Consider the following 55,830-nt stretch of genomic DNA (forward strand, 5'->3'; position numbering starts at 1 on the left):
ACGCTAACGCTTAGAGGTGGGAGATTTTGGGGAACACCCGCCCCACGGCAGGCTGTCAACCAAGCCATCCTCGTGCGTCCCACGGTTCGACTGCCTTACAACGACAGCAAACGAAACCAGCCCCCACTATCTACATTCGACTTGGCCTCCCGAATCGCTTCGACTGCTGTATGATATAATTTCTTAAAAAGAATATGTTGCAAGGAGCAGACCTCGAGGATCGCTATGTATATTTTTTAAGGAAGGAAGCAGCCGTGACCTATCCATTTTCTGCACTGCTTGACGGCTACCGCCGCCTTTGGCCGAACCGATCGCTGGCGGCCGGACCGCTTGATGAACAAGAAAGCCAAACTCTTTTGTATGAAACGATAAGGCAAGAGCTGCGCGATGAATGGACGCATCCGCGCGTGCGGCAATCGTCCGAAGTGAAGTTTTATTACGCCGTTAAGCGGGTGGCCGCTTCTGACTTGCCGGATGGCATGAAAGTAGCACTCATTCAAGCGTATTTGACGGTGATGGAACAATTGCAAGCCAATCATACATAAAACAGACGAATTCGATTCACACTACTGAGCGAAAAAACATTTCTTGTTAAGGAGGATGGCAGTTATGGCGTTAATTCCGTTTGACCCGTTCCGGCACTTAGAATCGATTCGCCGGGATATGAACCGCTTTTTTGCTAGTGATTTTCCATCGCTGTTCACTCATATGGATGAGCAGCACTGGATGCCGCGCATCGACATGCATGAAACGGCCAACGAATACGTCGTTTCGTGCGATTTACCGGGGCTGGAGCGGAAAGAGGATGTGCACATTGACGTGCAGAACAACATGTTGACCATCAGCGGCACGATTCAACGCCAACACGATGTAAGAGAAGAACAAATGCACCGGCGCGAACGCTTCTTTGGTCGCTTCCAGCGTTCGATCACCCTGCCGGCTGATGCGGCGACGGAAAACATTCGCGCGACGTACAAAAACGGTGTGCTTGACATTCATATCCCGAAAACAACGACAGGAACGAAAAAACGCGTTGATATCGAGTTCCATTAATGCAGAAGGGAGCGGCTTATCGACCGCTCCCCTTTTCGTTGCCCTCGCTGCTTGAGCGGATGACGAGCTCTGTCGGCACGACGACCTTTTTGCAAATCGCTCGTTTCGTCGTCAACCGTTCGATGAGCAGCTCAACCGCTGTTTCACCCATAAATTCTGTGTATACTTTCACCGTCGAAAGCGGCGGGTGAAGAAATGCTGCCGTCGGAATATCATTGAATCCGACAATCGCCGCCTCTTCCGGAACAGCGATCCCGGCTTCATGCAGCGCACGCAGGGCGCCAATCGCCATCGAATCACTGGCAATGAAAAACGCCGTCGGCAAGTCGCCGCCTGAAACAGCCTCTTTCATCAGCCGATAGCCATCTTCAGCAGTGAAGGCACCGATCCATACATAGCGGGAATCATACAGCCCTTTGACATACAAATATTCGTAAAACGCCGCTTCGCGCTCATCGCGGATCGGCGTTTCCCCGTCGACATATTCACGGCCGCCGATATAACCAATTTTCGTATGCCCCAACCGAAGCAAATAATCAAGCACTGTCACCGTCGCTTGACGCAAGTCGATGACGACTGAATCAAACCGATGCTCATCAGGCGAACAGTCGACAAACACAATTTGTTTGGCCCCGGCGGCAAAAACCTCGACTTCCTTCGGCCCGAATTTTCCGACAGCGATGATGCCATCGAGCGCCTCCATCCGTTCAATCGGATAGGCACCGTTTTGTTTAAACAATTTGACGAGTTCGATGCCGCGGTCAAAACACTCTTTTTCCACTCCGAGGCGAATCGCCATATAATACGGGTCATCGATTTCCTGGCGCTCCGAATACCAGTGAATGAGCCCGAAGCGAAACGATTCGCGCGCTTGCTGGCTTCGCTCCCGCAATGTTTTGTAGTTCAGCTCTTGGGCGACTTCAAAAATGCGCCTTCTCGTTTCATCGGAAACGGACAGCGTTGCATCGTAATTAAGCACGCGCGACACCGTCGCGACCGAAACGCCGACTTTTTCCGCGATTTCTTTTAACGTAGCCATCGTCTGTTTGCGATCCCTTCCTTATGTTTCATATGAAACGCGTTTTTTCGCCGCATTTAAACAAGAGACGACATGCGCTCCACCGCGTGCTGCAGAAAGCGGCGAAACGCATCCTTCCCTCGCTTGTCCCGCTTAAACACCCCGGCATGTTCCAACACGGTCACAAACCGTTGTCCGACTTCGTGCCGCAAAATGTCATGGACGTTGTCCTTCGTGATGTCCGGATAGGCCGAGTGAATGGCTTCGCACCAATCCCAATGTTTATGCATCGACTCGTCCCAGTCTTCTTTTTTTGTCCGATGCACGAGATAATCGGCCAGCGTCTCCAGTTCCACGGCAAGCCGTGCCGGCAGCACCGCCAGCCCCATCACTTCGATCAAGCCGATATTTTCTTTTTTAATATGATGCAATTCTTCATGCGGATGGAAAATGCCGTACGGATGTTCCGCTGACGTCCGGTTGTTGCGCAACACGATGTCCAACTCAAACAAATCGCCGCGCCGCCGGGCGATCGGGGTGATCGTGTTGTGCGGAACATCGCCGCTGTAGGCCATAATCTCGACGCTTGGGTCGCTGTACGTCCGCCATGTTTCATACAAAAAGGCAGCCGCATCCAACACGTCCTCTTTTGGTCCAGTCAAACGGATGACGGACATCGGCCAGCGCACAATGCCGGCTGTGACCGACGGAAACGATGGCAGCGGGATACACTCTTCGATCTCCGCCTTTTCCATCGCAAACGGATAACGCCCTCCTTGGAAATGGTCATGCACTAAAATCGAGCCGCCGACAATCGGCAAGTCGGCGTTCGAGCCAATGAAATAGTGCGGGAACTTTTCGACGAAATCGAGCAAGCGCTCAAGCGTCTTCCGCTCCATTTTCATCGGCACATGTTCGGCGGAAAAGACGATGCAATGTTCATGATAGTACACGTAGGGAGAATATTGGAAATACCACTGTTCATCCAATAACGTGATCGGGATGACACGGTGATTGGAACGGGCGGGATGACGCCACGTTCCTTCATACCCTTCGTTTTCTTTGCATAATACACATTTTGGATACGAGGATGACGGCATCTCTTTTAATTTGGCGATTTCCTTCGGGTCTTTTTCCGGCTTCGCCAAGTTAATGGTGATATCCAATTTTCCATAGATGGTTGACACTTTCCAGTGCTGATTGTTGGCGATGCGCGCCGTTTGAATGTAATTGGACGCTTGGCTCAACGAATAAAACCAGTCCGTCGCCTCCTGCGGGCTGCGGCGGTATCGCTCGTAAAAGGCGCGGATCACTTCCGACGGCCGCGGCATGACGCAGTCCATCAGTCTCGCATCCCATATATCGCGCTCGGTTGTGGTATTCGTTTCCAACAATCCTTGTTCATACGCCCAATCAATCATAGCGTCCAATACCGGGGCCGGCGAGGCCAAGGGAACGTCCTTGACCTCGGCCGGCTGCCATTCCGTGAGTCGGAGCGTCGCCAGCAGGCGGTTGCGCGCGTACACCACATCTTCCGGCGCTAAAAGGCCGCGTTGCTCGGCATAACGGATCAGTTGTTCAATCGCCGCAAAAATCGTTTCCATGTTTACACACCCCGATATCCGTTTGGCCGCGCTTTGTGCCACTCCCACGCCGAGGCGACGATATCCGTAATGGACAAGTATTTCGGCTCCCAGCCGAGCTCGCGCTTTGCTTTTTCCGATGAAGCGACAAGCCGCGCCGGGTCGCCCGGCCGCCGCGCCACGACGCGGGCAGGGATCGGGTGTCCGGTCACTTGCCGCGCCGCTTCGATCACTTCTTTGACGCTGAAGCCATTGCCGTTGCCGAGATTGTACACGTCACTGGACGCTCCATTCCGCAGTTTTTCAAGCGCCAACACGTGGGCATCGACGAGATCAAGCACATGGATGTAGTCGCGGATGCACGTGCCGTCGGGCGTGTCGTAGTCATCGCCGAAAACGGAAATTTCCTCGCGCTGGCCAAGCGGCACTTTTAAAATCAATGGAATCAGATGCGTCTCCGGGTTGTGGTCCTCACCGATTGTCGTGCCGTACGCCCCGGCGACATTAAAGTAGCGGAGCGAAATCGAGCGGATGCCGTAGGCGCGGTCCGCCCATTTCATCATTTTTTCCATCGCCAGCTTTGTTTCTCCGTACGCGTTTGTCGGTTCGGTCGGATCGGTTTCGATGATCGGGATTTGTTTCGGCTCCCCATACACGGCGGCGGTTGAAGAAAAGACGATTTGCTTGACACCAAATTCCTTCATCACTTCAAGCAGCACTTGTGTCCCGTACACGTTGTTGTCGTAATACTTCAGCGGCTCTTCCATGCTTTCACCGACCAATGAGTTCGCCGCAAAATGAATGACCGCCTCAATGTCATGCTGGCGAAACACCTTGCGCAAAAAATCGCGGTCGCGAATATCGCCTTGGCAAAACACAGCATCACGGTGAACCGCCTCCCGGTGCCCCGTCTGCAAGTTATCCACCACGACCACGCGCTCCCCTTTTTCAAGCAGACGGTACACCGCATGGCTGCCGATATACCCTGCCCCTCCGCAAACCAAAATCATCGGCTCATCTCCTCCAGTTCCGTGAGTTCTCTCGCCCCGTCACCAACGTCAACGACATAAAAGCTTGCTTCATAACCGATTTTTTCGGCATACGCGTTTCCGACCCGTTCAATGAAATCTTGAACGCATGCCTTTTTCACAATGTTCACCGTGCAGCCGCCGAATCCGGCTCCGGTCATGCGCGCCCCGACCGTTCCTTCGTGCGACCATGCGGCCTCCACGAGCGTATCAAGTTCGGCTCCGGTTACTTCATAGTCATGGCGCAGCGACAAATGCGACTGTTTCATCAACTCGCCAAAGCGGACGAGGTCTCCCTGCTCAAGCGCCTGGGCGGCTTCAAGCGTCCGCTCGTTTTCCGTCACCGCATGGCGAGCCCGCTTTCGTTCAAGCGGAGAAAGAAGATGTTCATAACGGGCCAGCTCTGCGCTTGTCAGCTCGCCGAGCGAGGCGATGTTCCGCACGCTTTGCAGCTTCGCGAGCGCCGCCTCGCACGTCGCCCGCCGCTCGTTGTACGCCGAGTCCGCCAGGCCGCGCTTTTTGTTTGTGTTCGCGATGACAATCGAACAATCGTTGAGCACGAGCGGCAAATAGCGGTGCTCGAGCGTCTGGCAGTTTAACAGAATGGCGCAATCTTGTTTCCCCATGCCGACGGCAAACTGATCCATAATGCCGCAATTGACGCCGATGTATTTATTTTCTACGGTTTGGCTCATTTTCACAAGCTCTAGCTGATCAAGCCCGCGCCTGAACAGTTCGTTGAGCATCACCGCGGTCACAAGCTCAATCGACGCGGATGACGACAGTCCTGCGCCGTTCGGGATCGTGCCGTAATACAAAATGTCCAATCCGGTCTCAAGCGGACGTAACGCTTGAAACGCGGCCAAGATCCCTTTCGGGTAGTTCGCCCAACCGTGCTCGCTCTGGTATGACAAGTCATCGTAAGAGACCGTGATCACTCCCGTTTCCGGGAAGTTTTGCGAATAAAAGCGGACAAACGGCTCATCCGTTTGCCGGACAAGCGCATACGTGCCGATCGCAAGCGCGCACGGCAGCACATGCCCGCCGTTGTAATCCGTATGCTCACCGATCAAATTGACGCGGCCGGGGGCGAAGAAAGCGCGGATGCCTTCGCCCAAGCCGCCGAAAAGTTCGATAAATTGCTGTTTTAAGATGGGGATCATGAGAGGGCCTCCTTCAAGCCTTTATAGTAAATATTATAGTTAATAATTTACTAAAAATCAACAGCGAAACAAAATCTTTTTTAATACGTATAATCGTTTGAGCATTTATTCACCTTAATAAATATAGGAAGGAGGCGGAGCGGAGATGGAAACGCGACAGATGTTGAAACAAGAACTCCAAACCATCACCCACTGGGAACACTCCCAAAAAGACCTATGGTTTTGGGAAAAGCTCGGCCGCTTGCCGTTTCAAGTGCTCGATAAGCTGACGCCAAAAGCCGTCCATCGAAAACTCGGGCAGCTGCTTGATGAATTGGGCAGCTATATTCAAAGCGGCGGGCAATACTTAGTGAATGAAGGAAAGGTATTGGACAAGCTTGGCGTATCGTCGTTGGCCGAAGTGCCGCACTTGCCGCTTGCGACGATGGATCGCGTTTGCGACGAGTTGATCGATGAGCGCGTCACGTTCGCCCAGCTGCAAGGGGCGGCGACTGGAATGGGCGGGGCGCTGACGCTGGCGGTGGACATCCCAGCGCTTCTCGGCTTAGCGCTGAAAACGCTGCAAGAGATCGCCATCGTGTACGGATATGACCCGAAGGAAAAAGAGGAGCGCGTGTTTGTCGTCAAATGCCTGCAGTTTGCCACGGCGGACATCGTCGGGAAAAAAGCGATTTTGGACGAACTTTCGTCGTTCTCCAATGAACGCGGGCGCGTCTTTTCCGAACTGCAAGGCTGGCGGGAAGTGATGATGACGTTCCGTGACCAATACGGGTGGAAAAAGCTGTTTCAAGCCGTTCCGATCATCGGTGTCATTTTCGGTTCGCTGTTTAACAAATCGTTTATGGAAGACATCGCCGAAACCGGGAAGATGCTCTATCGGAAGCGTCGCATCATCGAGAAGCTCAAACAGTTTGAACCCGGCATCTAAGACACCGGGTTCAATTCGTTTATGACAGGTGCATAGGCTCGAGCGACAGCATCCCTTCTTATCGTTGAACAGCTTTCAATCGCCACATCATGCTGATAAAATCGCCCAAGCGGTGCGGCACCGCCACTCCGGCATACATCAGCTCGTCGCCGCCGTAGACGCCAAGGCCTTCGATTTCATAGTCTTGATTCGGGTCAAGCCCTTTTAAGCGCAAGTGCGACAGCGGGGCGTTCGCTTCGGCCAGAACGCGGAAGTAGGCGACGAGCGCTTCCGACTGATCTTCCGAGACGAACATCCATGCCGCCTCGTTGCCTTCAAACGGGCTGAGCAGCCGATAAAACGTGCCGAACTGGACGAGGCGGCGCACATCTTTGTAAAACGCGACTTGTTCCTTAATGATTTGTTTTTCTGTTTCCGTCAATTTCGTGATATCGAGCTCATAGCCGAAGTTGCCTGACATCGCCACATGGCCGCGCGTCTTGAGGGACGTCACCCGCCCGACTTGATGGTTCGGCACGGCCGAGACGTGGGCGCCCATGGCGCTCACTGGGTAAACGAGGCTTGTACCGTACTGGATTTTCAGGCGCGAGACAGCGTCAGTGTTGTCGCTCGTCCATGTTTGCGGCATATAATAGAGAATCCCCGGGTCAAACCGCCCTCCGCCTCCGGAGCAGCTTTCAAACAAAATGTGCGGAAAACGCGCGGTGATCTCGTCCATCACGCGATAGAGCCCAAGCATATAGCGGTGCGACGTTTCGCGCTGGCGCTCGGGCGGCAGGGCGGCCGAACCGATTTCCGTCATATGGCGGTTCATGTCCCATTTCACATAAGTGATGGGGGCGCTCGCAAGCACGTTCGAGATCGTTTCAATCATATAGTCGCACACGTCTTGGCGGGAATAATCGAGCACAAGCTGGTTCCGTCCTTCAGAGCGCGGGCGGTTCGGCACATGGAGACACCAGTCGGGATGTTTCCGATACAGCTCGCTGTTTGGCGACACCATTTCCGGTTCGATCCATAAGCCGAACTGCAGCCCGAGTTCGTTCACTTGTTTCGCCAGTCCGTTCAGGCCATTGGGGAGTTTGCGCCGATTGACCACCCAATCACCGAGGGAACGGCGGTCGTCATCGCGTTCGCCAAACCAGCCGTCGTCAAGCACAAACAGTTCGATGCCAAGCTCCGCCGCTGTTCGGGCGATATTCATGATCTTTTCTTCATTGAAGTCAAAATACGTTGCTTCCCAGTTATTGATCAAGATCGGGCGTTCGCGGTCGCGGAACGCGCCGCGCGCTAGGCGGGTGCGGTACAGTTCGTGGTACGTTTGCGACATTCCGTTTAACCCTTGATCGGAGTAGACCATAACGACTTCCGGCGTTTGGAACGACTCGCCCGGTTCCAATAGCCACGTAAAATCAAACGGATTGATGCCCATCGAGACGCGGGCAGTGCGGAACTGGTCCACCTCGACTTGGGCGAGGAAATTGCCGCTGTACACCAAGCTGAACCCGTACACTTCGCCTTGATGTTCATCGACGTTTTTGGCAGCGAGCGCAATAAACGGATTTTGTTGGTGGCTGCTCGCGCCGCGGCGGCTTTCCGCCGCTTGCACGCCGGTCAGAAGCGGGAGCCGCTCGATCCAGCGCTCGCGCCCCCACGCTCCGGGGAGATGGATCCAATCATAGTCAGCAGTTGGGAAATCGACGCTCATACTGAGCGCGCGCAGTAGCTTTAACCGCTCGCCGCCTTTGTTTTCAAAATGGGCCGCGCGCGTGATGACGTTCCATTTTTCATACGCCGTATACTGCAACGTGACTTCTAGACCGATCAGCGCATCTAAAAGGACAATTTCAAGCGTCTCCGCTTCCTGTTCATGCTCCACGTATGTCGCCGGCAGCCCGTTCAGTCTAGGCTTCCCTTTGTAAATGCGGTGCGTTTTGTAGCGCAAATCGGTCACCGTCGAGCCATTCTCAAGCTGCACTTGATACGCCGGAGCCCGGAAATCGGTATTCCCATAGGCTGGATATTCTTGTGGCAGCGTATCGAGCGAAAACGTGCGGTCGGATGGGTCGGGGTTAGGGGAAAACGCGCGATCGAGCCGTGGAAACGCCTCCGCGCCCCGAACAGCGCGCACCGCTTTTCCCCAATAAACATGCGCCAAATAGCCGGAGCGAACGATCTGCATGACATATGTTGTGTCATTGGCTTTGAGATAAAACGTTTTATTGGTTGGATCAAATACAATTGCCATATCATTATCCTCCTAAACAAGATTCTTCACTCTGTGAACACAAACGTAAACGGACAAATACGCGCAAACCGGCTTGTTCTTATGCACGTTTACTTGATTGCCCCTCTTGTGACACCGCCAATAATCCATTTTTGGGCAAACAAGTAGACGATGATCATCGGAGACAACGCCATTAAATAGGAAGCGAACGCTAAGTTGTAGTCCGTGCCGAACTTGGACTGAAATACATATTGAACCAACGGAAGCGTCATATCGGACTGGTCGCTCAGCACAATCAACGGCAATAAAAAGTCATTCCATGCCCATAGACAAGTCAGAATGGCAACGGTAGCGTTAATCGGCGCCATAAGCGGGAAAACCACGCGCCAAAACACGCCCCATGTACTGAACCCATCCATAATCGCCGCTTCTTCCAACTCCTTTGGAATCGAACGGATATACCCGACGTAAATAAAGATATTAAACGCAATACCATAGACGACATACAGAAAAACGAGTCCGCTAGGATTATTCATCCCGAATGCGGATGTTTGCTTGACAATCGGCAACATAATAATCGGAAACGGAATAAACAAGGCGCTGACAAAGTAATAATACAAAAACTTAAAAAATTTCCGGTGCATATTGCGAGCAATGGCATAAGCGACCATCGAATTCGTTATAATGGTCAAAACAACGGTGGTTACTGTGATAAATGCGCTGTTTTTAAACGCTTGAAAAAAGTTCGTGGCCTCGATCGCTTTTGCAAAATTTTCCACATGCAGGCCGACCGGCAGCGACAGCACTGAGTCTGCCAACTCCTCCGGCGTTTTTAACGCGATGGACACCGTCATGTACAAAGGAAACAAAATGAACAGCGCCCCGACCGCAATCAACAATGTGGCAACCCAGTTTGTTTTCTTGGCCATCACATATCCACTTCCCGTTTTTGTAAAAATTTAATCTGCAGAATCGATACCGCCATAATGACAATAAAGTAAATGACCGAGTTCGCAGATTGGTAAGCAAACTCCCCGCCCTGAAATCCGCCGTTGTAAATGAGCAATGAAATCGATTCAGTAGCCCGTCCGGGCCCCCCACCTGTCAACGCCACAACTTGGTCAAATACCATTAAAAAGTTTTTCATCGCCAACACCATATTGATCGTAAAAAACGGCGCAATCATCGGAAACGTAATATGCCGGAAATTTTGCCATTTACTCGCTCCGTCTAGGCTAGAAGCCTCATACAGCTCTGAGGGAACCGTTTGCAGTCCCGCCAAATATAAAATCGTATTAAGGGCGCACGCCTGCCATACGGCGACAATGACAATGCCGACCCATGCCCATTTTTCGCTTCCTAAAATATTCGTCGAAAGCGCCTCAATCCCCAGTTTCTCTCCCCATAAAGGGAGCACGTTAGCAAACAAGTAGTTGAAAATATAGCCTACAATCAGCACGCTTAAAACATTCGGCAAAAAATACACGGCGCGGAAAAAATTTTTGAACTTAATTTTTTCATTCAACCCTATAGCGATCGCTAAACTGAGCACATTGACGAGCACGGTCGACACAATGGCAAACTGAAATGTAAACAAGTACGAATGCCATACGTTTTCGTCCCGAAACAAGTAGTAGTAATTTTTCAATCCAACAAAGTCGTACGTTAAGCTTAATCCGTCCCAATTGGTAAAGGAATAGAAAATGCCTTGGAGGGCCGGAAAGGTGTGAAATACCGCAAATAACACGACAGCCGGGACGGTCATCAAGTAAATCGCGATGTTTTTCGGTTTTTTGATTTTCTTGAAAATAGGCAATGAAACGCTTCGTTCCCTTGTCACGACAACCTCTTTCCGCATCGTATCACCTCCTAATGATAAGAGGGGGAGAAAAACCGAGGGACTCCCCCTATTTTCTTCCCGTTTCTCCTTCTTGCCTAATTACTTACGCTCTTTCACTTTTTCCCACTCGGCGTCCATTGTTTTTAAAAACTTCTCCACATCTTGATCATGCGTCAACTGTTGCAACAAATTGGCCAAATTGATGCTCGGCGGAATATAATGGTCTGGAAAATCAACGAGCGCCCCCTTGGCAAAGCTTTCTTTTAATCCTTCCAACGTCGGATCCTCCTGCGTTAATCCCTTGATGGCCGAGAGCGCATTTTGTTCAGCCATGTACGCCTTTGCATTTTCCTCTTTTAATAAGAAGTCGATAAATTTCTTTGCTTCTTTCGGATGTTTTGATGTTTTCGAGATCGCAAAAAGAAGATCAACACCGGATACTAATTTGGTTTGTTCCGGATTATTTGTTACAGGATACGGGAATACGCCAAGTTCAATGTTCGGATTGGCCTTTTTAATTTCCGGAATCGCCCAGATGCCTTGCAAGTACATCGCCGACTCGCCTTTGGCAAACGCCACATTGCCATCCGCATACCCTTTGCCAAATTGATCTTTATGCCCGTACTTCAACAGCTCCACAAATTTTTCCGTTGCTTCTTTATACCCTTTTTCAAAACTTGTCTTGCCTTTATTTAAATCTTGGAAAAACGTTTCCCCTTGCGTGTTGGCTGCCAAAGCGTTGTAAGCAGGCAATGTCGTCCACGCATCTTTAAACGTAAAGTAAAACGGCGTTTTTCCGGCTGCTTTGATCTTTTCGGCTGCAGCTATAAACTCATCCCATGTTTTCGGAACACTCAAACCAAGTTCTTTGAAGATGGCTTTGTTGTAAATGACGGCATCCGCATTGGCCGCATAAGGAATGGCATACACTTGTTCCAGTCCACTGACGTCTTTTACCATTTGAATATACGAAGGTTGAATGTTGTTCAGTTCCGGCGCTTTCGTGACATCTTCAAACATCCCCGCTTTGGCGAGTTCCGCAAATGTCGTATCGGCGCCAACCCCAACGATATCGGGCATGTCTCGTTTAGCGGCGCGGGTTTTTAATACTGTTTCTGCATCGGGCGGATTGGCGTTGACAACATCAATGTTTGGGTTTTCTTTTTCAAATTTTTCAATCAGTTTATCGAATGTTCCCCTTGCTTCGGATTTGTAATGGAAAAACTCAATTTTGACTTTTCCGCCTGATTCGCTTGCGTTTTGTTCCGTTTTGTTTCCGCATGCGGTAAGCAGCGAAAAAGTTAATGCACTGGACATGACGAGTGCGAGTGCTTTTTTCATCTTCCATGTTCCCCCTTTTCCCTTTGCTAACATGTACGGCTTCATTCAACAGCCATCCGTTTTTTTGTTAAGTTGTCAGCGCTTACTTTTTTTGTTACATAGCTTCCTGCTATGATTCTCGCCGCTCACCCCCTTTATGTATTTTGACCGCGTTTTGCACAGCTTTCCCGAATGATAAGTTCCGCCGGAGTGACGATTTTAACCGGAATGTTCCGGTTCCCCGTCCTCCGCTCATGCAGCGCGTTTGCAGCGAGTCTCCCCATTTCATGCGCGTATATTTTCACTGTTGAAAGGGGCGGGTTCAAAAATGCTGCGGCGTCAATGTCATCGAAACTAATGATAGATATGTCTTCCGGAACTTTAAGGTTTGCCTGGTGAATCGCGTGTAGAGCCCCGATCGCCATCGGGTCGCTAGCGATCACAAACGCGCTTGGCAAATCACCAGAGTCAATCGCCGTCTTCATCAATTCGTATCCGCCCACCGGCCCCCAGTCGCCGACAAATACATGGTACGGCTCATAAAGTCCAAGCGCTTTCATTTTTTTCTCAAATGTCCGTTTCCGTATATCATCAACTTCGTAACTTTTTCCGCCATTAAACTTTTTGATCGTTTCCGATCCGCCGATATAGCCAATTCGCGTATGGCCAAGGGCGATTAAGTAATCAATGATTTTCTCTGTAGCCGCTTCCAAATCGGAGCAAACCACATCGTACCCGTCTACATCAATAACTTGGGTTATGAATATGATAGGGCGTTCCTCTGGAAAATGGCGCTGAATGTCGTCGGGATCAATACCGCCAATCACAATTAGCCCGTCAAACTGGCTTAAGTCTTGTATATCTGTTCCGCTGTTTACCCGGATGACGGAAGAGACGTGCAACGGCAATTGTTTGCACTGCTCTTCAATCCCGTAGCGGATAGAACTAAAATACGGATCTGTCGTTTCCTCATGCTGGGATACCGCGAGCAACAAAGCAATGTTATAACATTCAGACTCCTTCGTTTTCGGCGGATTAGCCCGGTTCGTACTGCGTCTCCGCACCGGTTTATAATTAAGCTCTTTAGCAATCTCAAAGACACGCTGGCGCGTTTCCTCGGAAACGGAGAGAGTGGCATCGTTATTTAAAATTCTTGATACCGTTGCGATTGATACATTCGCTTTTTCGGCAATATCTTTCATCGTAATCATTATGCATTACACACTACCTTTTAGTTAAATTAACTTATTTATTTAAGTAAAATATAACAAACAAAATAGTAAAAGTCAATAAAATATTTAAATTTACCCAAAATTTACCTCAATTTAGTTTTGGAACACATACATATTCGACCACTATTTTACTGAAATTAACCCCCAAAAAAGGCGCTCAAAATCGAGCGCCGATCCCCTCTAAACCCTCTATTTATTCATGATCCTCCGGTCATCATCTTCTGCTACCAACACCGCTTGACGCAGCGCTTGTTCCAGTTCTTTCGTGTACGTTGCCTTCTCTTCCCCCGTCCACCCCAAATGCCGCGCCATAAACGCGATAACCGCTTCTTTTTCCCGCCGGACGGCGTCGATGTCAAACAGCAGCGCCCCGGTGCGGCGGATGAAGTAGTCGACTGGTTTGACCGCCATTTCTTCCTCGATGGCGTAGACGAGGCGGACGAACGTTTCGCGCGTTAAGCCGGACGAGCGGTCGTACTCGCTGCTTAACGCAAACAACCGGTCGACATTTGTGCCGTACTGTTTTGCCAGCCGCGCCCCTTGTTCTTCTGTCAGCCCATAGCGCGCCGCTTCCTTCGCCTTTTCGGCGATGAAGGCCGGCAACCGATGCGAGCCGCCGACATCGCCGCCGGAAATTGGCAGCTGTTTCGTTTGGCACGGACGGAACGTTTTTCCCTCTTCTTTTTCCAATTGTTTGGCGACGAGGTCAACGACCGTTTCTGCCATTTTCCGATAGCCGGTCAGTTTGCCGCCAGCGATCGTGATGAGGCCGGATGGCGATGTCCAAATCTCGTCTTTGCGGGAAATTTCCGACGGGTCTTTCCCTTCTTCATAAATGAGCGGACGGACGCCAGCCCAGCTCGACTCGACATCATCAGCGGTGATGCCGACGGACGGGAACATGTAGTGAATCCCCTGCAATAAGTAATCACGGTCTTCTTCGGTCATGGCCGGATGAGCAGGATCATCGTCATAAAATGTATCGGTCGTGCCGACATACGTTTTCCCATCCCGCGGAATGGCAAACACCATCCGGCCGTCCGGGGTGTCAAAATAGACGGCCTGCTTGAGCGGAAAACGCTTTTGATCGATGACGATATGGACGCCTTTTGTTAGCCGAAGCCGCTTGCCGGTTTTCGATCCGTCTTTGTCGCGCAGCGCATCAACCCACGGTCCGGCGGCATTGACGACTTTTTTGGCGCGGATGTCATATACTCGTCCGCCGAGCAAGTCGCGGCAGCGGGCGCCGGTGATGCGGCCGCGCTCGTCATACAAAAAGCGCCTGCTCGACATCGTCGACCGTGCGGATGAGGCCGCCGGCGTAAATCGGTTTTCCCGTCCGTTCTTTCACTTCGCGGATGATGTGCGGCATGGCGCCCGGGATGACTTCGATGCAGTCCGGATTCGTTTTGACGATCAGCTGGTAGCTTTTCTCTAAAGCGTGGGAATCGAGCAAAAAGATGCGTTGCACGGCCAAGACTCGTTTTTGCCGCGCCTTCATAATGACGCCCGCTTTCGTGGAAATGAGGCCATGAGGGCGGAACTCTTGGCAAAGGTATTCCGCCGCATGTTCATCATGGCTCAGCCCTTGCACCAAGTCGACGTGAATGAGCAACTCCTTGCCATGCCGGCACGCATAGGCAAAGATGCTTTTTAACTGGGCAATATGTACCTCAAGCAATACACCGACCGTGTACCCGCTTGACAAAAAGGCGTCAAATTGCTTCATCGTTTTAATAGCCGGAATGATGCGCTGTTTCGCTTCCATTTTCTTTTCTTCGATTCATCCTCTCATTTTGTCGATCTCATCTAGGCATGACAGTGACATCATTGTCCGCGGTTTGCATGTCGCGATTTTCACCCCGCGCTTGCGGAACTTCTCGACAACGTAATGAATCGCTTTTTTGCCTGCCGTCTCTTCGCCATGGGAATGTCCCATGTCTCTCACTCTCCTCCTATTCCGCTTTCGGAATGGCCAGTTCGACCGTCGTTCCTTGATCGATCTCGCTTTCCACTGTAATTTGCCCGCCGTATTTATCGATGATTTCCTTGGCGATGGAAAGCCCGAGCCCGGCGCCGCCTTGTTCGCGGCTGCGCGCCTTGTCGACGCGATAAAAGCGCAAAAAAACGTTTTTCAGCTCGTCTTTCGGAATGCCAATGCCATGGTCGCGGACGGCGACCGTCACAAATGGCCCTTCCTCTCGCAGAGAAATGGCGATTTTTTTCATCCGTTGAGAATATTTTACCCCATTGTCAAGCAAAATGAAGAGCAATTGTTCAAAATGATGCTTGGCCATCGCCAGACGCGGCAGCGGCGTTTCCGGCTGATCAACAAGAAACTGAAAATCGGGATGCAAAACGCGGAAATTTTTCACGATTTGCCCGATGGCCGCAGCAGCGTCAATAGGAGCAATCTCTTTTGGAATCACGATCGCCTCAGCGCGCGACAAGTCAAGCAGTTCAAGGACGAGGCGCTTGAGCCGCTCCGCCTCTTTCATCGCCGCCTCAAGCGATTCTTCCAAAATCTCCGGGTTGTGCTTCCCCCACCGTTGCAGCAACGAAAGATGGCCTTGCAAAATGGCAAGCGGCGTGCGCAATTCATGGGACGCATCTTCGACGAATTGCCGCTGCATGGCAAAGGTGCGCTCAATGTCATCCATCATGCTGTTGAACATTATCATCAGCTCGGCCATTTCATCGCGCGCCGGGGGCACATCAATCCGCTGTTTCAGCCCGTTGTTTTTGATGTCGGCCATCGTTTCCGCCAACGTTTTTAGCGGTTTGACGAAACGTTGCGCCATAAACCGCCCGGCGAAGGCGCTCGCCGCCATCGCGCCAAAACCGATCACCGTCATAATAAGGAAAAGCATGTTCGTTACTTGTTGAAACTTCGTCAACCGGCGGACGATTTCAATCGTTCCGCGCAAATGTCCGATATGAAGCGGCTTGCGCAGCAGCAAAAACCGTTCGTTGTTGACGAAATGCTCATCCATTTTCAACCGGTCGGGCATATCGCTTGGCGAGAGCGAGACGGCGGCGCCGTTTGACACCGAGACGACGACGTTTCCCTTCTCGTCGGTGACACGGATGAGCTGATAGCGCTCATTCAGTTTTTCCAGAAACGAACGGCGGCGGCGAACATCTTCCCATGATATATTACGTTTTTCCGCGTAATACGTTTCAATTTCCGCCACCGTTTGTTCCATTGTTTTTTTTTCTTCGTTCAGCAGCCATTGCTTGACAATGTGGTATTGCAAAAAGGTAAAGACAAAGTACGTAATAAAAATCGCTCCGGCAGACAAGATGGTCAGCTTCCCCTTCAACGAGAGCTCGCGGGGGCGGAATCGCTTCATGGCCGCATCACATATCCAGCGCCGCGCACTGTTTGGATATATCGTTCCTTATCGTGTTCATCGAGCTTTTGCCGCAAATAGCGGACATAGACATCGACGACGTTCGTCTCCACCTCGGCGTCAAACCCCCACACTTTGTCAAGCAGCACATCGCGCGTCAAGACGACGTTGATGTTTTGCATAAAGGCGACGAGCAAATCGTACTCGCGCTTCGTCAGCTCGATAAACTCGTCCCCCTTTTTTACCGTGCGCGCCTGCGTGTCAACGACCAAATCTTTAAACGCCAACACTTGCCCGTCGGCTTCAGAATGAACACGGCGGAACAAGGCGCGGATGCGGGCCAGCAACTCCTCAATGGCAAACGGCTTGACAATATAGTCATCGGCCCCGTTATCGAGCCCCATGACGCGGTCAAACACGCTGTCGCACGCCGTGATCATCATGATCGGCGTCGATTTCGCCGCCCGAATGCGGCGGCATACTTCCATGCCGTTTAAGCGAGGCAGCATGACATCGAGCAAAATCAAATCCCATGATTCCGACAAGGCGAGTTCAAGCCCTTCACGCCCGTCGCCGCACACGTGCACATCAAAGCCTTCATGCGTTAAATCCAGCTCCAAAAACCGGGCCAAGCCGGCTTCATCTTCAATTAATAAAATCCGTCCGTTCACGGTCTCCGTCCCCTTTCTTGCTTCTAGTTCTTGTCCTCCATCCCGGAGCAAGGACCCGCCTTGCGCCGCTTCCACACTTTCATTTTACTACAGACAAAGAAAAAGCCAATCGCCAACGGGGCGATCAGCAGCCAAGCGAAAGCGGACGCCGCCCCGCAAGCTTCCCGCACATCCAAAGGCAGCCGCTCACGAGTGGCGGTTCACAAACGAGTGGACAATCGCCTGAACAATTTCAAACGCTTGGTACGAAAGAAGCGATACAGCCGTTCCAGAAAAAAACAACATCACCAGCCAATGAATCCAATGCATCACGCCATCCTTCCTCGCGCTGCCGGTGGGCGGCAGCGGTATTTGTGTGCATGACCATAGATGGTGGTGTCATTATATTCCAAACGGGTTAAAACCGCATGAGAAATCGCTAAAAAAAGCGGAAAGTGACTTTTTTTCCCGTCCGTACATACATTGACAATAAAGCAGATCGCCTCTATGGCTGCCGGCCGTCCAAGCGGCGGAAACGGCGGGCGGAGGAACCTTGCCACTTTGCGGAATGGAAAGAGAGGGAGTGCAATGAACGGACCGTTTCAACCGCCTGCAAACGGAGACGGCAATCACCCGTTCCATCATTTGCGGAAACTCGTGAACCAATGGTTCGATGAACGACCATTGCAAAAACTGTTTGAAACGCTTGACGATTACTTCGCCCAAACATTTGCCGCGGCGTACATCCCGATCGAGGTGAAAGAAACGAAGCGCGACTATCAAATCATCGTCCGTCTGCCGGACATCAAGCGGGATCAAATTAGCCTGCAGTGGCATGAAGACGGGCTGCAACTTGTCATCGATCACCATGAAACGATCGAATCGTCCGACGACAGCGGCCATGTATACGAACGGCGCCAGCAGCGGCGGCGCGTGGCGAGGATGATTCCGTTTCCGTATCCGGTGGCCGAACATGAAGTGAAAGCTTCATTCCAAAACGGTACACTCGTCATTCGCCTGCCGCAAAAACGGAAATACATCGGTATCGATTAAAATCCAAAGAAGCGCCTTCCGTCCACCCAAGCCATTAAAAAGGCCGTTCCCCATGTCGGGAGCGGCTTTTTTCCTATCGGGCTTCTATTGTTTATGCGAAGGGCTTCCATACCGGTTGTTGTGTTCCGGCGTCGGATCTTTTTGGATGTCCCATTCCTTGGCGATTTCTTCACGATTGTGTGGATACTTATTTTTCCGTTCCCGGTTGTCGTTGCGGTTGGTCACTGTCTGTCACCTCCTTGCCGTCTGCGATTAGGTTGCGCGTTTTTTCGGAACATAACCGCGCCATACATACTTTCGACACTGCTAAGCTACGCTACTGTTAGGAGGTGCAAAACGAATGGCCAAACTGCCCGATTTCAAACAGTTGAACGACCGGCTGATCAATGAGCCGTCCGCTGAGCCGCGGCTTGTCATCAAAACGAATCTCGATCCAGACCGCGTCACAGAAGAAAACCCGTATGCGGAAGGCAAACCAAACGTCAGTCGAACGTTTGTCTCGTTTTTTGAAGGGGGCGGATCGTGATGGAACAAACGCTCGCCTATTTGCGGGAAATTTTGTCCAATTATTTGGACTGCCATGATGAGACGCCAAAGCGTATTTACAAAAAGCTGATCAGCAAACCGTACCGGGGCGAGGGCGAGTTTGTCCGCGACTTGACGCAAGAAGAGAGCGCCTTTTTGGATCGCATTTTGCCCCATGAAATCCGCTACGCGATGGATGAGCGCGATTATGAGCGCGTCTACCAGCTGAATGAAGTGTACGAGCTGCTCATTTGACAGGGCAAAGCCGCTCCGCTGGGGGAGCGGCTTCGTTACTCTTTAAACGTGCTGAGCAGCCCTTTTAACATGCCGTTGACTTGATTGACGACATTGATCATCTGCCCCATCGTGTTCATCATTTTGTTAATATCATACGTCCCGTCACTGTTTTTTAACTGGGCGAGAAAAGACGGGCGCGGCGGCGGCAGCAGCGACCCTGGTTTCGGGTATGGCATCGGGTGCGAAGGCGCGGCAGCGTGGAATGGCGAAGCATATGGCCAATGAATGGGCGCCGACGGAAGGTGGAAGGGCCAGCCGTATGAGTAGGGCCAATGGCCGCCGAAGCTGTATGGTCCGTGGGCGGGTGGCGGCGAAATTTGTCGCGGATAACGGTGCATGTGTATCCTCCCCATCTTTGATCATCGATTCCCCCAGCGAAAACAGGGGATCAGCTGCCACTAATATATGTGTGTATACTGGGCCGCGTGCGCGCGGACATGTAACCTCTTGTCGGAAGTTTTAATTTTCGGAAATCGCCCTTTCCTCCTATTTTCATGGTACGATGTAAAAAAGGGGGAAGGGGGAAAAGCATCAATGAGCATCACGGAATTGAAACATAAGTTCATGGCGGTCAAACATTGCGAGCCGGCTGAGGCGAACGAACTGCTCGATTTCGCCCGTCGCCTTTATTTGCGCGGGGAAATTTCGCTTGCCCAATATCGCGACTTAGTGCGCGAGCTGGAACAAGCCGGCGCCTGTCAGCCGGACGAAACGGAAGAATACGCTGGACTTTAGGTCTCGAGGGAGTTTTTCCCTTCTTTTTTTTGCATACTTTCGGCCTGAAATCCCCATCGTAATAAGCAAGGGGGGTGTTGGGCAATGGGCCGAGGCGTCCATTTCAACCATAAATTGAAAGGACATGACCACGAAAAACCGAAACATGGCGAGCCGGCGCCGCCGAAGCATACCGAGCGGGTCGAATATGAAATCAACACAGTCGCGACGGCTGAAGGCGGCCCTGTCTCGATCACAACAGGAAAAGATACGTAAAAGGAAAACGCTGTCCCCGCAGCCGAGGGGACAGCGTTTCTGCCGCCGGCTGTTTACACAAAATACAGTTTTGACGGCAACGGTCGCTCCGCGTTCGCTTTTTTCCCATCAAGCCGCCGTTCGACGCCGGCGATCCGCCCTTCAAGATGCGCGAGGTGCTCTTTGTTTTGGGCGTACCGCTCCTCAATGACATCCGCGATCACCTTTTCCATTTTCGCGTCCACCTGCTCGATGAGCGCGACAATTTCCTGAAGCTGCTTTTCAATCTCTTCTTTTTTCACTAACCGTTTTTCCATTTCCTCTCCCCCATTTCTGGCGTGATGATATTCCATTCGCGTCCAAGGGGATCACTCCCTGCTGCAGCGACAAAAGTAGAACAGATTCGGCAAAGAAAGCGGGATGCGGCCGCCATTCGACAACAAGAGCAGGCGCAGCCGTGGGGAAGAAAAAAAGGCGCATCTTTTCCGAGCGTATGGTATAATAAAAACCATTCAAAGGAGATGAACGCGATGGCACTCAAATATCCAGGAGGAAAAGAATACCGCGGAAACGGACCGAGCGCGGTGCGACCGCCGGCGGCAGCCGGCTATGCCAACCGCGGCATGACGCTCGAAGACGACTTAAACGCGACGAATGAATATTATCGGGAGCACGGCATCGCTGTCATCCATAAAAAGCCGACTCCGGTGCAAATCGTCCGCGTCGATTATCCGAAACGGAGCGCCGCCGTCATCAAAGAGGCCTATTTCCGGCAGGCGTCGACGACCGACTACAACGGCATCTATCGCGGCAAATACATCGACTTTGAGGCAAAGGAGACGAGAAACAAAACGTCGTTTCCGCTGAAAAATTTCCATGCTCACCAAATCCGCCATATGGCGCAAGTCATGGCCCACGGCGGCATTTGCTTTGCGATTTTGCGTTTTTCCCTGCTCAATGAAACGTATTTGCTTGACGCCTCCCACTTAATTGCCCGCTGGAATGAGCAAGAAGCCGGGGGAAGAAAGTCGATCCCAAAACGGGAGATCGAACAATACGGGCATTATATCCCGCTTGGCTACCAGCCGAGAATTGATTATATTAGTGTAATAGAAAACGTGTACTTCACCGCTTAAGGTGAAAACTTGTAAGAAAGGCAGGATTTGCTTATGTCTGGTGAATATCGTTCTCGTGTGGAACGAAAGCAGGCAGCGAAACAGACGAAACAAAAAAAGGCGAAAAAGAAAAGAGGGAGGTCCTGGTTGAAAGCGATCGCCATTGCGATAGTGCTGATGATCGCCCTTGGCGCCATCGGGGGGGTGGCTGCGTTCGCCTACTTTGTCAAGGACGCCCCTCCGCTCGATGAGGCGAAAATTAAAGATCCGCTCTCGTCGACCGTGTACGATATGAGCGGAAAGAAAGTCGCCGAGCTGGGCGGTTACAAACGGACGTACATCTCATACAAGGACGTGCCGAAAGTGCTGGAAAATGCGGTATTGGCGACCGAAGACGCCCGCTTTTACGAGCATCACGGCATCGACATCGTCCGTCTAGCCGGCGCGGTCATCGCCAATATTCGCGAAGGGTTCGGCGCGGAAGGCGGCAGCACGATCACCCAGCAAGTCGTGAAAATGACGTTCCTCTCATCAAAGAAAACGTTGGAGCGGAAAGCGCAAGAAGCGTGGCTCGCCTTGCAGCTTGAGCAAAAGTATTCGAAGCACGAAATTTTGGAAATGTACTTGAACAAAATTTATTACTCAGACGGCATTTATGGCGTCGCCCGGGCGGCGGAATATTACTTCGGCAAAACGAACTTAAAAGAGCTGACGCTCCCCGAGGCAGCGCTCTTGGCCGGCATGCCGCAAAGCCCGAACCGGTACAACCCATACGATCATCCGGAGGCGGCGAAAAAACGGCGTGACACTGTCTTGTCGCTCATGGTGAAACATGGCTTTATCAGTGCGGAAGAAGCGGAAAAAGCGAAGCAGGTGCCGATCAAATCGATGCTCACCGAGCGGAAAAAGCCGCAAAATTCCGTGCCATACGACGCCTTTATTGACGAAGTGATCAAAGAAGTGACGGACAAAGCCAATGTCAACGTCTTTGAAGACGGGCTGAAAATTTACACGACGCTTGATCAAGAGGCGCAATCGTACGTTGAAAAGCTATTAAACTCCGATCAACATTTTACCGCCAAAAAAGATTTGCAGTCGGGAATCGCCCTCGTCGACACGAAAACGGGCGCCATTCGCGCATTAGGCGGGGGACGCCACCGCGACAACATCGAGTTCGGTTTCAACTACGCAATTCAGCCTGTCGGCCAGCCCGGTTCAACGATTAAGCCGATTTTGGACTACGGGCCGGCGATCGAATATTTAAAATGGTCAACCGCGCACATTCTTGTTGACGAGCCGTATACGTACTCCGACGGCACCCCGATCCGCAACGCCGGCGGACGCTACGCCGGACCGGTGACGGTGCGCAATGCCCTCACATGGTCGCGCAACATCCCGGCGTTAAAAACGTTCCAAGCGGTCGGCAAAGAGCGGGCGAGAGAGTTTGCCAACCGGCTCGGCATGGGCTTTGACGAAGTATATGAGCCGTACGCAATCGGCGGCATATCGCGCTACGTATCGCCGTTGCAGATGGCCGGCGCCTACGCCGCCTTCGGCAACAACGGCGTTTACACGAAGCCGTATGCGGTGACGAAAATCGTCTTCCCAGACGGCACGGAAATGGACTTAAAGCCAAAACCGAAGCGAGTCATGCATGATTACACCGCATACATGATTACCGACATGCTTAAATCGGTCATCCGCTCTGGCACTGGGCGGTCCGCCTATGTTCCAGGGTTGGAGCTCGCCGGCAAGACCGGAACGACAAACTACGGCAAAGACGGCGCGAAGTTTGGCCTCAAACGGGACGATGTGCCGGACAGCTGGATTATCGGCTATACGCCAAACTACACGGCGGCCATTTGGGTCGGCTTCAGCAAAAAAAGCGAAACAGCTACATTAGGGAGTCGGGAGCAGCGCATTCCGAAGCTCTTGCTGAAAGATCTGATGTCCCATCTCGACGATGGCAGCGGAGAGTTTCAGCGGCCGGACAGCGTCGTCAAACTGCCGATCAAAAAAGGCACGAATCCGCCGAAACTTGCCGGCAAATACACGCCTGAAAGCGACATTACGTATGAATTGTTCGTGCGCGGCACCGAACCGACAAAAGTCGCAAAAGATGAGCCGGAAGAGCTCCCGGCTGTCAAAGGGTTGGCCGCTTCGTACGACCAAGCTGCCAACATGATTTCCGTCTCTTGGTCGTATGATGAGAAAACCGACGACACGCTGTTTGAAGTGCGCATCAAAGACGAGCAAGGGCATACGGAAACGGTCACGACCAAAGATTTAGGCGTGACAGTTACGAACGTGGCGCCAGGGGCTTCGTACACGATCGCCGTCTATGCCAAGGAAGGCGAGCGGATGAGCAAGCCGGCGATCACGAGCATCCGCATCCCTGGCGGCGAGCAGCCGACGGCGCCGGGCAATGGAGCGAACGGTGATGGCAACAACCGTGGCGCCGGAAATGGCGGCACGAACGGGGATAACAGCGATGATCATGGGGGCAATGGAAACAATCAAAATAACAACAATGGCGGAAATAGCGGAAACAACGGCAATGGCAACGAAGATCGCGATGATGGCGGCGAAGAGGACAACGGCGGCAAAGACAATGGCGGCAAAGACAATGGCGGCGAAGACAACGGCCAAGGGAATGGCGGCGCAACAACGCCGACGAAACCAACAACCCCAACGACGCCGACCAATCCACAATCAGGAAACAGCGGCAATGCTGGCATGAGAAATGGAAGCCGCCAGTGAGATCACCTGCCTCAAAAAAGCGGATGGCCCGATAAGCCATCCGCTTTTTCATGGCGACTTGCCTAGAAATATGCCCGTCCGGGAAAAAGCGGGCGAGCCCATTCAGTCGGCACGCGCACGTTTGTTTTCCCTCTTTCGCATCCGCTTTTTTCCCTCGCGACATAAACGAAGAAGCGGGCATACCGGGCATTGCGGCGCCTGCGCCTTGCAATGGTAGCGGCCGAAAAAAATCATCCGGTGGTGGGTGATCGACCATTCTTCCTTTGGAATGGTTTTCATCAACGTTTGTTCCACTTCCAGAACTGACGCGTCCCAACGGCAAAAGCCGAGCCGCTTGCTGACCCGCTCGACATGCGTATCAACGGCGATGGCCGGCACGCCAAATGCCACGGAGACGACGACGTTGGCCGTCTTCCTTCCGACGCCCGGCAGCTTCATCAATTCATCGCGGTCGCGCGGCACCTCACCGTTGTACTCCTCAATCAGCATCGCGCACAACTTTTGAATATTTTTCGCTTTGTTCCGGTATAATCCGATCGATCGGATGTCTTGCTCCAGCTCTTCAAGCGGCACCGCGATGTAATCGTGCGGCGTTCGGTATTTTTCAAACAAATGTTTCGTCACCTTATTGACGAGCGCATCGGTGCATTGCGCTGACAAAACGACCGCGATCAACAGTTCGAACGGATTGCGGTGCACAAGTTCGCAATGGGCATTGGGAAACATGTCCGCCATCACGTCCAAACAGCAGCGGATTTGCTGCTTCGTCAGCATCCCTCTCTCCTCCTTTCGCGATGTTTGGCCATCCATACGAGCATTTCGCGATTTTGGCCAAACAAAAACGAGAGACTGCGCTCTCGTTTACGAGTCAAGCCAGTTGAAAAACGGAATCGTCTGCTTAAATTCTCCTGTCTCCTGTTTCGCCGGGCGGGCGAGCGGTTTCGGCTTGCGGAATTTTTTGCCGTAATCGTGCGCCTGCTCGATCGTGCGGATGCCGTTCTTTTTCCACTCAAACAAAATGCGGTCGATGTAGCGAAAGTTCAGTTTTCCCGACAGCACCGCCTCGCGCAGCGCAGCTTTAATGATGGCCGGTTCATGGCCGTCTTGGTCGATCCACATCGCGAGCGTTTCGCACTCAAACGGGGAGAGCGGGCGGCCAAATTCTTGCTCAAAAACCGTATATAGGCTTTCCTCCTCCTGCTGGCCGCCGCACTCATCCTTGGCCGCTTCTGCATACAAATGGTGAACCAGCTGCTCCCAAAGCGGTTCGAGCGTATACTTTTCACTGCGGATGCCGCGTTCGTCCGTATGCTCCTCAATGGCCACCATCCCCTTTCGCAAAAGGCGGCGCATCATTTCCATGCACTCCGCCGCCGGGACCGTCATTCTCTCGGCCAGCTCCGCCGGCGTCGGAAAGGTGATCCCTTGCTCAAAAAACGACTGCATATGCAAAAGCAGCACGAGTTCCGCCTCGCTCAAGCCAAGCTGTTTATAATGGTTCAATAACAGCTTTGGAACGGCGACGCTTCCTTGCGCCAGCCATTCGGCCACCTTTTTCTTTTCCATGCCGATGCACCTCAACTATAGTATAACATGCCGGCGGCAAAAAACCCCCTTTTTTGCAGGGGGTTACGGATACAAACGGTTGAGAAGGCGCGGGAATGGGATCGTTTCACGCACATGCTCGACGCCGCAAATCCAAGCGACCGTGCGCTCAAGGCCGAGCCCGAACCCAGAGTGCGGCACCGATCCGTATTTGCGCAAATCCAAATACCATTCATACGCCTCAAGCGGCAAATGGTGTTCCTCAAGGCGTTGCTTTAACAAGTCATAATCATGGATACGCTCCGAGCCGCCGATAATTTCCCCGTACCCTTCCGGGGCAATGAGGTCGGCGCACAACACAACGTCCGGCCGCTTCGGATCCGGCTGCATATAAAACGGCTTTAATGACGTCGGGTAATGAGTGATAAAGACCGGCTTCTCGAAACTTTCCGCAATGGCCGTCTCATGCGGCGCGCCGAAGTCGTCGCCCCACTCGATGTCGGTGAACCCTTTGTCGTGCAAAAGCTTGATCGCTTCGTCATACGTCAGGCGCGGAAACGGCGGCGTGACCAACTCAAGTTTGGACACATCGCGCTCAAGCCGCCCAAGCTCGAGCCGGCAGCGGCTGAGCACCGACTGCACAAGATAGGAGACGTACTCTTCCTGCAGCCGCAAGTTGTCTTCAAACTCGTAAAACGCCATTTCCGGCTCGACCATCCAAAATTCAATCAAATGGCGGCGCGTTTTCGACTTTTCAGCGCGAAACGTCGGGCCGAATGAAAATACTTTGCCGAGCGCCATCGCCGCTGCCTCCATATACAGCTGGCCGCTTTGCGACAAATACGCGTCTTCATCGAAATATTTCGTGTGGAACAGCTCGGTCGTTCCTTCCGGCGCGCTGCCGGTCAAAATCGGCGCATCGACTTTGACGAACCCGCGGTCGTTGAAAAACTCGTACGTTGCCCGAATGACCTCGTTGCGGATTTTCATAATGGCATGCTGACGCCGCGACCGAAGCCATAAATGGCGATGGTCCATCAAAAATTCGACGCCGTGCTCCTTTGGCGTAATCGGGTAATCGACCGCTTCATCGATGACTTGCAAGTCCGTAACCGACAGTTCGTAGCCGAACGGCGAGCGCTCGTCAATGCGCACTGTTCCGGTCACATACAGCGATGTTTCTTGCGTCAACGTTTTCGCGCGTTGGAATACTTCCTCTGAGACGTTCGCCTTTTCGACGACGCCTTGAATGAAGCCCGTCCCGTCGCGCAGCTGCAAAAAGACGATTTTTCCGCTCGAGCGCTTATTGGCCAGCCAGGCACCGATCGTGACTTGCCGGCCGACATATTGGTTTACTTCCGCAATCGTCGTTTTCACGTACTTATTCCCTCCAATGATTGACACGTCCATCATTCGCTATTATACCGTTGCGCCAACACGGCAGCAACGGCCAGGTCGGGGCGGCGAAATGCGGCGCTTTGTACTGCACCGGCCGTTGCCGCCTGACAGCATATCCACCCTGCCCCGTGTGGATTTGGTTACGCGCGCGCTTCCATGAATCGGCGGATGCGTTCCACCGCCGTTTCCAGCGCCTCAAGCGAAGTCGCATACGACAGGCGGACATTGTCCGGCGCTCCAAACCCGGAGCCGGGCACGAGGGCGACTTTCGCCTCTTCGAGCAAGACGGCGACGAACTCGTCGACCGTGCGGCAGCCCGCCATCTCCGCCGCTTTGCGGGCGTTCGGGAACAAGTAAAACGCCCCTTGCGGCTTGACGCATGTAAACCCTGGAATTTGCACAAGCTTGTCGTAAATGATATGGAGCCGCTCTTCAAACGCTCGGCGCATTTCTTCCACCGGATCCTGCGGGCCGCTGTACGCGGCGATGGCCGCGTATTGGGCGATTGACGTCGGGTTGGATGTACTGTGGCTCGCCAAGTCGGTCATCGCTTTGATGATTTCTTTTGGACCTGCTGCATACCCGATGCGCCATCCCGTCATCGAATGCGACTTCGACACCCCGTTGATGATGACGGTCTGCGCTTTCAGCTCCGGCGCCAGCTCAGCGATCGAGACATGCTTCGCTCCGCCGTAAATCAGCTTTTCATAAATTTCGTCGGAGACGATCAAGAGGCCGTATTCTAAGCAAATGTCACCGAGCGCCTTCAGTTCTTCGGCCGTGTAAATCATGCCGGTCGGGTTGCTCGGCGAGTTGATGATGACCGCCTTCGTCCGCGGCGTGATCGCCTGCTTCAGCTGCTCTGGCGTAATTTTGAAATCGTGTTGTTCCAGCCCTTCCACATAAACGGGAACGCCGCCGGCGAGCTTCACTTGTTCCGGGTAGCTGACCCAATACGGCGTCGGGATGATGACCTCATCGCCCTCGTCGAGCAGCACTTGAAAGAGGGTGTAAAGGGCGTGCTTCGCCCCGACGCATACAATCACTTCCGCCGGCTCATACTCAAGCCCTTGATCGCGGGCAAACTTTTTGATGATTTCCGCCTTCAGCGCCGGCAGCCCGCCCGAGGGCGTATATTTCGTATGCCCTTCGTTCATCGCTCTTACCGCTGCATCGAGAATGTGCCGCGGCGTATTGAAATCCGGCTCTCCGGCCCCGAGGCCGATCACGTCGTATCCAGCCGCTTTCAATTCTTTCGCTTTCGCCGTAATGGCCAATGTCGCCGATGGCGTCAGCGACGCCACCCGTTTTGCCAGTTTCATCGCTTCTTCCCCCTCATGTCCTCATCGTTGAAAACTGTACCTCTTCAAGAACGCGCCATCGGTGAAATGAAGGTAATAAAACGAATACCTTCCTTCCGAATCGATATATGTCAACTCCCAAAGAGGCACGCCTTTTTCCATGCCGAGCGTCGCGTCAATGATCTGCTGCGGGCGGCGGTCGCGCTCTAAAATGGCGCGCGCTTTTGCTTCGCTGATGCCGCTGTCCGCCCGCTTGACGACGACATTTCCTCCTTTTTCCGGCACCCAAACGACGACGTCCGTTTTTTCTTGCTTCGTCCGGCCGATGAATACAGTGTACGCTTCATCCCCATAATATGTATAGACTTTCTTGACGTCAATCAATCCGACTGCCTCCCTCGCCCGCGCAAGCGCGTGTTCCGCCATGGACCGTTTGGGCGCCATCGCCTCTCCATAAATCAACCATGCCTGCCAAATGAGGAAACCAAAAAAAAGGAGAGCCAACCATCCCCATTTTTTCATCGCGATCACGTCCGGTAAATCGTGAAGACGGCCTGTCGTTTGTCGTTCTCATCCAAAGCAAGGCCAAACATTAAATTGTTGCGCTTCAGCGTCCGGTTCAAGCAGTCGACAATTTTGTACAAATCGTCGGAATGCTGGACTTTGACGGTGGCGAGCACTTCAATTTTGCTTTCCATTTTCGTCGCTTCCTCCTGTGCGGCGCAAATTTTGTTACTTATACAGGCCGGCGGCTCCGGCAACAATACAAATACAGCAGATCTGCAGCCAGGCAGCGAAAGCCGCAGGCTGCCAGCATCGCAGTTGTGCTTCTTCCCTATTATAGCAGGTTTGTCCGACCATTTCATAACAAATTTGCCCGCCTACACCGCCAACGCAAATTTGCTTCCTTCCGCCCCGCTCGATGCGGGGAATTTTTTTGCTGCCTGCCATCTTTAGATTGCACCGTTTCCCCTCTCTTTATGAGAAGGAAGCGACGACATGCCCTAAACGCCATTGGGCCGGCGGCCTTGCCAAAGCCAGGCGTCCGCCGCATCGAGCAGCTCCAAAAGTCCACCCTCATGCACAGGAAACGGCGGCAGCGACGCGAGAAAGTCCGCTCGGTACGGAGCGTTCGTCAACCGGCGGTCAAGGACGAACACCACTCCCTTGTCGCGCTCGGTGCGGATGAGACGGCCGACGCCTTGCTTCAATCGGAGGACGGCCTCGGGAAGCGACAGCTCATAAAACGGATCGCCTCCCCGTGCACGAATGCGTTCGCTTTTCGCTTCCATCACCGGATCGTCCGGAGGAGCAAACGGCAAACGCGCGATGATGAGCGCATCAAGCGCATCCCCCGGCAAATCGACCCCCTCCCAAAAACCGCTCGTCCCAAACAGCACAGCGCGCTCAAACTGCAAAAACGTCCGGATGAGTTTGGCCGGACTGCCGCTTTGCACCCCTTGAGCGATCAAGACAAATGGTTCGTCCGCCTCGTCGTTTTTTAACGCCTCGACGGTCATTTTCAACAATTCGTACGATGGAAACAACACAAGCAGCCGCCGGCCGACGCGCCGGGCGACTGCTGTGATGGCCGCCGCTGCCGCCTCGGCATACGTCTCGACCGAAACAGCGGAAGCGAGCGGCATGTCCGCCGGCACAAAGAGCGCAGCCTGTTCCTCGTAGCGAAACGGCGCCGGAAACGAGCGGCACAGCGGATAAAACTCGTCCAACCCGAGGCGCCTCGTCATATACGCGAAACGCCCGCGAACCGTAAGCGTTGCGGAAGTCAAAATGACGCTCCGCTTTTTCATAAACAGCCGGTCCGCAAAAAAATCGGCGAGGTCGACCGGCTGGGAATAAAGGCGGACGGCGTTCGCCGCCCCTTTCTCATCCGCTTCGATCCAGCGGACGGCGCTGGGATCCGTTTCCGTCAACAGCCGGACAAGCGTTGCCAGCTGTCGCTCCAACGCCGCCAAATCCGCTGCCAGCGAAGCAGGCAACGGAGAACCATCCGCGGCGGGCGCTGACACAAGCGGCATCGCGGCACCGCATAGCGCCGCTGCCGAGTCGCGCAGACGCCAGCATAACTCCGTCGCTGCCTGCCACGTCCGGCCGCCCTCGTCAGCCGGGGAAAAACGGTAGCGGCAACGGCCGGCCCGCGCCGGCTTTTTCGCAAGCGCATAGCGGCGCAGCAAACGGAACAGCTCGTCCCCTTCAAATTGCAACTCTTCCAAACGCCGTTGGCAGCGGGCGATCGCGTCTTCCGCTTCACCGTGCTCCGCTTCCGGCCATTTTCCAAGCGTTTGCGCTATTTTGGCCGTCAGCAGACGAAAAGACACGTAGTCAATCCGTTCGCCAAACGAATGGGCGGCAGCGTCCTCGAGCCGATGGGCCTCATCGATGACAAGATGGCGAAACGGCGGCAAAAGCGGCGAAGAAGCTGTCAAATCATGAAGCAAAAACGCGTGGTTCGTAATGACAATATTCGCCCGCTCGGCGCGTTGTTTCGCTTGGGCGAAAAAATGATGCCTCCCGCCGTCTTCCCCCTCGCCAATGGCCAGCTCTGACAACAAAAGACGGGCGCCGGACGACACATTCAATTCGTCCAAATCGCCGCTGTCTGTCTCAAGCAGCCAGACGAGCAGCTGGCACTTCAACAGCGCCGCATCGTACGTATCGCACGGTTCAGACAAAAACGAAACGAACTTGTCGAGGGAAAGGTAGTTTTGCTTCCCTTTCAAGACGGCGACCCGAAGCGGAAACGGCACGACTTGCCGCAGCACGGGCAAATCGCGGCGGATGAGCTGCTCTTGCAGCTGAAGCGTATGCGTGCTTACCACGACCCGCTCCTGGCGCTCACCGGCAAAAAAGGCGGCGGGAATCAAGTAGGCGAGCGATTTGCCGAGCCCGGTTCCCGCCTCAATGAGCGCATGCTGGGACGTCGACAGCGCCTCATAGACAAGCCGCATCATCTCCCACTGCCCTTCACGTCGTTTGTAGCCAGGAAGCGGAAGGGGCGGCGCCTGTTCATAAAAAGCAGCGAACGAGGCGGAAGGGGAATGCCGTCTGCCGTCATCCGGCTTTGGCGCCGGTTTTTTCAGCGCAATGCCGCGGTATACCGCGACCGTGTCATCCACTGGCGCTTCTTTTCGTTTTTCCGCAATGACGGCGTCCAAGAGCGAATAAATGTCGCTTTTCAAATGGCGGGCGAGGCGGCGCAGCTGTTCAAGCGTCAACAAGGGCAGGCGGTGCAGCCGTCCGAGCAGGGCAATGAACAGTTTGGCGGTCACTTCCGCATCGCTGTCCGCCTGGTGCGGGCGATCATGGCGAAGGCCGAGCTGTTTCGCCAAATCGCCAAGCTTGTAGCTTTCCGCCGACGGCAGCACGATGCGCGCAAGTTCCACCGTATCGATCGTCGGACCGGCAAACGGCGGACGCCCGGCCCGCTCGAGCTCCGCCTGCAAAAACGGCAAATCAAAATCGACGTTATGCGCGACGAAATACGCCCCCTTCATCATGGCGGCAATCTCGCCCGCTTTATCGGCAAACAGCGGCGCCTCTTCAACGGTCTGCTCGTCAATATTGGTCAGCTGTTGGATGAACGGCGGGATCGGCTGTTCAGGGTTGAAAAAGCTGGCAAACCGCTCCACGATCGAGCGGCCTTCCACCACCGCCATGCCGAGCTGGATGATCCGGTCGCCCTTTTTCGGCCCGTTTCCGGTTGTCTCCAAATCAATAATGACAAAGCGCATTGCCATAAACGATCACCTCAAAACGAAAAGGGGCGGAAAGCCCCTTTTTGACCACATTATAAAATCGTATGTGCCGGCTCTTCGGCGATAAGCTGCGCGATCCGGTTGTGTTCGTCCATAATGGCGATTTTCGGTCGATGCGCGGCGACTTTTTCTTCCGGAACGAGCGCATACGAAATTACGATGATGATATCTCCTTTTTGCACGAGGCGGGCGGCCGCGCCGTTTAGGCAAAAGACGCCGCTGCCGCGCTCCCCGGGGATGATATACGTTTCAAAGCGGGCTCCATTATTATTGTTGACCACCTGCACTTTTTCATTAGCCACCATGCCGACGGCGTCCAAAATATCTTCATCGATGGTAATGCTGCCGACGTAATCCAGGTTCGCTTCCGTCACACGGGCGCGATGAATTTTGGCGTTCATGAGCGTACGAAACATGGACGATCCCCCCTTTACTCCCCTCGCCTGTCCGCTGCAGGCAACTCGACCATGATGTTATCGATCAAGCGGGCGCCCGCAAACCGGACGGCAACCGCAATGAGCACCGTTCCGGCAAGCGCCGAAAGCGGCGTTAAATCGGGATATGAGCATACTTCAACATAATCGATTTCCGCATGCGTATGCGCCTCAATATGCTCCCGCACGAGGCGGCGGATGGCTTCCGCGTTCCGCTCCCCGCGGTCAACAGCCGCTGCTGCGGCCTTAAGCGCCTCGTAGAGCGCCGGCGCTTCCTTTCGCTCCTGCGGCGATAAATAAACGTTGCGCGAGCTTTTCGCCAGCCCGTCGGTCTCGCGCACCGTCGGCACCGGCACGAGCTCGATCGGAAAATTAAAGTCGCGGATTAAGCCGGCGACAACGGCCACCTGCTGGGCGTCTTTCATCCCGAAATAGGCGCGGTCCGGCATGACGATATTGAACAGCTTAATGAGCACGGTCGCCACGCCGTCGAAATGACCGGGCCGCGACCGCCCACACAACACATCGGTGCGCGCCTTGACGACCGCTTGCACCGAGAGCGGCGCCGGATACATTTCGTCCACCTCCGGGTGAAACAATACGTCCACGCCATGCTGGCCGGCGATGCGCCGGTCGCGCTCAAAATCGCGCGGGTAGCGGGCAAAATCTTCGTTCGGTCCAAACTGAAGCGGGTTGACAAAAATGCTGAGCACAACGATATCGTTCTCTTCGCGCGCCCGGTCGATGAGCGCGGCGTGCCCATCGTGCAAATAGCCCATCGTCGGGACGAACCCAATCGTTTTTCCTTCGCGGCGATATTGGCGCATCAACGCCTGCATTGTCGCAATGCGGTCGACAACGATCATCATTGCTTTCCTCCGTATAACGCCATCCATTCTTCTTCCTTCATGGTAAACGCGTGCGCCGGCTCTGGAAACTGCCGCAGTTTGACATCGGCGACATAGTTGGCCAATGCCTGGACGACGGCATCTTGAATGACGGCGTATTGTTTGACAAACTTCGGCACACGGTCAACACCGTAGCCGAGCACATCATGATACACGAGCACTTGGCCGTCCACCTCGGCCCCGGCGCCGATGCCGATGACAGGAATATGAAGCTCCCGGGCAATGGCGGCGCCAAGCTGCCTTGGCACGCATTCGAGCACCAAGGCGATCGCGCCCGCTTGTTCGCACTGTTTCGCATCATCCATAAGCTTTTTGGCGCTTTCCGCATCTTTGCCTTGCACTTTGTAGCCGCCGAGGACGCCGACCGACTGCGGTGTCAGCCCGAGGTGGGCGACGACCGGCACGCCGGCTTTCGTCAGCGCGGCGATGACGCCGGTAACTTCATCGGCTCCTTCCACTTTGACGGCGTTCGCCCCCGATTGCTGCATGATGCGCCGGGCGTTTTGCAACGCTTCCTCTTTCGACGCATGGTAGGACATAAACGGCATGTCCGTGACGACAAACGTGTTGGGCGCGCCCCGCCGCACCGCCTTCGTATGATGAATCATGTCCTCAACCGTCACCGGAATCGTCGAGTCATAGCCGAGCACGACCATGCCGAGCGAGTCGCCGACCAAAATCATGTCCACCCCGGCTTGCTCCGCGAGCTTGGCCGATGGAAAATCATAGGCGGTCACCATGACGATGGGCTCGCCTGTCTGTTTCATGCGAAAAAAATCCGTTTTCGTCTTCACATTGACTCCCTCCCCTTTTGTTGCAGAGGAGGTGACGCGACCGAAACAAAACGTCCTTCTTTTCCGCCTTGAGAAAGAAGGACGCCATAAACCGCCGTCGGTTTCGTTCACCCCTCTGTCCCAGTCCTTCGAGTAAGGATCAAGGCAGATCGTCTCAACCATTTATTCATGTTGCCAGCCTCGGTGCAGCTCTTTCTTGACAAAGATACTGCCCTTTCCTCGCCTTGTATTTTAATAAAATTGTCACAATTTTTCTAGTGGCAATTTACAACTGAATATCGGCTGAGTGAATATAATGGGTGTTTTGCTCCTCATCTTCGAGAATGAGCAGCCCGTCTTCGGTGATGCCGCGGGCGATGCCGCGAATCGTGCCGCCCAGCGTTCTTGCCGTCACCGGCTTGCCGATCGAAACCGCATACCCTTCCCAAAGAAGCTTGATGGGGCGGAAGCCGTGCGCCAAATATTGCTTATACAGCCGCTCGATGCGGAGCAAAATTTCTTGAATGAGCGGCGCGCGCTTGATGTGTTCGCCTTTTTCAATGGCAAGCGACGTGGCGATGGCGCGAATGTCCTCGGGAAATTGTTCCGCTGTTTGATTGACGTTAATGCCGATGCCGACGATGACCGAGCGGACGCGGTCGGGATCGGCCTGCAGCTCGGTTAAAATGCCGACGCCTTTTTTGCCGTGAAGCAAAATGTCGTTCGGCCATTTAATATCCGGGACAAGCCCGGTCACTTCTTGAATGGCTTGGCTAATGGCCACCGCCACAAGCAGCGTCAATTGCGGCACCCGCTGCGGAGGGATGGGCGGGCGCAAAATAAGGCTCATCCAAATGCCGGTTCCTTTCGGAGAAAACCATTTCCGATCGAGGCGCCCGCGGCCGGCTTTTTGCTCTTCCGCGACGACCAGCGTCCCCTCCGGCGCCCCTTCGTACGCCAGCTTGGCGGCGATGCGCTGCGTGGAATCGACTTCCTCGAAAAAATGGATCGTATGGCCGAGCGTTTCCGTTTTCAGGCCGAGCTGGATTTCATTCGCCGTCACCTTATCCGGCGTGCTTACGATCCGATAGCCAAGGCGGCGCACCGCTTCGAGTTCAAAGCCTTCTTTGCGCAGCTCCTCGATGTGTTTCCATACGGCCGCCCGCGAACAGCCGAGCCGTTCGCTGATTTTTTGTCCCGACAAAAACTCGCCGTTCGCTTCTGCAAACAGCTCTAACAGTTTTTTTCGCGTGTCCGATTGCGCTCCATGAGCCATGCGTAAATCCGCTCCTTCTCGTTCTCGACTTCTCCGTTGACGACCGCCCGCCATATGGCGTCAAGCGCCTCTTTCACCCACGGGCCGGCCGGTTTCCCGACCCACTCGATCACGTCTTTTCCGTTGACCGCCAGCTCCCCTTTCGTTTTGATCGGCAAGGAGGCAAAGCGGCGGCGCAGTTTCTCATGCCATGGCCCAGGCGGCGCGCCGGTGAAGGCGGCGCGCACTGTTTCCACCGAGAGCGCCCGCTCAAGGCCGGCGGAAAACAGCTGTTCGTTCGTCCATGCTTCCGGCCGTGGAATGTCAGCCAACGCCGTCAAAATGGCGCCCGCTTCGTCGACCACTTTGTTCGGGAGCTTCCACGCGCGCAAAAACGGACGGCTTTCCTGCACACCAAGCGCATGGCACAAAAGCGCCCACCGTTCTTCGCGCGCGGCAAGCCATGGCCAACGATAAGCCGCCGCCAGACGCAGTTGCTTCTCTTTCCCTGCCAAACCAGGCAAGTAAGCGTTCAATCCGGTTTCGGCCAACAGCGGCAGCGCCCTGGCGGCAAACGGACCGCCGAGCAGCTTTTCCATCTCCATCGTCATCCGCTCGACTGAAATGTGGGCCAAAAGCGGAGCGTTTTGGACGATCGCCTGTTCCGTATCCGGCGCAAGCGCAAATCCGAGCTGGCTGACAAAGCGAACGGCCCGCATCATGCGAAGCGCATCTTCACGAAACCGCTTTTCCGCCTCTCCGACGGTGCGAATGATTCGCCGGCGAATCGCCTCTCGCCCTCCAAACGGATCAATGATAGTCCCATATTCGTCCATGGCGATGGCATTCATCGTAAAATCGCGCCGTTTTAAGTCTTCCTCAAGCGAGCGGACAAACGTCACCGACTCCGGACGGCGGTAGTCCTCATAGTCGCCGTCCGTGCGAAATGTTGTCACTTCATACGCTTTTCCTTTATGGACAACGACGACCGTGCCGTGTTTCGAGCCGACATCGATCGTCTTTGGAAAAATCGCCATAACGTCTTCCGGCAAGGCGCTTGTCGCAATATCCACATCGCCGATCGGGCGTCCAAGCAGCAAATCACGCACCGCTCCGCCGACGAAATAGGCGTCATAGCCATGCTGTTTCAGCTGTTGAATGATGCCGAGCGCCTCTTGAAACGGCGGTTTCATCATTTCACCTTCCTTGCGGCGAGCGAAATGTACAGCTGTTCATATTGCCCGACGATGTCGGACGAACGAAACTTTTGCTCGACCGTTTGCACGGCCTGGCGCGCCATCTCTTGATGAAGGCGGCGGTCGGTCAGCAGCATAAGCGTCCGCCGAGCCGCTTCTTCAACATCGCCAAGCGGACATAAAAACCCGCTTTTTCCGTCTTCGATCACTTCCGGAATGCCGCCGATGGCGGTGCCGATGCACGGAACGCCGCACGCCATCGCTTCGAGCAGGACAAGCCCGAAGCTTTCTTTTTCCGACAAGAGCATCATCACATCGCTGATCGAGTACAGCTCTTCGAGTTTGTCCTGTTTCCCCAAAAATCGGACATCGCCGTTGAGCCCGAGCTCTTTGACAAGCCGGCAGACGACGGTCATTTCTGGGCCGTCGCCGACAAGCAAGAGCTTGGCCGGCATATGGCGGCGGACGATGGCAAACGCCCGCACGACATCGGGCACGCGCTTCACTTTCCGAAAGTTGGAGACATGGATCACGACCTTTTCCTGTTCACTGATGCCGTATTCCCGCCGCAAATGGCCGGCCTCCCGACGGCGGTACACGCGTTCGTCGACAAAGTTGTACACCGTATAGATCGGTTTTTGCACATCGAGCAACTCGTACGTCTGCCGCACGAGGGCGTCAGACACCGCGGTGACGATATCGGACTGCTCAATGCCGAACTTGATCATGTCAGACAGCGACGGATCATAACCCAAGACGGTAATATCGGTGCCGTGCAGCGTCGTGACAATCGGCAGCTCGCCGACCATTTGTCGCGCCAGCACGGCGCAAACGGCGTGCGGGACGGCGTAATGGGCATGAAGCACATCGAGCCGTTCGCGCTTAGCCACCGCCGCGATTTTGTTGGCAAGGGCCAAATCGTACGGCGGATACTGAAAGACCGAATACTGATTGACGTTCACTTCATGGTAATAAATGTTTCCATATACTTTGTTCAACCGAAACGGCATGCTCGAGGAAATAAAATGGATCTCATGCCCTTTTTCGGCCAGCAGCTTGCCGAGCTCGGTGGCAACGACCCCTGAGCCTCCGACTGTCGGATAACAAACAATCCCGATTTTCAGCTTCATCGCGCCTCCTCGAATAAATCAAAAAGATGAATCGGCGTTTTGGACAAAAACCCTTCGGCATAGGCGGCGCCAATTTGCTGGCCAAACCAACGCTCGCGGCTTTCCACCGTCTCGATGTAGCCGTTTGTCAGCGGCGTGTCCACCGAACCGGGCCGCTTTTCAAATTGGCTTTCATACGCGCGCAGGCTCGCCAGCTTGTCGCCGACCGTCTCGCTAATATCGATCAGAAAATGCGGCCGTTCAAACGCATTGATCATGTAATAATACATAGCGCGGACGCGGTGGGCGTCGCCAAGCTCCCCGGCGCCGTAGCGGCGGATGCCGGCAGAAAAGACCGCCTCCTCGACAAGGCGGGCGCATTGCCCGTGGTCGGGATGACGGTCGACCCAATACGGAGCAAAGACGACGCGCGGGCGGTAGCGGCGGATGACCGACACGATGCGGCGAATCGCCTCTTCCCTGATCAAAAGGCCGCGATCCGGCAGCCCGAGGTTGAGGCGAAGCGCCACGCCAAGCCGCCGGGCCGCCTCGGCCGCCTCTTTCTGCCGCTCGTCGACCGTGCCGTTGGACGACAGCTCCGCCTTCGTCAAATCGCAAATGATCACCCGAAAACCGCGGCGCGTGTATTTGGCGATCGTTCCGCCCATGCCGATTTCAACATCATCCGGATGGGCGCCAAACGCCAATAAATCACACGTTTCCGTCATCGCTGTCACCTTTCTGTTTTCGATTCCTCCCCGCCTTTTGTTCGGCCGCGCACAATGCTGCGCCATGCCAAATCGCCGCGCTCCAACGCACGGATGAGCAGCTCGGCCGTACCGATGTTCGTCGCCAACGGCACGGCATAGACGTCGCAAAGGCGCATCAACGCGCTGATGTCCGGCTCGTGCGGCTGGGCGGTCAGCGGGTCGCGGAAAAAAATGACAAGGTCCATTTCATTGCGGGCGATCATCGCCCCAATTTCTTGGTCGCCCCCGTACGGTCCGGACTGGAAGCGGTGGACGGCAAGGCCGGTCGCCTCCTGAATGCGCAGCCCGGTCGTGCCGGTGGCATACAGTTCATGGTTGGCCAGCACGGGCGCATAGGCGGTCGCAAAGGCGACCATGTCCTCTTTTTTCTTGTCGTGGGCAATCAAGGCGATTTTCACGTTTCCCCCTCCCTCGTTTGCGCAAGCCGCGCTATTCTAAAATATGTTCAAGCCCATACACAAGCGTATGTAAATGCATGACCGTCTCGACGGCAAGCTTCACCCCGGACATAAATGAACTCCGATGAAACGAGTCATGGCGGATCGTCAACGTCTGACCGTCGCCGCCAAAAATGACTTCTTGATGGGCGACAAACCCCGGCAGGCGGACGCTGTGGATCGGAATACCGTCGTACGCGGCTCCGCGCGCCCCTTCAAGCGTTTCTTTTTCGTCCGGATGACCTTGCTTTTTCGACGGACGGACCTCGGCGATGAGCTGCGCCGTTTTCAACGCCGTTCCGGACGGAGCATCCAGCTTTTGGTCATGGTGCAGCTCGATAATTTCTACATCCGTGAAATATTTGGCCGCCATGCGGGCGAATTTCATCATCAGCACCGCGCCGATGGCAAAGTTGGGCGCGATGATGGCGCCGATGTTGTTCGCCTCAGCGAGTTCGGTCAGCCGCTCGATCTCTTCCGGCGTGAATCCCGTCGTGCCGACAACCGGACGAACGCCGTAACGCAGCGCCAGCTCCGCATGCCGCTTTCCAACTTCCGGCGTCGTCAAATCGATGAGCACATCCGGCTTCACCTCGACAAAGCAACGGGCGGCATCGGTGTAAATGGGGGCATTGACGCCGGCAAACCCTTCGATGTCAGCCAAATTTTGGCCATCATAGCGGCGGTCAATGACCGCAGCCAGCTCGAAATGATCTGTTTTTTGCACGAGCGCCACCGCCTCGCGGCCCATGCGGCCGCGCGGCCCCGCGATGACGATGCGAATCGTCATGATTGTTCCTCCTTCCGCGTCCAGCGGTCGCGGTCGCGGGTGCGAAACTTGTCCATCACCCGATCGTGCGCCGCCTGCAAATCAATGCCGAGCGAATTGGCAAAACAAATGAGCACAAACAGCAAATCGCCCAGCTCTTCTTCCACCGTTTTTTCTTGTTCGGTCGCCTTTTTCGGTTTTTCCCCGTAGTAGTGGTTCACCTCTCGCGCCAGTTCGCCGAGCTCTTCGGTCAGCCGCGCCAGCATGGCGAGAGGGCTGAAATAGCCTTCCTTAAACTGGCTGATGTATTCGTCTACTTCACGCTGCATCTGTTTCATCGTTTTCTCCTGCATGGCCATCACCTCGCCTGTTTCCATGTTAACGAAAAGCAGCGCATTTGACAAATGTTTTCGCCTTGTGCCAAATCATCGCGCTTCCGCGCCATCATTGCCTGGGCGGACAAGTTCCTCTATAATGAAGACGCCGACTATTTTTGCGGACGGAGGGACGATATGGTTTTCGGCTTAAAGATCAAAAACAGTTTGTTTATTTTGCTCGGCGCTGCCATTTTTGCCTTTGGGCTCGTCCATTTCAACATGCAAAACAACTTGGCGGAAGGCGGCTTCACCGGCATTACGCTTCTTCTTTATTTTTTGTTTGGTTTTGATCCGGCCATCACCAACCTGGCGCTCAATATTCCGCTCTTTTTGATCGGTTGGAGGTTGCTCGGCCGCCAGACGTTTCTTTATACTGTCATCGGCACGGTCGCGGTTTCCATTTTTTTATCGATCTTCCAACGCTACATGATCCATATGCCGCTCCGTCACGACATGACGCTGGCAGCGCTGTTTGCCGGCGTGTTTATCGGCGTCGGCCTCGGCATTATTTTCCGCTACGGCGGCACAACCGGCGGCGTCGACATTATCGCCCGCCTCGTCCATAAATACAAAGGCATCAGCATGGGCAAAACGATGTTTGCCTTTGACGCCGCCGTCATCACGTTGTCGCTTCTTCTTTACCTGTCATACCGCGAGGCGATGTATACGTTGGTCGCCGTCTTTATCGCCGCCCGGGTCATTGATTTTCTGCAGGAAGGCGGCTATGCGGCAAAAGGGGCGACCATCATCTCAGAAAAAAGCGAAGAGATCGCCAACCGGATCTTGACAGAGATGGAGCGCGGCGTCACTGTGCTCAAAGGGCGCGGCTCGTATACGAAACGCGACCGTGACGTGCTGTATTGCGTCGTGGCCAAAAACGAATTGCCCCGCCTCAAAAGCGTCATTATGTCCGTCGATCCGCACGCCTTTGTCGCGGTCACCGATGTGCACGACGTGCTCGGCGAAGGGTTTACGCTCGATGAGCACAAGCGGCCGCTGGAGCAATAAGGACTAAGTCCCTGTCCTCAACATCTCGGGGCATGCCCGGCTTGCCAGGTGCCGCGCAGCCGTCAAAATAAAAAAGAGGGGGAAACCATTCCCCCTCTTGAAAGCAAGCCGGCTCCTATTCTTCCGGCTGCCGCGCCCGCTTCGCCTCTTTTTCTCCTCTGTACTTCCGCCAGCCGACATACGTCAACGTTAAGACGATCATTCCACCGGTCGAAATCATGACCCAAATGAGCGACGGGTCGGCTTCGTCCTTTTTCACCCCGTCAAACAACGCTTCTATATTGCGGCGCGCGGCAGCAAGCTGCTCGCGCTGCTCGCTTTGGCCAAGCCGCCAAAACGAAGCGCCTTGCAGCACTTCGAGGTCATGGTCGACCTTTTTCGCTTCTTCCGGAGGCACATCGATTTTCACGCTCGGCTCAATCAAGGCATAGCGATCCATAAACTGGCGAAGGGCAGCCGCATACGCCTTCCTCTCTCCGCGCTCCGCCGCCTGTTCCATCACGGCAAACGCCTCCATGACGGCGGGTTCCATCTCGGACCAGAGCGGTTGATAGGTGGAGTGAACAGCATCGACGACAAGGCGGAACTGTGTAAGAGCAGCGACCTTGCCCTCGTCTGGAATCGGCGCTGTCATGGCTTTGACGGCATGTTCGTGCGTGACAGTCACCGCCCGCAGCTCATCGGCCGTTTTCAACCGTTTTTTCGCCTCAAGGGCAAAAAATCGTTCAGAAAAATAGAGGAGCACCTCTTTTGCTTCGGCAAAACGCTCGTTTTTCCCTAACTGCAGCGCCTCGTCGGAAATATCGTCCAGCTGCTCCCAACCGCTTGGTCGTCCGGCCGCGCCAACGAGCGCTGGCCATAAAAAGATGAACGATAACAACATGGCCAGCCCGATTCGTTTCATCATCGTCCCTCCCTCATTCATTACTACAATGTATGAAGGAGTGGACAAGAGTAGACCAAGGAACCGCCATCAAAACGCGGCTGAATTTTCTATTCCGCTTTCGGACGGAAATCGATGCGGCCGCCTGGCAAAAGCGGCTGCCGCCGCACGCGGATGCCAAGCCAATACGCAGCGGCAATGGAAGCCATGCTCAACCAAAAGGTAAAATAGCCAATTTGATCGGCGTATCGTTCCAACATATGGTAACGAGGCATCATGCCAAACACGTAATCGATGACATCGTTATGCAGCGTCCAAACCGCCGCCAAGGCGAGATGGACGGAGCGAAATCGATAAAACGAAGCGTACAGTGCGCCTTCGACCGCCATCGCCCCGTGCGACACAACGAGCATCCAGCCAGCCCAATCGAGCGTCCCCGTGACGCGCCAAACGAGCACGTTCATGACGACGGCCCAAATCCCGTATTTGACAAGCGTCACCAACGCGAGCGCCACAAACAGCGGCGAGGATCGGCCCAGCAGCCAAGCGGCGAGGACGAGCACAAAAAAAAGGCTCGCCGTCGGGCTGTCGGGAACAAACGGCAAAAAGACGGGCGGCGTCTCCGCAAGTTGATAGCGGTACCAATAATAGCCGTAAACGGTGCCGGCGGCATTCACGAACAACAGCAACCAAACAACCGGCCGGGCGGCCAATATTGCATAAAGCCATGCCATCATCTGCACCTCGCCTCGGTTTCATGTTAGCACGAAAAAAGCTGACTAACGCGAGTCAGCTTTCCGTGCCGAACGAATTATTCCGCTTTTAAGCCGGCGATGAATTCCGCCATTTTTTTCAGCTCTTCATCCGTGCCTTTAAAAATGCCACCTGGCATGTTGCCTTTCCCTTCTTTGGCGATCTTCGCGATCTCTTCCGGCGTCAAGCCGGTGCCGATGAGCGACGGGCCGGCGCCGCCGGACAAGTTTTGTCCGTGACACGATGTACATGTGTTCGCTTGGGCGATTTTATAGCCTTCCGCGTTCGTATCAATTTCCACTTCCGCGCGAATTTTCCCTTGCTCAGCTGCTTTTTTCCAGTCGTGTGTAACGACCGCCTCCCATGTCAAATAAACAATAGAAGCGAGCGCCAACAACATCATGCCGGTTGCCACCGGGCGCTTCCAAGGACGGCGCTCCGGACCGCGATCCAAAAACGGCGCCAGCAGCAAAGCGGCAAACGCCAGCCCCGGCATGACGATCGCACCGATAACCGTATACGGACCGGACGCATACGAGTATTTGAGCAATTGGTATAAGAACAAGAAATACCAGTCAGACAGCGGCACGTACGTCGTGTCCGTCGGGTCAGCGATCCGCTCAAGCGGCGACGGGTGGGCGACCGTCAAGCATAAGAAACCGACGAGAAAGACCGAACCGACCAACCATTCCTTGAGCAGGAAGTTCGGCCAAAACACTTCCGTTTTCCCGGGATATTCTGAATAGTCCTTCGGAATATTCGGTTTTCTTACCGCGGGAACACGGGAATCGCCGACGAATTTCATTCCTTTTCCGCGATGCATTGCGTGATTCCCTCCTTTTTTCTATCGCCTCGAAACGCGGGCCGACCGATCATAGCGGACCGGAAATGCCTTGTCTACGAATCATTAAAAAGTGCGCTGCCATTAAGCCGAGCAAAGCGGCCGGCAAGAAGAAGACGTGAATGGCAAAAAAGCGCGTCAACGTTTGCGCGCCGACAATTTCCGGATCTCCAGCCAACAGCGTTTTGATCGCCGGACCGATAAGCGGCGTCGCCTCCGCGATTTGCAAACCGACTTTCGTCGCGAACAGCGCTTTCATATCCCATGGCAACAAGTAACCGGTAAAGCCAAGACCCATCATCACCATAAAGATCAATACGCCGACGATCCAGTTCATCTCGCGCGGCTTTTTATACGCCCCTTGGAAAAAGACGCGCAACGTATGTAAGAACATCATGACGATGACAAGGCTCGCCCCCCAGTGGTGCATGCCGCGCACAATTTGGCCGAACGCTACTTCGTTTTGCAAATAATACACCGATTCCCATGCGTTTTTAATATCCGGGACGTAGTACATCGTCAAAAACATGCCCGACAAAATTTGAATGACCGTGACAAAAAACGTCAGTCCGCCGAAACAATAGACAAAGGCGGAAAAATGGTGGGCCGGGTTGACGTGCTCCGGAACTTCGTGATCGGCGATATCCCGCCATAAAGGCGTAATATCTAAGCGTTCATCAACCCAGTCATACAGCTTGTTTAACACGCATTACGCCTCCTTTCTTGGTTTCGCCTTGCCTAAATACAGCTTTCCGTCTTTAACTTTGTACTCGTAACGGTCAAGCGGCGCTTGCGGCGGCGTCCCCGGAACGTTCGTGCCGTCTTTCGTGTAGAGACCGTAGTGGCATGGACAGAAAAAATGGTTCGGATGCTCTTTATCCGTGTTCCAGTCAACCGTACAGCCAAGGTGTTTGCAAATCGGCGACAGGGCGATAATGTCCCCCTTTTCATCCTTGTACACCCAAGCTGATTTCGGCTCTTCCGACTCGTACCAAGCGTCTTTCACCTTCACTTTAAAGTCGAAGCGCTTCGGTTCGGTCGTAATTTCTTTGACGTCCGCCACCGCGACCATCTCCGTCCCTGCTTCATCCTTCAAGACCGGATCGAAAGCAAAACGGAGCATCGGCATCAGCATTCCTGCCGCCATAAAACCGCCGACGCCGGTCAGCGTGTAGTTTAAAAACTGACGTCTCGTTACACGATGTTTGTTGTCGCTCATCGTCTTCCCCCCTCTATGCAAAATCAAGTCCGCACCAGACGATTGTATGTATAACAACATATAAAAAACTAGGACATTCTAATGATAGCTCAATTGCTAGACAAGGTCAATATCGCAGGCGGCAAAACGTCGGACTTTGCCCAGCTTACCTTTTTGTCCAGCAGCTGACGAAAAAGCGGATCAGCTCAGCCGCCTGCTCCTTGACGAGTTCGTGCCTGTACGATTCCTCCATGTTCTCGAGCGGAACGTCCGGAACGAGCCAAACGCGGTCAGCTTCTTCACCCTCTTGCCACGCCGGGTCACACGTCACGTAAAACACATGCTTCATCCCCTCCTGTCCAAGCCGGCTTGTCCAGCCCGCCAGCCGCTCTGCCAGCGATGGCCGCGGCTCATCGGCAAAATACACAAACGCCGGCAGCAAAAACACACGGCCTCTCAGCTGCCGCTCAGCCTCGGCGGCCACAAGCCCGACGAGCTCCCCGCCCGAGGCGAGCCGCCTCGCTCTTTGGTCGATGGCCACCGGCAAAAGCGGAACGAGTGCCGTATCAATGTAGTCGCGCTCTTTTTCGTAGATGGCGACGTCCCCGCTTGTCCATTTCATCGTTACTCCCCTTTGCCATAAAGTTCGTTCCTTATCACCATACCATATTTTTCGACAAAAGAAAAACCTTGCCGGCGGCAAGGTTTTTACAATTTGTTTAATTCATCGGTCAGGCGGCGGAACGCCTCTTCATCATGGCGGTCGAGCGCCTCGTCAATCAGCTTCATGAGCCGCCCGCGCCGGAATTCGTAAATGGAGCGTTCCAAAAACTGCTCGGCGAGGCGCTGGTCGTTTTCGCTCACTTGCGCCTGTTTGGGCGCGTGCGGATTTTCCTCAAGCACGGCGACATATTGCGGCGAATGAAAAGAAGCGCGGAAATTCAGTTGAATGTAAATATCTTCGTCGCGGTTTAAACGGATGTCATGGAACGATTTCTCTGCATCGGTTGTCATCACATTCCCTTTGTAGAAGCGAAACGGCACGTCATCCACGCAATGGGTCGACATCACGATGCCGCGCGGGCAATATTGGGCGTTCTCGACAAAGTGCACCTTTTGCATCAATTGGTCGTGGCTCATCAAATAGTTTAAAATCCAGACGCATTCGCGCCGTTTCAACTGATAGTGGCTTAAAAACCAACGGATGAATTCTTTTTTTTCATTGACGGATACGTGCGTCATTGTGCGCTTCCCCCTCGATCGGTTTCCAAGAAAGAGGTTCGATCACCGCTTCTCCCCTACTCCTCGAGCTCAAGCAGCATCTCGGCCGCTTCCGTATGGCTTGGGTCGAGAGCAACAATTTGTTGAAATATTTCTCTCGCTGCGGCCCGATTTCCTTCTTCGATGAGAAAATATCCGTACTCTTCGAGAAAATCGACGTTATGCTTAAAGAAATTATATGCCTCGGCGTAATGGTTTAATGCATCATCATACAGCTCCAACCGGTGTTTGGCGCGCCCTAAATCCCACTCAAACTGCGGATCATACTCGCCGTCGGCCATCGCCCGCTCGAGGAGCGACACGACGTCCTCATAGCGTTGCTCATGAAGCCAAAGCGCCGATAACACCGTCAGCGCCTCGACATAGCCATTGTCGATTTCAAGCGCCTTTTGCAATTGCTCTTCCGCTTCGGCCGGTTTGTTCAGTTTCAGCGCGAGCTTGCCGGCATACAGGCGGAGCTCTTTGTTCCATTCATCGATGCTGATGCCTTCCCGCACCGTTTCGTAGCTTTTTTGAAGCTGTCCTTCCTGTTCATACGCTTTGGCCAAATATAAGTAAAGCGGAGCATAGTCAGGATCAAGCTCTTTTAAGGCGCCAAGCTTGTCAATGGCCGTTTGCGTATAGCCGGCCTGCAAGGCGGTGAACCCATAGGCGAACAGCGTCCGGCTGTCCGTTTTTTCGTTAAGCGCCGCCTCATAGTGCGGAAGCGCCGCCTCAAACTCCCCGATGCGGCTGAGCGACTCGGCGAGCCGTTCAGCGACCAAAACGCCGGCGATCTCCCGGTTCGTTTTCCTCACTTGTTCATAAAGCGGCACGCTTTTGGCGTACTCGCCGAGCGAAAAGTACAACTCCGCTAAGGCGAATTGCACGACTGGTTCATCCGGCGCTTTCTCGTACGCTTGTTTTAGCTTCCGTTCGCTGACTTCGGTCAGCCCTTGCATTTCATACAGGTCCGCCGCAAGCAGGCACGCCCGGACGAATTGCGGATCGTCTTCGCTGATGTCCATCAAAATGGCGAGCGCTTCGTCTTCAGCTTCAAGCTCGGTATACACTTCCGCCAAAAACAGACGGACGTCGCCATCGTCCGGATAGCGGCTGGCCAGTTCCTCGAGCAGCTCTTTTGCCTCCTCGAGCATCCCCCATGAGTATAGACAGTCGGCCAGCGTATATTTTTCCTCATCACTGCTGTACTTTTTCACTTTTGGCACAAGCGCCAACGCTTCGTCAACATTTCCGTTTTCCACTAGACGAATGATTTGTTCAACACGTGTCATGGTTTCGAAACCTCTCTTACAACGACAAGTAGGTTGCCTGACAGGGCGGCGCTTCCCGCCCTCGCTGTCCGCATTGGTATGTACCGGCACAACGGGAACATGTTTTATCATAATCGACAATCGCCGTTTCGGCAACCGATCCGCTCGCCAACCGCGCTGCACCAGCTGTTGGGTAATGTATCCGCTTTCAAAAAGCAGCGCCAATTATTCCTCTTATTGACAACATATGAACGGACAATGCAAAATATGACCGCCCGCCCGCTTGGGGCGGGGGCATCAACAGCCGGCGGGTTCACTCCCGCTTTCGCTCCATCCTTGGACGTTCGTTCTCACCCGTTTACTAAAGAGCGCAAATCAGAGAAAAACGCCGGGTACGAGACAGCGACCGCCTCCGGACGCTCAAGACGGACCATGCCTTTGGCGCAGCAGGCGGCGATGGCGAGCATCATGCCGATCCGGTGGTCGCCATGGCTGTCTACGACGATCCCATCGGCCGCGAGCGGCGTTTTGCCGCGGATGATCATGCCGTCATCGGTCGCTTCAATATCGGCGCCGAACTTTTTCAGCTCCGTAACAACTGTATCGATTCGGTTCGTCTCTTTTACTTTCAATTCACTGGCGTCTTTAATGACCGTCGTCCCCTCGGCTTGCGTCGCGAGCAAGGCGATGATGGGGATTTCATCGATCAACCTTGGAATCAAGTCGCCGCCAATTTCGACGGCGCCAAGCGCCGACGTGCGGACCGTGATGTCGCCGACCGGCTCTGTGTCCTCATGGCGGACATGTTCAATTGCAATCTCAGCGCCCATTTGTGTGAGCACGTCAATAATGCCGGTCCGCGTCGGATTTAGGCCGACGTTTTTCAGCGTAATTTCGCTGTTCGGCACAATGGCCCCTGCGGCAAGGAAAAAGGCGGCCGAGGAAATGTCGCCGGGAACGTAAACGTGCGTTCCGCGCAAACGCTGCGGACCGGCGACCGAGACGGTCAAGCCATCCACTTTCATCTCGCCGCCGAACAGCCCAACCATCCGCTCCGTATGATCGCGCGAGCGGTGCGGCTCGGTCACAGACGTCACCCCGTCGGCAAACAAGCCGGCAAGCAAAATCGCCGATTTCACTTGAGCACTTGCGATCGGCGAGGTGTAGCGAAGCGGACGAAGAGCACCGCCGCGGATGGAAAGCGGCGTATAATTCCCGCCATCGCGCCCGTCAATGTGCGCTCCCATTTCGCGAAGCGGCTTCGTCACTCGCGCCATCGGCCGCTTGGCGATCGACTCATCGCCGATGAGACAGGCGTGAAACGGCTGCCCGGCCAAAATACCTAAAAGCAGGCGCGCCGTGGTGCCGGAGTTGCCGACATCAAGCACAGCACTTGGCTCACGCAGCCCACCCGGCCCCGCTCCTTCAACCACAACATGCGTCCCGTCCCGGCGGATGTCGACGCCAAGGCGGCGGAAACAATCGATCGTGCTTAAACAATCGGCGCCGGACAAAAAGTGATCGATGACCGTCCGGCCGGAAGCGAGCGCCCCAAGCATGACGGCGCGGTGGGAAATCGATTTGTCGCCGGGCACTTCAAGCGTCCCCCGGAGCGATGACACGTTCGTTGGCAGCTGCATGCAACATCCCTCCATTGTTTTTTCGTTGCTATCCTTCATATGTCGCATAGTTCGTATGCTTAGCGAGGCACGCCTTCGCCCGCGCCCGGTCGTCTTCGCTTTGGAAGCTGAGGCGGAGCACCCCGTAAATTTCTTCGCGCGTCTCAATAATGCGAATGTTAGTAATGCTGATGTTTTCCTGCGCCAAATAGCCGGTCACCTCGGAAATGACGCCCGGGTAGTCCGGCACATCGACATACAAATCGTAAAACGACGGGATCGCTCCTTTCGTCCGCGCCGGCAGCCCATCGCGAAACTGCTTGGCTTCGAGAAAGTAATGGTAAATGGCGATGCTGTTTTCTTCCTCGACAAACGAGCGCAGCCGCTCCATCTCCGCCATCCAGCGGTCAAACAGCGCGAGCATCTCGCGTTTATTATGAATGAGAATATCGCGCCACATTTCCGGATTGCTCGATGCAATGCGCGTAATATCGCGAAAGCCGCCGGCCGCAAGCCGGCTGACAAGAGCGTTTTTGCTTTCGTACTCGCGCGCCTGATGGACGAGGCTGGCGGCAATCAAGTGCGGAAAATGGCTGATCACCCCGGTGATGCGGTCATGCTCTTCCGGCGTTAACACGACAAACTGCGCCTTCGTCCCGGAAAGCCATTGTTTTAGCGTTTCCACCCGTTCGAGCGGCACATCATCCGTCGGCGTCAAAATGTAAAAGGCGTTTTCAAACAAATGGGCGCGGGCGGCCGCCACCCCGCTTTTATGCGATCCGGCCATCGGATGGCCGCCGATAAACGCCACGCCCGCCTCCAACAGACGGCGCGCGCCTTGGACGATGCGCTGCTTCGTGCTGCCAACATCGGTGACGATCGCACCGCGCTTCAGCTGCTCAATCGGCATGGCGGCTAAAATCGATTCGGTCTGCATGACCGGAGTGGCAAGAACAATCAAATCCGCGGCGGCAAACCCATCCTCAAGCGTGCGAGCTGTTTCGTCAATCATCTTAAGCGAACGCGCCAAACCAAGCTGATGGCCGTTGACATCGTAGCCGATGACGACTGCTGCTGGATGCGCCTTTTTAATGGCTAAGGCGATCGACCCGCCGATTAAGCCGAGGCCGACGATAAACACGTTTCCTTCCAATGGTCTCACCTTCTTTGTATGTAAACATACGCCCGCTGCTTCTGAAAAGCAACGGGCTCATCGTTCCGCCTGGGCGGCCGCGAAGCCGGTCAGGCGAGCTGTTTTTCCCGCAGCATGCTGGCAATCGTTTCAAACACTCGGTCGTTTTGCTCTTTCGTGCCAATCGTGACGCGCACACCGGTCGGCAAACCGAGGGCCCGGCCGGAGCGGACGATCACGCCCCGCTCGAGCAAATATTGAAACACCTCATTGCCATCAATGCCGAAATCGATAAATACAAAATTTGTTTGCGACGGATAGTACTTGAGGCCGTGCTCGTCGCAAAAGCGGTAATACCGCTCGAGTTCGGCGCGGTTTCGTTCGACGCAGGCGCGGAGGAACGCCTGGTCATCGAGCGCAGCCGCCGCGGCCGCTTGAGCGACGGTTGACGTGTTAAACGGCTCGCGCGCCGGTTCAACGGCGCGGATGAGCGCTTCGCTGGCGATGCCGTAGCCGATACGGAGCGCGGCGAGCCCGTACGCCTTTGAAAACGTGCGCATCACCACGAGCTGGCTGTATTCATTTAAAAGCGGCACCGTCTGTGGATAATCGGGAGCCGTGACGTATTCATAATACGCTTCATCCAACACGACAAGCACATGCGGCGGCACGCGGTCCAAAAAGGCGCGCAATTCCGTTTCGTTCACATACGTGCCGGTCGGGTTGTTCGGGTTGCAAATCCAAACGAGGCGCGTCCGTTCATCGATGGCAGACAGCATCGCCTCTAAGTTATGGCGCCCGTCGACAAGCGGCACTTCGCGCACTTCCGCCCGCTCGATGACCGCGTTATGGCGATATTGCGGAAATGTCGGCGCCGCCATCACCGTATTCGTGCCCGGCTCCAAAAAGGCGCGGCAAAAAATTTGCACAACTTCATCCGAGCCGTTGCCAAACAAAAGCTGCGTTTCCTTGACGCCAAGATGCGTTGCCACCTTTTCGCGCAGCGTGCGGGCGTAGCCGTCCGGATAAACGGCAAGACGGTCAAGCTCGGCGGCGATGGCCGCTTTGGCCGCCGGCGACGACCCATACGGATTTTCATTGGAAGCTAGTTTAATAATATCAGAAAGGCCGTATTCCCGCTTCACTTCCTCAATCGATTTTCCCGGCTGGTATGGGGGAAGTCCCCGAAGCTGCTCTTTCACTTGCATTCGCGTTGCCAACTCCTTCATCATCGGAACTTTTAGCGCAAAGAACACGGCGCGTGAAGCGGCGCGGCGAGCGAGCGGGCGTAGGCGGCAAACTCGGCGATGGCCGCTTCTTTTTCTTCCGGCGCCAGCAGCCGTTCCCCCAACTGTTCCACTTTTTGCACAAGGGCGCTGCCGATGACGACGCCATCGCACACCTCTTTCAGCATCGCCACTTGTTCGGGCGTGGAGATGCCGAACCCGACAGCGACCGGCACACGGCTATGCCGCTTGACTTCACTGACAAAATCGCCAAGCGACTCCGGCAACGTTTCGCGCACACCGGTGACGCCAAGCGAGGAAACGCAATACAAAAACCCTTGCGCTGCCGAAGCGATCCGCTCAATCCGCTGCTTTGACGTCGGCGCGACGAGCGAAATGAGCGGAAGGCCAAACCGCTCGCCCAGTTCGCGGAGCGGACCGCTTTCTTCAAACGGCAAATCGGGAATGAGCACGCCGTTGGCGCCATTTTCCCGCGCTAAAGCAAAAAAGGATTCTTCTCCTAATTGTAACACAGGATTGTAATACGTAAAGAGAATAATCGGAATGGTTACCCCCTTTTTTCGCATTTCGGCGACGAGATGAATGGCTTTCGGCAACGTCATGTTCCCGGCAAGCGCCCGGGCGGCGGCGCGCTGGATCGTCGGTCCGTCGGCGAGCGGGTCGGAGTACGGCACGCCAAGCTCCAATAGATCGGCGCCGGCCTCCTCAAGCGCCAAGGCCAAATCCATCGTCACCTCAGGCGACGGGTCGCCGGCGACAATAAAGGGAATAAACAGCGGCGGATTAACGGATAGCAGCAACATCTTCACCTTCTTTCGCGCCAAGATGGCGCATCATCGTTTGCACGTCTTTATCGCTGCGGCCGGACAGGCAAATGAGCACCGTTTCATCCGGCGACATCGCTTGGGCGAGCTCCACGGCTTTCGCCACCGCATGGGCCGACTCAATCGCCGGAATGATGCCTTCTGTTTGCGCCAGCAGCCGAAACGCCGCGACCGCTTCCTCGTCGGTCACGCTTTCGTAGCGGACGCGGCCGATGCTCGCTAAATAGGCATGCTCCGGACCGACGCCGGGGTAATCGAGGCCGGCTGAGATCGAGTACGGCTCGACAATTTGCCCGTACTCATCCTGCAGCAAGTACGTCATCGCCCCGTGGATGACCCCTTTCGTCCCTTTCGTGATCGTCGCGGCATGGTAAGGGGTGTCAATGCCTTTGCCGGCGGCTTCCACCCCGACAAGGCGGACGTCATCTTGCAAAAACGGGTAAAACATGCCGATGGCGTTGCTGCCGCCGCCAACGCAAGCGACGATGACATCGGGCAGCTTCCCTTCGCAGGCGAGAAACTGCTCTTTCGCCTCATCGCCAATGATGCGTTGAAACTCGCGCACCATTTTCGGGTACGGGTGCGGGCCGACCACCGAGCCGATCATGTAAAAATGGTCGTCGCAATGGGCGACCCAATAGCGAATCGCCTCGTTTGTCGCGTCTTTCAACGTCCGGTTGCCGCTTGAGACCGGCACCACTTCCGCGCCAAGCAGCTTCATGCGAAATACGTTCAACTCTTGCCGCTTGATGTCTTCCTCTCCCATAAAGACGATGCAGTCCATCCCGAAATGGGCCGCCACGGTCGCGGCCGCCACCCCATGTTGGCCGGCGCCGGTTTCCGCGATCAGCTTTTTCTTGCCCATCCGTTTCGCCAAAAGCGCCTGGCCGATGGCATTGTTGATTTTATGGGCGCCGGTATGGTTTAAATCTTCGCGCTTTAAATACATTTTCGCGCCGCCAAGCTGCCGTGTCAAATTCGGCGCGAACGTGAGCGGAGTCGGCCGCCCGGAGTAGTGCTGCAAAATGCGGATATATTCTTGTTTGAACGATTCGTCCGCCAGCGCTTTGTCAAGCTCTGCTTCGATTTCCTCAAGCGGAAGCATGAGCGTCTCCGGGATAAACTTGCCGCCGAAATCGCCAAACCGCCCATGTTCATTCGGAACGCGTTCCATCACTCATCCCCACCTTCTTGTTTCCAAACGTGAAACATGCTCCAACGTTGTCTGGGCATGTGTTCGCTGCGGTTTCGAAAACATCCTTTGTTTCTTTAGCCCAATATGTTATTTTTTCTTCAATCTGTTTCATCTTTTTCGGATCTTTGCGCCCGTCCGTTTCAATGCCGCTGCTGATATCGATGCCATCCGGGCGGTAGAGGAGCAGTCGCTCAATATTGTCCGGTGTGACGCCGCCGGCGATGAAGCAGGGCACGCCTTGGCGCGCCGCTTCTTCCAAATAGCGTGGCACCGCCTCCCAGTCGAACGCGACGCCGGTCCCGCCCCACAAGCCGGCGACGCGGCTGTCGACAACATAGCCATCAGCCACCCCAGCGTACTGCTTCATCGCCTCAAGCGCTCCATCGTCGTGATGGATCGCCTTCCAAACAGCGCGCCGTGTCACTTCTTTCACAGCAGCCACCTCATTTGGCGTCTCGCGGCCATGGCATTGGATGATATGAAGCGGCAATTCAGCAGTGACAGCGGCAATCTGCTCCGCCGCGGCATTGACAAACACCCCGACGAGCTGTTTGCCGCCAAGCGGCGCTGACGCCAGCCAGCGCTTCACCTCAGCAGGCGAGACGCGCCGCTTGCTGTCCGCAAAAATAAACCCGAGGTAGTCCGCCCCGCTTGCCAAGGCGGCCCGCACATCTTCGGCGGAGCGGTTGTCGCAATATTTAAGCCGGATCATGGCCGCCATCCTCCCCGAACAGCCGGTAGACAGCCCGCTCGACGTCCGCCTGGCGCATGAGCGACTCGCCGACGAGCATCGCCTGCGCCCCGTACGAGCGGACCGTTTCGACGTCGCGCCAAGAGCTGATCCCGCTTTCGCTGACGATAACGCATGACGGCGGAATAAGCGGCGCCAGCGCTTTTGTCGCCTCAAGCGCCGTCACAAACGTATGCAAGTCGCGGTTGTTAATGCCGATCACTTCCGGAGTGAACCGGTCAAGCAGCCGCTCGAGCGTCTCTTTTGCGTGCACTTCGACGAGGCATTCCAACCCGATGTCGTACGCCTCGCGGTAAAGCGCCTCGAGCGTTTCCGGCGCCAGCGCCTCGCCGATCAATAAAATCGCGTCAGCCCCGAGCCGGGCGCTTTCTTCCACTTGCCGGCGGTCGATGATGAAATCTTTGCGCAGCACCGGAATATCCACCGTTTCTTTCACAAGGCGCAAATAGCTGCGGTGTCCCTGGAAGTAACGTTCATCCGTCAACACGCTGATCGCATCGGCTCCGGCGCGCTCGTATGCTTTGGCGATGGCCGCCGGATCAAAATCGGCGCGAATGAGGTCTTTTGACGGCGACGCCTTTTTCACTTCAGCGATCAAACCGAGCGCCCGCCGCGGCCGCCGGAGCGCCGCGGCGAACGGCCGGCGCTTCGGCTCCGGCAGCGGTTCTGGCATGGTCAATGTTTCGAGTTCTTCCCGTTTGGTTGCCAAAATTTGCTCAAGCACCGTGGACCACTTCCTTTCGGCGCAGGCGCTGTAGCTGCTCGTACGCCGTTTTGACCAAAATGGCGTCTTTCGCCATCGCCACCCCAGCGGCGATCGTCTCCGCCTTGCCGGCTGCGTACAGCGCAACGCCGGCGTTGAGGGCGGTGATATCGATCGCGCTCGCCGGCGCCGTGCCGTCCATGACGGCTTCAAGCAGTGCGGCGCTTTCCTCCGAACTGCGCACTTGCACGTCAGCGAGCCCGCCGCGCCGCAGGCCGACGCTTTCCGGAGTGAGGACGAAACGGCGAATGTCACCGTCTTTCAGTTCCACAACATCCGTCTCAGCGGCGATGCTGCACTCATCGAGCCCGTCGCGGCCGGTGACAAACACCACGTGCTCAGAGCCGAGACGGCGCATCGTTTCCGCCAGCTTCTCGGCGTAGCGGGTCGAATAGACGCCGATAACTTGCCGCTTGCAACGCGCCGGATTGGCCAGCGGGCCGATCAAATTGAAGATCGTGCGAAACCCGATCTCTTTCCGCGGGCCGGCAGCATATTTCATCGCCGCATGATACAAGGGGGCGAACAAAAACGCCAACCCTTTTGTTTCGAGCGCCTGTTTGGCGGCCTCAGGCGACGCGGGAATGTCGATGCCGAGCCGCTCGAGCACATCGGCGCTTCCGCTTTTCGAGGAAACGGCGCGATTGCCGTGCTTGGCGACTTTGACCCCGAGCGACGAAACGACAATGGCCGCCGCTGTCGAGACGTTGAACGTCGCCGCCCCGTCGCCGCCCGTCCCGCACGTGTCGATGACGTCATCGCCGGCGTCGATCGTGGTCATCCGATCGCGCATCGCCCGCACAAACCCGGCGATCTCATCGACCGTCTCGCCGCGCACGCGCAAGATGGATACCAAACTCGCAATCTGGCTGTCCGTCGCCTCGCCGGACATCACGGCATTCATGGCTTCGTACGCTTCC

Annotated in this window: 60 protein-coding genes and 2 pseudogenes (1 of these 62 cut by a window edge); 11 read left to right on the forward strand and 51 right to left on the reverse strand. The window is 54.8% G+C overall.

The window, feature by feature from the left end; genetic code table 11:
- The first annotated feature begins 254 nt into the window (after positions 1-254).
- Both NSQ51_RS09660 and NSQ51_RS09665 read left to right on the forward strand, forming a co-directional pair.
- Positions 255-545 (forward strand): hypothetical protein, encoded by a 291-nt coding sequence (locus tag NSQ51_RS09660; RefSeq protein ID WP_011231630.1) that lies wholly within the window; start codon positions 255-257, stop codon positions 543-545.
- Between the two features lie 64 nt (positions 546-609).
- The gene (locus NSQ51_RS09665; RefSeq protein ID WP_049624911.1) at positions 610-1,053 is read left to right on the forward strand and encodes an Hsp20/alpha crystallin family protein; all 444 of its coding nucleotides are present in this window, start codon (positions 610-612) and stop codon (positions 1,051-1,053) included.
- A 16-nt stretch (positions 1,054-1,069) separates the two neighbouring features.
- Here NSQ51_RS09665 and NSQ51_RS09670 read toward each other — a convergent pair whose 3' ends face one another.
- Genes NSQ51_RS09670 through NSQ51_RS09685 form a run of 4 tightly spaced genes read right to left on the reverse strand, consistent with a single transcriptional unit; the run spans position 1,070 to position 5,845 of the window.
- Positions 1,070-2,092 carry a LacI family DNA-binding transcriptional regulator gene (locus NSQ51_RS09670; RefSeq protein ID WP_015375239.1) on the reverse strand — a complete coding sequence of 341 codons (1,023 nt, stop codon included), beginning with the start codon at positions 2,090-2,092 and terminating at the stop codon, positions 1,070-1,072.
- A gap of 56 nt (positions 2,093-2,148) precedes the next feature.
- Positions 2,149-3,675: a UDP-glucose--hexose-1-phosphate uridylyltransferase gene (galT, locus tag NSQ51_RS09675; protein WP_121649926.1), complete on the reverse strand. Its 1,527-nt coding sequence runs from the start codon at positions 3,673-3,675 to the stop codon at positions 2,149-2,151.
- A gap of 2 nt (positions 3,676-3,677) precedes the next feature.
- Positions 3,678-4,664 (reverse strand): UDP-glucose 4-epimerase GalE, encoded by a 987-nt coding sequence (gene galE, locus NSQ51_RS09680; protein WP_049624914.1) that lies wholly within the window; start codon positions 4,662-4,664, stop codon positions 3,678-3,680.
- Complete coding sequence (locus NSQ51_RS09685) at positions 4,661-5,845, reverse strand: galactokinase (RefSeq protein ID WP_033014041.1); 1,185 nt, start codon at positions 5,843-5,845, stop codon at positions 4,661-4,663. The genes galE and NSQ51_RS09685 overlap by 4 nt, the downstream gene beginning before the upstream one ends.
- 145 nt (positions 5,846-5,990) lie before the next feature.
- On the opposite strand from NSQ51_RS09685, the gene NSQ51_RS09690 reads away from it, so the two are divergent.
- Positions 5,991-6,773 carry an EcsC family protein gene (locus tag NSQ51_RS09690; protein WP_049624916.1) on the forward strand — a complete coding sequence of 261 codons (783 nt, stop codon included), beginning with the start codon at positions 5,991-5,993 and terminating at the stop codon, positions 6,771-6,773.
- A gap of 58 nt (positions 6,774-6,831) precedes the next feature.
- Here NSQ51_RS09690 and NSQ51_RS09695 read toward each other — a convergent pair whose 3' ends face one another.
- The 11 genes and pseudogenes from NSQ51_RS09695 to NSQ51_RS09745 form a co-directional block, all read right to left on the reverse strand.
- Entirely contained in the window at positions 6,832-9,021 is a 2,190-nt protein-coding gene (locus NSQ51_RS09695; protein WP_121649927.1) for an alpha-galactosidase, read from the reverse strand.
- A gap of 89 nt (positions 9,022-9,110) precedes the next feature.
- The gene (locus tag NSQ51_RS09700; RefSeq protein WP_121649928.1) at positions 9,111-9,929 is read right to left on the reverse strand and encodes a carbohydrate ABC transporter permease; all 819 of its coding nucleotides are present in this window, start codon (positions 9,927-9,929) and stop codon (positions 9,111-9,113) included.
- Entirely contained in the window at positions 9,929-10,765 is an 837-nt protein-coding gene (locus NSQ51_RS09705; RefSeq protein ID WP_049626403.1) for a sugar ABC transporter permease, read from the reverse strand. The genes NSQ51_RS09700 and NSQ51_RS09705 overlap by 1 nt, the downstream gene beginning before the upstream one ends.
- 174 nt (positions 10,766-10,939) lie before the next feature.
- On the reverse strand, positions 10,940-12,181 hold the full coding sequence (locus NSQ51_RS09710; RefSeq protein ID WP_121649929.1) for an extracellular solute-binding protein: 1,242 nt from the start codon (positions 12,179-12,181) through the stop codon (positions 10,940-10,942).
- Positions 12,182-12,315: 134 nt separating this feature from the next.
- On the reverse strand, positions 12,316-13,371 hold the full coding sequence (locus NSQ51_RS09715; protein ID WP_121649930.1) for a LacI family DNA-binding transcriptional regulator: 1,056 nt from the start codon (positions 13,369-13,371) through the stop codon (positions 12,316-12,318).
- A gap of 210 nt (positions 13,372-13,581) precedes the next feature.
- Positions 13,582-14,673: pseudogene (locus NSQ51_RS09720) on the reverse strand (glycerol-3-phosphate dehydrogenase/oxidase); the annotation flags it as partial.
- Entirely contained in the window at positions 14,660-15,160 is a 501-nt protein-coding gene (locus NSQ51_RS09725; protein WP_049624921.1) for a glycerol-3-phosphate responsive antiterminator, read from the reverse strand. The pseudogene NSQ51_RS09720 and the gene NSQ51_RS09725, both read right to left, overlap by 14 nt.
- A 15-nt stretch (positions 15,161-15,175) precedes the next feature.
- A complete protein-coding gene (locus tag NSQ51_RS09730; RefSeq protein WP_162839629.1) occupies positions 15,176-15,331 on the reverse strand; it encodes a hypothetical protein in 156 nt (51 codons plus the stop codon).
- Positions 15,332-15,347: 16 nt separating this feature from the next.
- On the reverse strand, positions 15,348-16,745 hold the full coding sequence (locus tag NSQ51_RS09735) for an ATP-binding protein (RefSeq protein WP_049624922.1): 1,398 nt from the start codon (positions 16,743-16,745) through the stop codon (positions 15,348-15,350).
- Positions 16,742-17,416: a response regulator transcription factor gene (locus tag NSQ51_RS09740; RefSeq protein WP_033014032.1), complete on the reverse strand. Its 675-nt coding sequence runs from the start codon at positions 17,414-17,416 to the stop codon at positions 16,742-16,744. Before NSQ51_RS09740 ends, NSQ51_RS09735 begins: the two co-directional genes overlap by 4 nt.
- A gap of 186 nt (positions 17,417-17,602) precedes the next feature.
- Positions 17,603-17,725 carry a hypothetical protein gene (locus NSQ51_RS09745; RefSeq protein WP_255350134.1) on the reverse strand — a complete coding sequence of 41 codons (123 nt, stop codon included), beginning with the start codon at positions 17,723-17,725 and terminating at the stop codon, positions 17,603-17,605.
- Between the two features lie 258 nt (positions 17,726-17,983).
- On the opposite strand from NSQ51_RS09745, the gene NSQ51_RS09750 reads away from it, so the two are divergent.
- Positions 17,984-18,448 (forward strand): Hsp20/alpha crystallin family protein, encoded by a 465-nt coding sequence (locus tag NSQ51_RS09750; RefSeq protein WP_033014031.1) that lies wholly within the window; start codon positions 17,984-17,986, stop codon positions 18,446-18,448.
- Positions 18,449-18,532: 84 nt separating this feature from the next.
- Here NSQ51_RS09750 and NSQ51_RS09755 read toward each other — a convergent pair whose 3' ends face one another.
- On the reverse strand, positions 18,533-18,673 hold the full coding sequence (locus tag NSQ51_RS09755) for a hypothetical protein (protein WP_162839628.1): 141 nt from the start codon (positions 18,671-18,673) through the stop codon (positions 18,533-18,535).
- Positions 18,674-18,788: 115 nt separating this feature from the next.
- Here NSQ51_RS09755 and NSQ51_RS09760 point away from each other — a divergent pair, with 115 nt between their 5' ends.
- Together NSQ51_RS09760 and NSQ51_RS09765 are read left to right on the forward strand one after the other, a co-directional pair.
- Complete coding sequence (locus tag NSQ51_RS09760; protein WP_033011257.1) at positions 18,789-18,974, forward strand: hypothetical protein; 186 nt, start codon at positions 18,789-18,791, stop codon at positions 18,972-18,974.
- The gene (locus NSQ51_RS09765) at positions 18,974-19,228 is read left to right on the forward strand and encodes a sigma-G-dependent sporulation-specific acid-soluble spore protein CsgA (RefSeq protein WP_033011258.1); all 255 of its coding nucleotides are present in this window, start codon (positions 18,974-18,976) and stop codon (positions 19,226-19,228) included. The genes NSQ51_RS09760 and NSQ51_RS09765 overlap by 1 nt, the downstream gene beginning before the upstream one ends.
- Before the next feature lie 35 nt (positions 19,229-19,263).
- On the opposite strand, the gene NSQ51_RS09770 is transcribed toward NSQ51_RS09765, so the two are convergent.
- Positions 19,264-19,608, reverse strand: coding sequence for a YppG family protein (locus tag NSQ51_RS09770; protein WP_049624923.1), 345 nt, complete (start codon positions 19,606-19,608; stop codon positions 19,264-19,266).
- Positions 19,609-19,804: 196 nt separating this feature from the next.
- On the opposite strand from NSQ51_RS09770, the gene NSQ51_RS09775 reads away from it, so the two are divergent.
- Together NSQ51_RS09775 and NSQ51_RS09780 are read left to right on the forward strand one after the other, a co-directional pair.
- Positions 19,805-20,005, forward strand: coding sequence for a YppF family protein (locus NSQ51_RS09775; protein WP_033011260.1), 201 nt, complete (start codon positions 19,805-19,807; stop codon positions 20,003-20,005).
- Positions 20,006-20,089: 84 nt separating this feature from the next.
- Positions 20,090-20,260, forward strand: a complete 171-nt coding sequence (locus NSQ51_RS09780; RefSeq protein WP_162839627.1) for a hypothetical protein — start codon at positions 20,090-20,092, stop codon at positions 20,258-20,260.
- A gap of 53 nt (positions 20,261-20,313) precedes the next feature.
- Here the strand turns inward: NSQ51_RS09780 and NSQ51_RS09785 are convergent, their stop codons facing one another.
- Entirely contained in the window at positions 20,314-20,556 is a 243-nt protein-coding gene (locus NSQ51_RS09785; protein ID WP_033014029.1) for a hypothetical protein, read from the reverse strand.
- Positions 20,557-20,769: 213 nt separating this feature from the next.
- On the opposite strand from NSQ51_RS09785, the gene recU reads away from it, so the two are divergent.
- Both recU and NSQ51_RS09795 read left to right on the forward strand, forming a co-directional pair.
- Positions 20,770-21,375 (forward strand): Holliday junction resolvase RecU, encoded by a 606-nt coding sequence (gene recU / locus NSQ51_RS09790; RefSeq protein ID WP_033010104.1) that lies wholly within the window; start codon positions 20,770-20,772, stop codon positions 21,373-21,375.
- 33 nt (positions 21,376-21,408) lie between these two features.
- Positions 21,409-24,114, forward strand: a complete 2,706-nt coding sequence (locus tag NSQ51_RS09795) for a PBP1A family penicillin-binding protein (protein WP_049624924.1) — start codon at positions 21,409-21,411, stop codon at positions 24,112-24,114.
- Positions 24,115-24,216: 102 nt separating this feature from the next.
- Here NSQ51_RS09795 and nth read toward each other — a convergent pair whose 3' ends face one another.
- From nth to NSQ51_RS09880, 17 genes are all read right to left on the reverse strand, one after another.
- Positions 24,217-24,888, reverse strand: coding sequence for an endonuclease III (gene nth / locus NSQ51_RS09800; RefSeq protein ID WP_049624925.1), 672 nt, complete (start codon positions 24,886-24,888; stop codon positions 24,217-24,219).
- An 87-nt stretch (positions 24,889-24,975) separates the two neighbouring features.
- Positions 24,976-25,680: a DnaD domain-containing protein gene (locus NSQ51_RS09805; RefSeq protein WP_033014027.1), complete on the reverse strand. Its 705-nt coding sequence runs from the start codon at positions 25,678-25,680 to the stop codon at positions 24,976-24,978.
- A gap of 63 nt (positions 25,681-25,743) precedes the next feature.
- Positions 25,744-27,036, reverse strand: a complete 1,293-nt coding sequence (asnS, locus tag NSQ51_RS09810; RefSeq protein ID WP_033014026.1) for an asparagine--tRNA ligase — start codon at positions 27,034-27,036, stop codon at positions 25,744-25,746.
- A 161-nt stretch (positions 27,037-27,197) separates the two neighbouring features.
- Entirely contained in the window at positions 27,198-28,379 is a 1,182-nt protein-coding gene (locus NSQ51_RS09815) for a pyridoxal phosphate-dependent aminotransferase (RefSeq protein ID WP_049624833.1), read from the reverse strand.
- A gap of 21 nt (positions 28,380-28,400) precedes the next feature.
- Entirely contained in the window at positions 28,401-28,880 is a 480-nt protein-coding gene (locus tag NSQ51_RS09820; protein WP_049624832.1) for a DUF5590 domain-containing protein, read from the reverse strand.
- A gap of 5 nt (positions 28,881-28,885) precedes the next feature.
- A complete protein-coding gene (locus NSQ51_RS09825; protein ID WP_064502496.1) occupies positions 28,886-29,056 on the reverse strand; it encodes a YpmA family protein in 171 nt (56 codons plus the stop codon).
- Between the two features lie 306 nt (positions 29,057-29,362).
- The gene (dinG, locus tag NSQ51_RS09830) at positions 29,363-32,116 is read right to left on the reverse strand and encodes an ATP-dependent DNA helicase DinG (RefSeq protein ID WP_121649931.1); all 2,754 of its coding nucleotides are present in this window, start codon (positions 32,114-32,116) and stop codon (positions 29,363-29,365) included.
- A gap of 50 nt (positions 32,117-32,166) precedes the next feature.
- Entirely contained in the window at positions 32,167-32,550 is a 384-nt protein-coding gene (gene panD / locus NSQ51_RS09835) for an aspartate 1-decarboxylase (protein WP_033010095.1), read from the reverse strand.
- A gap of 14 nt (positions 32,551-32,564) precedes the next feature.
- Positions 32,565-33,434 carry a pantoate--beta-alanine ligase gene (gene panC / locus NSQ51_RS09840; protein ID WP_033014059.1) on the reverse strand — a complete coding sequence of 290 codons (870 nt, stop codon included), beginning with the start codon at positions 33,432-33,434 and terminating at the stop codon, positions 32,565-32,567.
- Entirely contained in the window at positions 33,434-34,270 is an 837-nt protein-coding gene (gene panB, locus NSQ51_RS09845; RefSeq protein WP_100664107.1) for a 3-methyl-2-oxobutanoate hydroxymethyltransferase, read from the reverse strand. The genes panC and panB overlap by 1 nt, the downstream gene beginning before the upstream one ends.
- A 265-nt stretch (positions 34,271-34,535) precedes the next feature.
- Complete coding sequence (locus tag NSQ51_RS09850) at positions 34,536-35,525, reverse strand: biotin--[acetyl-CoA-carboxylase] ligase (protein WP_121649932.1); 990 nt, start codon at positions 35,523-35,525, stop codon at positions 34,536-34,538.
- On the reverse strand, positions 35,483-36,697 hold the full coding sequence (locus NSQ51_RS09855) for a CCA tRNA nucleotidyltransferase (protein ID WP_033014021.1): 1,215 nt from the start codon (positions 36,695-36,697) through the stop codon (positions 35,483-35,485). The genes NSQ51_RS09850 and NSQ51_RS09855 overlap by 43 nt, the downstream gene beginning before the upstream one ends.
- A complete protein-coding gene (gene bshA / locus NSQ51_RS09860) occupies positions 36,697-37,830 on the reverse strand; it encodes an N-acetyl-alpha-D-glucosaminyl L-malate synthase BshA (RefSeq protein ID WP_049624829.1) in 1,134 nt (377 codons plus the stop codon). The genes NSQ51_RS09855 and bshA overlap by 1 nt, the downstream gene beginning before the upstream one ends.
- On the reverse strand, positions 37,827-38,537 hold the full coding sequence (gene bshB1 / locus NSQ51_RS09865) for a bacillithiol biosynthesis deacetylase BshB1 (protein ID WP_033014019.1): 711 nt from the start codon (positions 38,535-38,537) through the stop codon (positions 37,827-37,829). The genes bshA and bshB1 overlap by 4 nt, the downstream gene beginning before the upstream one ends.
- A 5-nt stretch (positions 38,538-38,542) precedes the next feature.
- Complete coding sequence (gene mgsA / locus NSQ51_RS09870) at positions 38,543-38,977, reverse strand: methylglyoxal synthase (protein ID WP_033014018.1); 435 nt, start codon at positions 38,975-38,977, stop codon at positions 38,543-38,545.
- 31 nt (positions 38,978-39,008) lie between these two features.
- A complete protein-coding gene (gene dapB / locus NSQ51_RS09875) occupies positions 39,009-39,806 on the reverse strand; it encodes a 4-hydroxy-tetrahydrodipicolinate reductase (RefSeq protein ID WP_033014017.1) in 798 nt (265 codons plus the stop codon).
- Positions 39,803-40,138 carry a nucleotide pyrophosphohydrolase gene (locus NSQ51_RS09880; RefSeq protein WP_033014058.1) on the reverse strand — a complete coding sequence of 112 codons (336 nt, stop codon included), beginning with the start codon at positions 40,136-40,138 and terminating at the stop codon, positions 39,803-39,805. The genes dapB and NSQ51_RS09880 overlap by 4 nt, the downstream gene beginning before the upstream one ends.
- Positions 40,139-40,297: 159 nt before the next feature.
- Here NSQ51_RS09880 and NSQ51_RS09885 point away from each other — a divergent pair, with 159 nt between their 5' ends.
- Positions 40,298-41,170 (forward strand): YitT family protein, encoded by an 873-nt coding sequence (locus NSQ51_RS09885; RefSeq protein WP_033014057.1) that lies wholly within the window; start codon positions 40,298-40,300, stop codon positions 41,168-41,170.
- A gap of 115 nt (positions 41,171-41,285) precedes the next feature.
- Here the strand turns inward: NSQ51_RS09885 and ypjB are convergent, their stop codons facing one another.
- The 16 genes and pseudogenes from ypjB to trpD form a co-directional block, all read right to left on the reverse strand.
- Positions 41,286-42,074, reverse strand: a complete 789-nt coding sequence (ypjB, locus tag NSQ51_RS09890; RefSeq protein ID WP_033014016.1) for a sporulation protein YpjB — start codon at positions 42,072-42,074, stop codon at positions 41,286-41,288.
- Positions 42,075-42,163: 89 nt separating this feature from the next.
- A complete protein-coding gene (locus tag NSQ51_RS09895) occupies positions 42,164-42,787 on the reverse strand; it encodes a DUF1405 domain-containing protein (RefSeq protein ID WP_121649933.1) in 624 nt (207 codons plus the stop codon).
- Between the two features lie 77 nt (positions 42,788-42,864).
- Positions 42,865-43,629, reverse strand: a complete 765-nt coding sequence (locus NSQ51_RS09900; RefSeq protein WP_121674091.1) for a menaquinol-cytochrome c reductase cytochrome b/c subunit — start codon at positions 43,627-43,629, stop codon at positions 42,865-42,867.
- Between the two features lie 49 nt (positions 43,630-43,678).
- Positions 43,679-44,353: a menaquinol-cytochrome c reductase cytochrome b subunit gene (gene qcrB / locus NSQ51_RS09905; RefSeq protein ID WP_011231676.1), complete on the reverse strand. Its 675-nt coding sequence runs from the start codon at positions 44,351-44,353 to the stop codon at positions 43,679-43,681.
- Between the two features lie 3 nt (positions 44,354-44,356).
- Positions 44,357-44,866: a ubiquinol-cytochrome c reductase iron-sulfur subunit gene (locus NSQ51_RS09910; RefSeq protein WP_033014012.1), complete on the reverse strand. Its 510-nt coding sequence runs from the start codon at positions 44,864-44,866 to the stop codon at positions 44,357-44,359.
- A gap of 145 nt (positions 44,867-45,011) precedes the next feature.
- The gene (locus NSQ51_RS09915; RefSeq protein WP_033014011.1) at positions 45,012-45,467 is read right to left on the reverse strand and encodes a YpiF family protein; all 456 of its coding nucleotides are present in this window, start codon (positions 45,465-45,467) and stop codon (positions 45,012-45,014) included.
- Positions 45,468-45,553: 86 nt separating this feature from the next.
- Complete coding sequence (locus tag NSQ51_RS09920; RefSeq protein WP_033014010.1) at positions 45,554-46,087, reverse strand: ReoY family proteolytic degradation factor; 534 nt, start codon at positions 46,085-46,087, stop codon at positions 45,554-45,556.
- Positions 46,088-46,143: 56 nt separating this feature from the next.
- The gene (locus NSQ51_RS09925) at positions 46,144-47,400 is read right to left on the reverse strand and encodes a tetratricopeptide repeat protein (RefSeq protein ID WP_033014009.1); all 1,257 of its coding nucleotides are present in this window, start codon (positions 47,398-47,400) and stop codon (positions 46,144-46,146) included.
- A 329-nt stretch (positions 47,401-47,729) separates the two neighbouring features.
- Positions 47,730-49,019, reverse strand: coding sequence for a 3-phosphoshikimate 1-carboxyvinyltransferase (aroA, locus tag NSQ51_RS09930; RefSeq protein ID WP_049626185.1), 1,290 nt, complete (start codon positions 49,017-49,019; stop codon positions 47,730-47,732).
- 28 nt (positions 49,020-49,047) lie between these two features.
- The gene (locus NSQ51_RS09935) at positions 49,048-50,151 is read right to left on the reverse strand and encodes a prephenate dehydrogenase (protein WP_033014007.1); all 1,104 of its coding nucleotides are present in this window, start codon (positions 50,149-50,151) and stop codon (positions 49,048-49,050) included.
- Positions 50,152-50,240: 89 nt separating this feature from the next.
- Positions 50,241-51,338: a histidinol-phosphate transaminase gene (hisC, locus tag NSQ51_RS09940; protein WP_049624825.1), complete on the reverse strand. Its 1,098-nt coding sequence runs from the start codon at positions 51,336-51,338 to the stop codon at positions 50,241-50,243.
- A 32-nt stretch (positions 51,339-51,370) separates the two neighbouring features.
- Positions 51,371-52,180: a tryptophan synthase subunit alpha gene (gene trpA, locus NSQ51_RS09945; RefSeq protein WP_049624824.1), complete on the reverse strand. Its 810-nt coding sequence runs from the start codon at positions 52,178-52,180 to the stop codon at positions 51,371-51,373.
- Positions 52,161-53,375 (reverse strand): tryptophan synthase subunit beta, encoded by a 1,215-nt coding sequence (trpB, locus tag NSQ51_RS09950; RefSeq protein ID WP_121649935.1) that lies wholly within the window; start codon positions 53,373-53,375, stop codon positions 52,161-52,163. The genes trpA and trpB overlap by 20 nt, the downstream gene beginning before the upstream one ends.
- Positions 53,376-53,484: 109 nt before the next feature.
- A pseudogene (locus NSQ51_RS09955) lies at positions 53,485-54,108 on the reverse strand (phosphoribosylanthranilate isomerase); the annotation flags it as partial.
- Positions 54,095-54,871: an indole-3-glycerol phosphate synthase TrpC gene (gene trpC, locus NSQ51_RS09960; RefSeq protein WP_049624822.1), complete on the reverse strand. Its 777-nt coding sequence runs from the start codon at positions 54,869-54,871 to the stop codon at positions 54,095-54,097. The pseudogene NSQ51_RS09955 and the gene trpC, both read right to left, overlap by 14 nt.
- Positions 54,864-55,830, reverse strand: partial view of an anthranilate phosphoribosyltransferase gene (trpD, locus tag NSQ51_RS09965; RefSeq protein WP_049624821.1) — the 3' portion only. It continues 53 nt past the right edge of the window; only the last 967 of its 1,020 coding nucleotides appear in the window; its start codon lies beyond the right edge, outside the window; the stop codon is at positions 54,864-54,866. The genes trpC and trpD overlap by 8 nt, the downstream gene beginning before the upstream one ends.

The sequence above is a fragment of the Geobacillus sp. FSL K6-0789 genome (assembly GCF_038593135.1).
In the GTDB taxonomy this organism is placed as follows: Bacteria; Bacillota; Bacilli; order Bacillales; family Anoxybacillaceae; genus Geobacillus; species Geobacillus stearothermophilus.

What these genes read in the sequence shown, in the direction of transcription:
- NSQ51_RS09665 (WP_049624911.1), top strand. Translation starts at nt 610, where the DNA reads ATGGCGTTAATTCCGTTTGACCCGTTCCGGCACTTAGAATCGATTCGC.
- NSQ51_RS09670 (WP_015375239.1), bottom strand. Translation starts at nt 2,092, where the DNA reads ATGGCTACGTTAAAAGAAATCGCGGAAAAAGTCGGCGTTTCGGTCGCG.
- galT (WP_121649926.1), bottom strand. Translation starts at nt 3,675, where the DNA reads ATGGAAACGATTTTTGCGGCGATTGAACAACTGATCCGTTATGCCGAG.
- galE (WP_049624914.1), bottom strand. Translation starts at nt 4,664, where the DNA reads ATGATTTTGGTTTGCGGAGGGGCAGGGTATATCGGCAGCCATGCGGTG.
- NSQ51_RS09685 (WP_033014041.1), bottom strand. Translation starts at nt 5,845, where the DNA reads ATGATCCCCATCTTAAAACAGCAATTTATCGAACTTTTCGGCGGCTTG.
- NSQ51_RS09690 (WP_049624916.1), top strand. Translation starts at nt 5,991, where the DNA reads ATGGAAACGCGACAGATGTTGAAACAAGAACTCCAAACCATCACCCAC.
- NSQ51_RS09695 (WP_121649927.1), bottom strand. Translation starts at nt 9,021, where the DNA reads ATGGCAATTGTATTTGATCCAACCAATAAAACGTTTTATCTCAAAGCC.
- NSQ51_RS09700 (WP_121649928.1), bottom strand. Translation starts at nt 9,929, where the DNA reads ATGGCCAAGAAAACAAACTGGGTTGCCACATTGTTGATTGCGGTCGGG.
- NSQ51_RS09705 (WP_049626403.1), bottom strand. Translation starts at nt 10,765, where the DNA reads ATGACCGTCCCGGCTGTCGTGTTATTTGCGGTATTTCACACCTTTCCG.
- NSQ51_RS09710 (WP_121649929.1), bottom strand. Translation starts at nt 12,181, where the DNA reads ATGAAAAAAGCACTCGCACTCGTCATGTCCAGTGCATTAACTTTTTCG.
- NSQ51_RS09715 (WP_121649930.1), bottom strand. Translation starts at nt 13,371, where the DNA reads ATGATTACGATGAAAGATATTGCCGAAAAAGCGAATGTATCAATCGCA.
- NSQ51_RS09725 (WP_049624921.1), bottom strand. Translation starts at nt 15,160, where the DNA reads ATGGAAGCGAAACAGCGCATCATTCCGGCTATTAAAACGATGAAGCAA.
- NSQ51_RS09730 (WP_162839629.1), bottom strand. Translation starts at nt 15,331, where the DNA reads ATGGGACATTCCCATGGCGAAGAGACGGCAGGCAAAAAAGCGATTCAT.
- NSQ51_RS09735 (WP_049624922.1), bottom strand. Translation starts at nt 16,745, where the DNA reads ATGAAGCGATTCCGCCCCCGCGAGCTCTCGTTGAAGGGGAAGCTGACC.
- NSQ51_RS09745 (WP_255350134.1), bottom strand. Translation starts at nt 17,725, where the DNA reads ATGCATTGGATTCATTGGCTGGTGATGTTGTTTTTTTCTGGAACGGCT.
- NSQ51_RS09750 (WP_033014031.1), top strand. Translation starts at nt 17,984, where the DNA reads ATGAACGGACCGTTTCAACCGCCTGCAAACGGAGACGGCAATCACCCG.
- NSQ51_RS09760 (WP_033011257.1), top strand. Translation starts at nt 18,789, where the DNA reads ATGGCCAAACTGCCCGATTTCAAACAGTTGAACGACCGGCTGATCAAT.
- NSQ51_RS09765 (WP_033011258.1), top strand. Translation starts at nt 18,974, where the DNA reads ATGGAACAAACGCTCGCCTATTTGCGGGAAATTTTGTCCAATTATTTG.
- NSQ51_RS09770 (WP_049624923.1), bottom strand. Translation starts at nt 19,608, where the DNA reads ATGCACCGTTATCCGCGACAAATTTCGCCGCCACCCGCCCACGGACCA.
- NSQ51_RS09775 (WP_033011260.1), top strand. Translation starts at nt 19,805, where the DNA reads ATGAGCATCACGGAATTGAAACATAAGTTCATGGCGGTCAAACATTGC.
- NSQ51_RS09780 (WP_162839627.1), top strand. Translation starts at nt 20,090, where the DNA reads ATGGGCCGAGGCGTCCATTTCAACCATAAATTGAAAGGACATGACCAC.
- NSQ51_RS09785 (WP_033014029.1), bottom strand. Translation starts at nt 20,556, where the DNA reads ATGGAAAAACGGTTAGTGAAAAAAGAAGAGATTGAAAAGCAGCTTCAG.
- recU (WP_033010104.1), top strand. Translation starts at nt 20,770, where the DNA reads ATGGCACTCAAATATCCAGGAGGAAAAGAATACCGCGGAAACGGACCG.
- NSQ51_RS09795 (WP_049624924.1), top strand. Translation starts at nt 21,409, where the DNA reads ATGTCTGGTGAATATCGTTCTCGTGTGGAACGAAAGCAGGCAGCGAAA.
- nth (WP_049624925.1), bottom strand. Translation starts at nt 24,888, where the DNA reads ATGCTGACGAAGCAGCAAATCCGCTGCTGTTTGGACGTGATGGCGGAC.
- NSQ51_RS09805 (WP_033014027.1), bottom strand. Translation starts at nt 25,680, where the DNA reads ATGGAAAAGAAAAAGGTGGCCGAATGGCTGGCGCAAGGAAGCGTCGCC.
- NSQ51_RS09815 (WP_049624833.1), bottom strand. Translation starts at nt 28,379, where the DNA reads ATGAAACTGGCAAAACGGGTGGCGTCGCTGACGCCATCGGCGACATTG.
- NSQ51_RS09820 (WP_049624832.1), bottom strand. Translation starts at nt 28,880, where the DNA reads ATGAAAAAATGGGGATGGTTGGCTCTCCTTTTTTTTGGTTTCCTCATT.
- NSQ51_RS09825 (WP_064502496.1), bottom strand. Translation starts at nt 29,056, where the DNA reads ATGGAAAGCAAAATTGAAGTGCTCGCCACCGTCAAAGTCCAGCATTCC.
- dinG (WP_121649931.1), bottom strand. Translation starts at nt 32,116, where the DNA reads ATGGCAATGCGCTTTGTCATTATTGATTTGGAGACAACCGGAAACGGG.
- panD (WP_033010095.1), bottom strand. Translation starts at nt 32,550, where the DNA reads ATGTTTCGTACGCTCATGAACGCCAAAATTCATCGCGCCCGTGTGACG.
- panC (WP_033014059.1), bottom strand. Translation starts at nt 33,434, where the DNA reads ATGATCGTTGTCGACCGCATTGCGACAATGCAGGCGTTGATGCGCCAA.
- NSQ51_RS09850 (WP_121649932.1), bottom strand. Translation starts at nt 35,525, where the DNA reads ATGGCTCATGGAGCGCAATCGGACACGCGAAAAAAACTGTTAGAGCTG.
- NSQ51_RS09855 (WP_033014021.1), bottom strand. Translation starts at nt 36,697, where the DNA reads ATGAAACCGCCGTTTCAAGAGGCGCTCGGCATCATTCAACAGCTGAAA.
- bshA (WP_049624829.1), bottom strand. Translation starts at nt 37,830, where the DNA reads ATGAAGCTGAAAATCGGGATTGTTTGTTATCCGACAGTCGGAGGCTCA.
- bshB1 (WP_033014019.1), bottom strand. Translation starts at nt 38,537, where the DNA reads ATGACGGAAACGTGTGATTTATTGGCGTTTGGCGCCCATCCGGATGAT.
- dapB (WP_033014017.1), bottom strand. Translation starts at nt 39,806, where the DNA reads ATGACGATTCGCATCGTCATCGCGGGGCCGCGCGGCCGCATGGGCCGC.
- NSQ51_RS09880 (WP_033014058.1), bottom strand. Translation starts at nt 40,138, where the DNA reads ATGCAGGAGAAAACGATGAAACAGATGCAGCGTGAAGTAGACGAATAC.
- NSQ51_RS09885 (WP_033014057.1), top strand. Translation starts at nt 40,298, where the DNA reads ATGGTTTTCGGCTTAAAGATCAAAAACAGTTTGTTTATTTTGCTCGGC.
- ypjB (WP_033014016.1), bottom strand. Translation starts at nt 42,074, where the DNA reads ATGAAACGAATCGGGCTGGCCATGTTGTTATCGTTCATCTTTTTATGG.
- NSQ51_RS09895 (WP_121649933.1), bottom strand. Translation starts at nt 42,787, where the DNA reads ATGGCATGGCTTTATGCAATATTGGCCGCCCGGCCGGTTGTTTGGTTG.
- NSQ51_RS09900 (WP_121674091.1), bottom strand. Translation starts at nt 43,629, where the DNA reads ATGCATCGCGGAAAAGGAATGAAATTCGTCGGCGATTCCCGTGTTCCC.
- NSQ51_RS09910 (WP_033014012.1), bottom strand. Translation starts at nt 44,866, where the DNA reads ATGAGCGACAACAAACATCGTGTAACGAGACGTCAGTTTTTAAACTAC.
- NSQ51_RS09915 (WP_033014011.1), bottom strand. Translation starts at nt 45,467, where the DNA reads ATGAAATGGACAAGCGGGGACGTCGCCATCTACGAAAAAGAGCGCGAC.
- NSQ51_RS09920 (WP_033014010.1), bottom strand. Translation starts at nt 46,087, where the DNA reads ATGACGCACGTATCCGTCAATGAAAAAAAAGAATTCATCCGTTGGTTT.
- NSQ51_RS09925 (WP_033014009.1), bottom strand. Translation starts at nt 47,400, where the DNA reads ATGACACGTGTTGAACAAATCATTCGTCTAGTGGAAAACGGAAATGTT.
- aroA (WP_049626185.1), bottom strand. Translation starts at nt 49,019, where the DNA reads ATGCAGCTGCCAACGAACGTGTCATCGCTCCGGGGGACGCTTGAAGTG.
- hisC (WP_049624825.1), bottom strand. Translation starts at nt 51,338, where the DNA reads ATGCAAGTGAAAGAGCAGCTTCGGGGACTTCCCCCATACCAGCCGGGA.
- trpA (WP_049624824.1), bottom strand. Translation starts at nt 52,180, where the DNA reads ATGTTGCTGCTATCCGTTAATCCGCCGCTGTTTATTCCCTTTATTGTC.
- trpB (WP_121649935.1), bottom strand. Translation starts at nt 53,375, where the DNA reads ATGGAACGCGTTCCGAATGAACATGGGCGGTTTGGCGATTTCGGCGGC.